The organism is Chitinolyticbacter meiyuanensis (genome assembly GCF_008033135.1).
Lineage (GTDB): Bacteria > Pseudomonadota > Gammaproteobacteria > Burkholderiales > Chitinibacteraceae > Chitinolyticbacter > Chitinolyticbacter meiyuanensis.
On record NZ_CP041335.1, the window covers coordinates 2,257,264 to 2,314,934 of the forward strand.

Below are 57,671 nucleotides of genomic sequence, written 5' to 3' on the forward strand. Positions count from 1 at the left end.
GTTCCATTTCTCGGCCGGCCTCACCGATCAGCAAAGCGAAGCGGAAGTGATCGACAAGGCGCTAACCAGCCTGCTCGGCTTCCCCGGCTGTTCCGGCGCATGGCTGCTGCTGGATGCCGGCGATGGCTATCGCTGTGCCGGTGCGCGCGGCATCGTGCGTACCGAGCAGTTCGGCGATACCCGTGCCTGCCCATGCGTGCATGGCAGCAGCCAGGACGGCTTGGCGAACGCGTTCAACGTGGCCGAATGCGCGGCGCTTGGCGGCGAGGGCTTGCACGCGTGCATTCCATTGCGGCTGGGCAACGAGCTGCTGGGCCTGCTCAACGTGGTGCGTGATGACGGCGCAGTCTGGCCCGACAACGAGCTCGCCACGCTGACATCGATCGGTCAACAGTTCGCGATCAATCTCGCCCGGGCGCGCTTCTTCCGCCAGCTGGAGGTGCTGGTCGAGGAGCGTACCGCCGCGCTGCGCGTGGAGGTGGCCGAGCGCCAGCGTGCCGAATCGGCCTTGCGGCAGAGCGAAGCACTACTCGTCAGCGTGCTCGATGCCTTGCCGCTGGGCGTGTGGGTGACCACCGGCAAGGGCGAGGTGCTGCTGCACAATCCGGAAGCGCTGAAGATCTGGCCCGACCGCACGCCATTTCCACTGTCCGTGAAGCATCCGCCGGCGACAGCGGCCGAGCCGACCGTGCAACGCGCCTTGCGCCATACGCTGAAGTCCGGCGAACCGACCATCAATGCGGTGGCGGTGCAGGATGGCGATCGTGGCGAGCCGCGCACCTTGCTCTATTCGGTGGTGCCGATGGCCCAGGGCGGCCGGCATATCCATGGCGGCATCGTGGTGGCGCAGGACATCACCGCCCAGCGGGTGATTGATCAGGCGCTGCGCGTGCGCGACCGGGCGATCGAGGCCAGCGTCAACGCCATTGTGATCGCCGACTATCGGCTGCCTGAGCAGCCCATCATCTACGTCAATCAGGCCTTCGAGCGTATCACCGGCTATCCGCGCGACATGGCGATCGGCCGCAACTGCCGCTTCCTGCAGGGGCAGGACTTCGATCAACCGGAACTCGCCATCATCCGCCGAGCGCTGGAAACCGGGACCGAGGGCAAGGCGGTGCTGCGCAATTACCGCAAGGACGGCTCGATGTTCTGGAACGAGCTGCACGTGGCGCCGTCGCTCGATTCCCAGGGGCGCATCACCCACTTCGTCGGCGTGCTCAACGACATCACCGAGGCCAAGCGTTACCAGGAAGAGCTGGAGCACCAAGCCAACTTCGACACGCTGACCGGCCTGCCCAATCGCAACCTGCTGTTTGATCGCATCCATCAGGCCTCGGTGCTTGCCAATCGCAAGCAGGAACGCTTTGCGCTGGCCTTCCTCGATCTCGACAACTTCAAGTACGTGAATGACAGCCTGGGCCACTCGGTGGGCGACATGCTGCTGATCGAAGTCGCGGCCAAGCTCAAGAGCTGCATCCGCGAGTTCGACACATTGGCGCGGCTGGGCGGCGACGAATTCGTGTTGTTGCTGCCGGAGGCGCGCACCATCGACGAGGTGGAAGGCGTACTGCAGCGCATCAGCGACTGCATCGTCGGCCTGATTGAGTTGCCTGGCCAGATCGAGGTCTATGCCAGCACCAGCATCGGCTATTGCTTCTATCCGGACGATGGCGCGCTGGCCGAGGAACTGCTGCGCAATGCCGATACCGCGATGTATCGCGCCAAGGAGCGCGGCAAGAGCCAGGTCAGCCGCTTCGAGCTGCCGATGAACGACGTGGTGCAGCGCCGGGTGAGCCTCGAGCGCGAGCTGCGGCATGCGCTGGCAGCGGGCGACTTGGAGATGCACTACCAGCCGCAGCTGGAACTGCAGAGCGCCATGCTGTGTGGGTTCGAGGCGCTGGTGCGCTGGCGGCTCGATGGCAAACCGGTGTCGCCGCTGGAGTTCATCCGGCTTGCCGAGGAAACCGGGCTGATCCGTGAACTGGACCAGTACGTGATCGAGCGGGTGTTCCGTCAGGTGGCGCAGTGGCTGGCCGCCGGTTACGAGCCCGGCGAGGTGGCGATCAATATCTCGACTTTCAGCTTGCAGGACTATGGCATCGTTGCCCATATCGGCGAGCGGCTGGCGCACTACGGCATCCCGCCGGGCCGCATCAAGCTCGAAGTGACCGAAGGGCTGCTGATGAAGAACGTCGAACTGGCGCGCACCATCATGCAGGAACTCAAGGCACGTGGCGTGAAGTGGTCGATCGACGATTTCGGTACCGGTTATTCAGCATTGGGTTACCTGCGGCGCTATCCGTTCGACCAGTTGAAGATCGACAAGATGTTCGTCGACGATGTCCACCTCAATCCGGACAACGCGTCGATGACGCGGGCCATCATCGCCATGGCGCGCTCGCTTGGCATTACCGTCATTGCCGAAGGGGTGGAAACGGTGGAGCAGCTTGCTTTCCTGTCGCAGGCCGGCTGTGAGGAGATCCAAGGCTATTACTACTCGCCGCCGCTGCCGCCGGCGAGCTGTGAGCAACTGCTGTCCAAGGACGGCATGTTGCTGCCGCGGGTGGTGATCCAGCCGAACCCGCATACCTTGCTGGTGCTCGACAAGGATCTGCGCGTGCACAGCTACCTATGGCGCGCGCTGGCGAACGAGGGTTATCACATTCTCAACGTCGACACGGTCGAGGCGGCGCTCAACGTGCTGGCCATCAACCAGGTCGGCGTGTTGATCGCCGATCCGGCGCTCTATGCCGTCGAAAGCCCGGATTTCCTGATCCGTGTCCGCCAACTGCACCCGGAAGTGGTACGCATCGCCATGAGCAGCTACGTCGATATCGATACGGTATTGCAGGCGGTGAACGAGGGGGCGGTATTCCGCTACATCATCAAGCCGTGGGCACCTGAGCAGCTGAAGACGCAACTGCGCGAAGCATTCCACCAATACCAGGTCAATCACCTGCTGCGACAGCAGGGCAGCTTGTAAACGGGCCTCGCTGCGATGCGCAGTGAGGCGGGCTGCGGAACGAGGCTAGCGGCAGACAATCCGGTTGCGGCCGCCGCGTTTGGCGTCGTACACGCCGTTGTCGGCGAGTTCGATCAGCGCCTCGGCGTGCTGTGCCGACTGGGGGTAGCCGGCAATGCCGCAGCTGAACGTGGCATGCAGTTCGTGATCGCCGTCCAGATGGCGCAGCAGGCCGAACGACACGCGCATCTGTTCCATCAGTTGCGCGGCTGCAGCGGGCTCGGCACCTGGCAGCACCACCAGGAATTCCTCGCCGCCATAGCGCCCGATCAGGTCGGACTTGCGCAGCCGTTGCCGCAGCAGGTGGGCCAAGTTCTTGATCACGCGATCCCCGACCGGGTGGCCGAAGTTGTCGTTGATGTCCTTGAAATGATCGATGTCGAGCATGGCGACGGAGAATGCGCCCGACTCGCGGCGCGCCCGCTCCAGCTCCAGCGACACCGCCTCCTTGATGCGGGTGTGGTTCAGGCACTGAGTCAGGCTGTCGCGCGTCATCATGCTGCGCAGCGCGCGATAGCGGCTGGCTAGGCCGGCCACCTTGGCCACCAGCAGATCGGCTTGCAGCGGCTTGACCAGATAGTCATCCCCGGTGGCGAGTATCTGCGGCAGCAAGGGCTGGATGCGCGCTTCGGTCGAACAGAACACGATGGGCAGGCTCAGGTATTCCACCTGCTGGCGGATCACGGCGGCCAGCTCCATGCCATTGCAATCGGGCATGTTGATGTCGAGCAGCACGAGGTCGGGGAAGAACTCCTGCAGCGCGCCGGCTACGGCGAACGGATCGTTGATCACCCGCGTGACCATGCCGCCCGCCTGCAATTGCGCTGCATGCAGCTCGGACAACGACGGCGAATCGTCGACGATCATCACCCGCAGCGCCTCGACGGCGGCGCGCCCGGTGATCTGCTCGATGGTGTCGACCAGCGTTGGCACGTCCACCGGCTTGGCGAGATAGCTGCGGCCTCCGGCGCGCACTGCGGCGAGCCGAGTGAAGAAATCGGAGTAGTACGACATGAACACGATGGGCGGCAGCTGTGGCTGCTGCGACATCTCTGCCACGATCTCGGCAGAGGTGCGCTTGTCCGCACCCAGCCGCATATCGAGCACCACCGCGTCATACGGTGCGGCGCGCAGCGCTGCCTCAAGCGTATCGCCATCGTGGTGCAGATCCACCCGATAGCCGAAATACTCCAGCTGCAGCCGCAATTCCTCGGCATAGCTGGTTTCGTCCTCAATCACCAGCAGCCGCTGGCCGTCGAGCTGGTTCTGGATAAGGGTTCGTGGCGCAGGCGGCAGTTGCTGGGGCTCGGCCGCCGGCGTGCCGGTGACCACCAGCCTCGGCGCCAATTGCCGCAATTGCGCGATACGCGGCGCATCCTGCGCGTCGGTTACATCGAGCGCCAGTGCCTCCACCAGCGCCAGCACTTGGGCCAATTCTGCGTGGCCGAAAGAGGCGGCGGTACCAGCCAGCATGTGGGCCTGCTTGCCGAGAAGGGCGAGCGTCATGGCGTCTGGCGTATCGGTGGCTTGCGTCAACGATTGTTGAAGCGCCTGCAGCCGCCCAGGCAGTTCGCCGTCGAAACGCTCACGAAGGGCGGCCAGTCGCTGCGTGTATTCGGAACGTGGATTGCTCATGGTGCGGACTGCCTATCTCTGCGCGCTCGAGTGCACTTGTAAGTATGATAGCTGAACTGTAAAAATCCTTGTTATACGTAGAAACGCGAATAAAATACGCAATATGCGAAGAGGCGAATATCTACAGCCGCAAGCGGACCCGGCTGCCCCCACGCTATCAACGACCCAGGCTGCGCGCCAGCTGGGCGTATCGGTGCGCACGGTGCAGCTCTGGTTGCGTCAGGGCAAGCTGCATGGCTGGCGTACTGCTGGCGGCCATCATCGCATCCTGGCGAGCTCGTTGCGCCTTGGCGAGGCAGTGCCTCAAGCCAGCACGCTGCGCATGCTCATCGTCGAGGATGATCCGCTCCTCTTAGAACTCTATAGCCTGACTGTGGGTGCCTGGGGGGAGGAAATCCAAGTCCGGACCGCCAGCGATGGCGTGGAAGCGCTGCTGGCGGTGGCGCAATGGCGGCCCAACCTGCTACTGACCGACCTCGACCTACCGTCGGTCGATGGCATCCAGATGATCCAGCGACTGCGTGCCGATCCGGTCTACGCTGCGCTCGCCATCGTGATCGTGACGGCCTTGTCCGATGCCGAGATCGCCCGTCGTGGCGGCTTGCCCGACCGTGTGCCGCTGGTGAAAAAACCACTTTCCTTCGATTGGCTGCGCGGTTTTGTCGACGCGCTGCTGCTTAAGGCATCCCATGACTGAACTCGCCCATGCATCGACCCTGCTCGCCGAGCAGACCAGCCACGCCCGCAACGACGTGGCCCAGATGGCCGCGCTGCTCGACGACGCGATCGCGCGGCTGGGGGAGGTGTTCGACGCCTTGGCGGCGTTGACCGCCACGTTGCCGGAATCGGGTGATGTGCCGAGTGCGAAGGATTGGCCTGCATTGCGCGGTGAGGTGCAGCAACAGGCCGCCCGGGCCATTCAGGCGTTGCAGTTCCACGACCTGGCGCGGCAGGTGCTGATGCGGCTGGATGCACGCCACGCCGGCTTCGCCGAGCTGGCCGTGATCCTGGCCGATCCCGCGCGCGCGGCCGCGCTGGCGCCGCTGGCAGAACGTTTCGACATGCTGTCGCATCGCACGGTGGTACAAACCAACCTTGCGGGCGGCGATATCGAGCTATTTTAAGTAAACGCATGCGCCCGTGTATGGATACGGGCAAGGGAGTGATCGGTGAAGACGATCTTGTCGGTGGATGATTCCCCGTCGATACGGCAGATGGTGACCTACACGCTGGAACAGGCCGGCTATACGGTCATTTCCGCCGCCGACGGCGACGAGGGATTGGCCAAGGCGCAGGCCCAGCAATGCCAGCTGGTGCTCACGGACCAGAACATGCCGGGCATGGACGGGTTGTCGCTGATTCGTGCGCTGCGGGCACTGCAGAGTTACCAGCAGGTGCCCATCCTGATGCTGACCACCGAGTCGGGCGATGAAATGAAGGCGGCCGGTCGTGCCGCCGGCGCCACCGGCTGGCTGGTCAAGCCTTTCGACCCGGTGCGCCTGCTCGACGTGGTGCGCCGGGTGCTGCCATAGCGGGGTAGACGGCAGATGCAGATCGACATCAGCCAGTTTCACCAGGTGTTCTTCGAGGAGGTGGCCGACCATATCGCCGCCATCGAACGCAGCCTGCTGGCGATCGATCCTGCCCATCCGGGCCGCGAGCAGCTGGACCAGGTATTCCGTGCAGCCCATTCGATCAAGGGAGCCAGCGCCACCTTCGGCTTTCCCGATCTGGCCGAAGTCACGCACGCGCTCGAATCGTTGCTTGGTGCCGTGCGCGGCGGCGAACTGGCGATGGACCGCGAAATCGCGGATGCGGTGCTGTACGCGAATGACGTGCTGAAAGTGCTGCTCGACGATGCTCGCGCCTATCGTCCCAGTGACAGCCAACTGATTCGTACCACTCGCCAGCGGCTTGACGCATTGATCGAACAGGCTGCCCGCCGCGTGCCGGAGCCCGAGCCGGCCGAACTGTTCGGCTTTTTCGATGCCCCGGCGCCCGAGCCGGCGCCGGAAGAGGACCCCGGCTTTGGCTTCTTCGACGATGCCTATTCGCAGCCACCGGTCGCGGCGCCTGCGGTCATGGCACCGGTGCCGCCCACGCCGATCGGCAGCGAGACCTCCATCCGGGTTGGCGTGGAACGGGTGGACCAGCTCGTCAACCTGGTCGGCGAGCTGGTGATCACCCAGTCGATGCTGCAGGAAGCGAGCCAGCCACTGGATCCGGCGGTGCATGAGCGGCTGCACCGGGCGGTGGACCTGCTGGAACGCCACACCCGGCAATTGCAGGAGGCAGTGCTCGGTATCCGCATGATGCCGATTGCCTTTGTCTTCAACCGGCTGCCGCGGCTGGTGCGCGATCTGGCTACCAAGCTCGGCAAGTCGGCGACGCTGACGCTCTACGGCGAAGGCACCGAACTCGATCGCAGCGTGATCGAGCACATTGCCGATCCGTTGATGCATATCGTGCGCAACTGCCTGGACCATGGCATCGAGCGGCCCGCGGTGCGCACGGCGGCGGGCAAGCCGGCCGATGGCAACATCGTGATCACTGCGCAAAGCCAGGGCGGCAACATCGTGGTCGCCGTATCGGACGACGGTGCGGGGCTGAGTCGTGAGCGCATCCTGGCCAAGGCCCGCGCCCAGGGGTTGCCGGTACACGATGCGATGAGCGACGAAGAGGTCTGGCAACTGGTCTTCCTGCCGGGTTTCTCCACGGCCGAGGCGGTGACCGATGTGTCCGGCCGCGGTGTCGGCATGGACGTGGTCAGGCGCAACGTGCAGGAGATCGGTGGGCGCATCGAGCTGGAATCGCGCCCCGGTGCCGGCACCTGTTTCACCATCCGCCTGCCGCTGACGCTGGCCATCGTCGATGGCATGGCGGTGACGGTGGGGCCCGCCACCTACATCCTGCCCCTCAACCACGTGACCGAATCACTGTTGCCGGAAACAACGCGCAGCCATTCGGTGGCTGGCGAGGGCGCCGTGGTCGAGGTGCGCGGCGAATACCTGCCGCTGGTCGAGCTGGCTGAAGTGCTGGGCAGCACGGTGGTGCGCGACGACGCCGGCATCGTGGTGCTGGTGGAATCGGCCGGCGAGCGCGCCGGGCTGCGGGTCGATGCACTGCTGGGCGACCGGCAGGTGGTGGTGAAGAGTCTGGAAGCGAACTATCGCAAGGTGCCGGGGTTGTCCGGCGCCACCATATTGGGCGACGGCGCGGTGGCGCTGATCGTCGATGTTGCCGAAGTGGTGCGGCTCGCCAGCAGGGGCGCCGCACAGCACGCAGGAGCCATGCATGGTTGAACTGACGCAGGCCGGCGCCGAATTCCTCACGTTCACGCTGGGGCCGGAGACCTACGCCATCGATATTCTCGCCGTCCAGGAGATCCGTGCCTTTGATGGCGCCACGCCGATCGCGCACGCCCCGGCCTTCATCAAGGGCGTGATGAACCTGCGCGGCGAGATCGTGCCGCTGGCCGATCTGCGGTTGAAGTTCGGCATCGGCGAGGCCCGCTATGACGACTACACCATCGTCGTCGTGCTCAATGTCGGGCGGCGGGTGGTGGGCGTGGTCGTCGACAGCGTGTCCGACGTGATCCGGCTGACGCCCGATGCGATCCGCCCGGTGCCGGAGATGAATTCAGCCATCGACCTGCGCTATATGCGTGGCCTCGCCGGCCATGAAGGCCAGATGGTGATCCTGCTCGATATCGAAGACTTGATGCTCAGCGCCGATATGGCGCTGTTCGATGCCTGATTCCTGGAGAAGACGATGTTCAATTCGCTCACCATCACCCAGAAGTTGTCGGCAGGTTTCGGCGCCGTGGTCGCCTTGTTGCTGTTGCTGGCCGCCGTGGCCTACATCAACGTATCGCGCCTCTCTGAGGCAATGCGCTGGGATTCGCACACCTACGAGGTGATCAACGAGGGCAATGGCCTGCTGGAGCAGATGCTCAATATCCAGACCGGCATGCGTGGCTTCCTGCTCACCGGCGAAGACCAGTTCCTCGGGCCGTATCAGCTGGGTCGGGTCGAGTTCCAGCGTCACTGGGCCAATGCCAAGAAGCTGACCGCGGACAACCCGGCGCAGCAGGCGCGGCTGGTGAAGCTGCTGGCGCAGCACAACGAGTTCGTTGCGTTCGAGCAGACGCTGATCGATCACCGTATTGCCGCTGGAAACGATACCGTCAAGATCGCCGAGCAGTACAACGTGGTGCGCGAAGGCCAGGGCAAGCGGATGATGGATGCGTTCCGTGGCCAGATCGCCGAATTCGTCGCCACCGAGCAGTCGTTGCTGCAGGGGCGCCGTGCCGACGTGCGACGGTTGGAGCAGACCACCGAGCTGGTGCTCACGCTGGGCTGCCTGCTGGCCATGATCATGTCCTTCGTCGTCGCCTACGCCATCATTCGCGGCTTGTCACGCCAGCTCGGCGGCGAACCGCGCTATGCATCGGAAGTGGTGCACCGCATCGCCCAGGGCGATTTCAGCCACCGCATCAAGCTGCGTACCGATGATGAAAGCAGCCTGCTCTACAGCATGTCGCAGATGCAGGATGGTTTGGCGCGGCTGATTGCCCAGGTCAAGCATGTGGCCGAGACCATCAATGTGGGCGCGCAGGAAATCGCCATCGGCAACAACGACCTGTCGCGCCGAACCGAACAGCAGGCCGCCGCGCTGGAGGAAACGGCATCCAGCATGGAGGAGCTGACCTCGGCGGTGAAGCAGAATGCCGACAGCGCCAAGCAGACGCGCACGGTGGTGGACGGCACCGCCGCCGTTACCCAGCGTGGCGGGGAATCGATGCAGCAGGTGGAGAACACCATGGGTGCGATCACCGAAAGCTCGCGTCGCATCGTCGACATCATCAGCGTGATCGATGCCATCGCCTTCCAGACCAATATCCTGGCGCTGAATGCAGCGGTGGAAGCCGCACGTGCCGGCGAGCAGGGGCGAGGCTTTGCCGTGGTGGCCGGCGAAGTGCGCACGTTGGCGCAACGCTCGGCGGCGGCGGCCAAGGAGATCAAGCAGCTGATCAATGCCTCGGTGGAGCGCGTGGAAGGGGGCAACCGCCAGGTCGATGCGGCAGTGGCCACCATCCGCGAGCTGGTGTCATCGATGCAGCGGGTGGCGGTGCTGACCAATGACATCGTCGATGCCACGTTCGAGCAGAGCAACGGCATTGCCCAGATCAACACCACCGTGGTGCAGATGGACGAGGTCACCCAGCAGAATGCGGCGCTGGTCGAAGAAGTGACGGCGGCGAGCGAATCGCTGGCGCGCCAGGCACGCATCCTTGCCGATTCGGTGGCGCGCTTCCGCCTGCCGGACAGCAGCGGGCGGGCAGCGGGCAGCACCGAGCCTGCCAAGACGCACGATGCCCCAGCTGAAATACCCCGGCCGTCCGCACCGCGCGACGACGACTGGGCCGAGTTCTGAGCTGCGGCTGAGCGGCCATGGCCAAGCAGCGCGACGCCGAATTGCCGACGGAACCGCGTCGTTACCACGACCACCGGTTTGGGCTGGATGCGGTCAAGCTGCTGCCATCGCACTACTTCGCCACCCAGGAAAACGTGGTGTTGGTTACGGTGCTGGGCTCCTGCGTGGCGGTCTGTTTGCGCGATCCGCTGGCCAAGGTGGGCGGCATGAACCATTTCATGCTGCCCGATGGCGAGGATGGCCTGGTTGGTGCGCCCGCGCGATATGGCACCAACGCCATGGAACTGCTGATCAACCGGATGATGAAGCTGGGCGCCCGCCGCTCGCGTCTGGAAGCCAAGGTATTCGGCGCCGCCGCGGTGGTGGCGGGCATTGCCAGCTGGCGGGTGGGCGAGCGCAACGCCGAATTCGTCCAGCACTACCTTGCCACTGAAGGCATACGCGTACTGGCCGAGGACCTGCGCGGCCAGCAGGGGCGCAAGCTGTATTTCTTTCCCGCCACCGGCCGTGTGCTGGTGCGGCGGCTCAAACAGCTGGGGAACCAGACGCTGTTCGAACGCGAAAACGCCTACTCGCGCGCGCTTTCCAAGCCGCGCGGCGGCGACGTGGACCTGTTCTGATGCTGGCGCGCGTGCTCATTGTCGACGACTCGGCCGCCTATCGCGGCCTGCTGACAAGGCTGCTGCAGGATCAGCCCGGCATCTTCGTGGTCGGCGAGGCATCGAGCGCGCAGGCGGCACGCACGGCGATCAAGTCGCTCAAGCCCGATGTGCTCACGCTGGATGTCGAAATGCCCGGCATGGATGGCATCGCCTTCCTGGAAAAACTGATGCGGCTGCACCCGTTACCGGTGGTAATGGTTTCGTCGGCTGCACGCCATCGCGCCGAGGTGGTGCTGGAGGCGCTGGCACTGGGCGCGGTCGATTTCGTACCCAAGCCGGAACAGGCTGACCCGCACGCCTTGTTCAATTTCGCCGAGCAGCTTGCCGGCACCTTGCGTGCAGCCGCCGGCGCGCGGCTCGGCTGTGCGGAACCCGACGAACCGGCCCCGGCCCCGGCTCCGCTGGCGGGGCGTGCCGAAGTGATCGCGCTCGGGGCATCCACCGGAGGCACCGAAGCAATCGCGCGCGTGCTGCGAGCGCTACCCGGCGACGTGCCTCCAGTGCTGATCGTGCAGCACTTGCCGGATCGCTTCGTGCCGGCCTTTGCCAAGCGACTGGAGCGGGATAGCGGCCTGGTCGTTGCGCTGGCCAAGGAAGGGCAGCCGTTGCAGCCGGGGCATGCCTACCTGTCGCCGGGCGACGTGCATCTTGCGGTGGCGCGGCGCCAGCGCCAGCTGGTGGCGGCGCTCTCCAGCGAGGAGCGGGTGCAGTTCCATCGCCCGGCGGTCGACGTGTTGTTCCACGCTGTGGCACGGGTAGTGGGCAAGGCCGCGCGCGCGGCACTGCTTACCGGCATGGGCAAGGATGGCGCAGCCGGCATGGCAGCGATCCGCGCTGCCGGTGGCTACACGGTGGCTCAGGATGAAGCGAGCTGCGTGGTCTATGGCATGCCGGGGGAGGCGGTGCATTGCGGTGGCGCTTGCGAGATATTGCCGCTGACCCAGATCGCGGGGCGGCTGGCGCCAAGGCGCTGAGCTCAGGTCGCGTCCGAGGCTTCCTCCAGCCATTGGCAAAAGGCGGTGATGGCCGCGTCGTTCATCGCACTGCGCGGCGTGATCCAGCAGTAGCCACGCACCGGCGCCACCGGGCCAGCCAGCGGAGCCACCAGCCTGCCGCTATCGAGCTCGGCCTGGATCATCGGCAAGGGCCCCAGCACCACGCCCAATCCATCCATCGCTGCCTGCAGCGCCAGGTAGAAATGATCGAAATGCTGGGTAGCGGCGGGTTTCAGCTCCGGCACCCCGGCCAGGGTCAGCCAGCGTTGCCAGGCGGTGGGTCGGGTGTCGGCGTACAGCAGCGTATGGCGGGAGAGATCGGCTGCTTCCTGGATCGGCGAGCGCTCGAGCAGGGCAGGGCTGATCAGCGGCAGCTCACGTTCCTCCAGAAAGGGCTTGGTGGCGTAGCCCGGCCAGTCACCTGGGCCGCGACGAATCGCCACATCGAACGGCGTATCCAGCCGGCTGATGTCGCGATCAGAGGTCATCAGCTTGAGCTCGATATCGGGAAAGCGCTGCTGGAATTGGGTGAGCCGCGGCAGCAGCCAGTACATGGCGAGTGTCGGCGTCGAGTTGATCGTCAGTCGCCGTTGCCGGTTGGGCTGCATCAGCTGGTGGGTGGCATTGGCAATCAGATCGAAGCCATCCTGCACCTGCACCAGGTAGCGCCAGCCAACGTCGGTGAGCTTTACCCGTCCACCGCTGCGCTCGAACAACTGCACGCCCAGCCACGCTTCCAGCTGCTTGATCTGCTTGCTGATTGCACCGTGGGTGACGAACAGCTCGGCCGCGGCGGCAGAGAAGCTTTCCAGCCGCGCGGCGGCTTCGAAGGCGCGCAAGGCATTCAACGGGGGCAGGGCTGCGCTCATGGTGAATCCAGTTCAAGGGCTGTCGCGGACGGACGGATGGCATGACAGTGATCGACATCGGCGGGGAATGGCATTGCGAGTGGTTCTCAGCTAGCCGCCCCCATGCACGATCGATGACGCTGCTGTGATTTTAACTCACACCCGATGTGGCGATTACTCGTTTGTACCGCGGCACGCATCCGCGTAATCTCTCGCCCCGAAGCGGGCCTTGCCGTTCAGCCTACGGCATGAAACGGCGCAGCGGCCCGCGTAGAATCAAGCCCGGCCCTGCCGGGCGCGCGGCGCCAGCCGCTTTTTCCCTGTCACGCAAAAGGTTGATCCATGCTTGAAGCCTATCGCCAGCACGTAGCCGAACGTGCCGCCCTCGGAATCCCGCCGCTGCCGCTGACCGCGCAACAAGTGGCCGACTTGGTCACCCTGCTGCAGAACCCGCCCGCTGGCGAGGAAGCCTTCCTGGTTGACCTGATCACCCATCGCGTACCGCCGGGCGTGGACGATGCCGCCAAGGTCAAGGCCGCATTCCTCGCAGCCGTTGCTGCCGGCAAGGATTCCTGTGCGCTGATCAGCCGTACCAAGGCCGTTGAACTCTTGGGCACCATGCTGGGCGGTTTCAACATCAAGCCGATGATCGATCTCTTGGGCGATGCCGAAGTCGGCACCGTGGCCGCCGAAGGCCTGAAGAAAACCCTGCTGATGTTCGATTACTTCCATGACGTGAAGGAACTGGCCGACGCCGGCAACGGCAATGCCCGCGCCGTGATCCAGAGCTGGGCCGATGCCGAGTGGTTCACCAGCCGTCCGGAAGTGCCGCAAGCCGTCACCCTGACCGTATTCAAGGTCACCGGCGAAACCAATACCGATGATCTGTCGCCGGCGCCGGACGCCTGGTCGCGCCCGGATATCCCGCTGCACGCGCTGGCCATGCTGAAGAACGCCCGTCCTGGCATCACCCCGGAAGAAGACGGCAAGCGCGGCCCGATCCAGTTCATCCAGGATCTGGCGAAGAAGGGCAACCTGATCGCCTACGTCGGTGACGTGGTCGGTACCGGTTCCTCGCGCAAGTCGGCCACCAACTCGGTGCTGTGGTGGACGGGCGATGACATCCCGTTCGTGCCGAACAAGCGCTTTGGCGGCTACTGCCTCGGCGGCAAGATCGCCCCGATCTTCTTCAACACCCAGGAAGACTCCGGTGCGCTGCCGATCGAAGTCGATGTGTCCAGCCTGGACATGGGCGATGTGATCGAACTGCGCCCGTATGAAGGCAAGGTCATCAAGAACGGCGAAACCGTCGCTGAATTCAAGGTGAAGTCGGACGTGCTGTTCGACGAAGTGCGCGCTGGTGGCCGTATCAACCTGATCATCGGCCGTGGCCTGACTGCCAAGGCGCGTGAATCGCTGGGGCTGCCGGCCTCGACGCTGTTCCGCCTGCCGCAGGCACCGGCTGCTTCGACCAAGGGTTACACCCAGGCGCAGAAGATGGTTGGCCGCGCGGTTGGCCTGCCGGAAGGCCAGGGCGTGCGTCCGGGCACCTACTGCGAACCGCGCATGACTTCTGTTGGCTCGCAAGACACCACCGGCCCGATGACCCGCGACGAGCTGAAGGATCTGGCTTGCCTGGGCTTCTCGGCTGATCTGGTGATGCAATCGTTCTGCCACACTGCTGCGTATCCGAAGCCGGTGGATGTGAAGACTCACCACGAGCTGCCGGAATTCATCCGCAACCGTGGCGGCGTTTCGCTGCGCCCGGGCGATGGCGTGATCCACAGCTGGCTCAACCGCATGCTGCTGCCCGATACCGTCGGTACCGGTGGCGACAGCCACACCCGTTTCCCGATCGGCATCTCCTTCCCGGCAGGTTCCGGTCTGGTGGCCTTTGGCGCCGCCACCGGCGTGATGCCGCTGGACATGCCGGAATCGGTGCTGGTGCGCTTCAAGGGCGAACTGCAGCCGGGCATTACCCTGCGTGACCTCGTGAACGCCATTCCGCTGTACGCGATCAAAGCCGGTCTGCTGACCGTGGCCAAGGCAGGCAAGAAGAACATCTTCTCCGGCCGTATCCTGGAAATCGAAGGCTTGCCCAAGCTCAAGGTCGAGCAAGCGTTCGAACTGACCGATGCCTCCGCCGAGCGTTCGGCTGCTGGCTGCTCGGTGCGCCTCGATAAAGAGCCGATCATCGAGTACCTGAACTCGAACATCGTGCTGCTGAAGTCGATGATCACCAACGGCTATGGTGATGCCAAGACCCTGGGCCGCCGGATCAAGGCCATGGAAGCGTGGCTCGCCAACCCGAACCTGCTCGAGCCGGATGCCGACGCCGAATACGCTGCGGTCATTGAAATTGATCTGGCCGACGTCAAGGAGCCGATCCTGGCCTGCCCGAACGACCCGGACGATGTGAAGGTGTTGTCCGAAGTGGCTGGCACGCACATCGACGAAGTGTTCATCGGTTCGTGCATGACCAACATCGGTCACTTCCGTGCCGCCGGTAAATTGCTCGAGGGCAAGCGCGATATCCCGGTCAAGCTGTGGATCGCCCCGCCGACCAAGATGGATGCCCAGCAGCTGACCGAAGAAGGCTATTACGGCACCTTCGGCACGGCAGGCGCGCGGACCGAAATGCCGGGCTGCTCGCTGTGCATGGGCAATCAGGCGCAGGTGCGCGAAGGCGCAACCGTGGTGTCCACCTCCACCCGTAACTTCCCGAACCGCCTGGGCAAGAACACCAATGTGTTCCTGTCCTCGGCCGAACTGGCCGCGATTGCATCGCGTCTGGGCCGTATCCCGACCGTTGCCGAGTACATGGCCGACATTGGCGTGATCAACGAGAAGGGTGCGGAAGTCTACCGCTACCTCAACTTCAACCAGATCGAGAGCTATCAGGCCGAAGCTGAGAAGGCTGCTGTCTGACAGGGTGGCTCCGCCCCCAACGAAAAACCCGCCTGATGGCGGGTTTTTCGTTGGTCGGGCTGCCGCGGGGCTGCAAAACCCCGGATAATGGCGGCCAAATCGTTTTCTGCGCTATTGGAATTCCCTCATGGAAATCAAGGTCAATTTTCTCGACAAGCTTCGCCTGGAAGCCAAGTTCGACGATTTCACGGTGGTGGCCGATCAACCCATTCGCTACAAGGGCGATGGTTCGGCACCGGGCCCGTTCGATTACTTCCTGGCTTCATCGGCTTTGTGTGCCGCCTACTTTGTGAAGTTGTATTGCGTTACCCGCAATATCCCCACCGAGCATATTCGCCTGTCGCAGAACAATATTGTCGATCCGGAAAACCGCTATCAGCAGATTTTCAAGATCCAGGTCGAATTGCCGGAAGATATCTCCGCCAAGGATCGCCAGGGCATCCTGCGCTCCATCGACCGTTGCACGGTAAAGAAAGTGGTGCAGGCCGGGCCGGAGTTCGTGATCGAGGAGGTCGATAATCTTGATGCCGACGCCCAGGCGCTGCTGATGCCCAATTCGGCGTCTGAAGCGAGCACCTATATTGCAGGCAAGGATTTGCCGCTGGAGCAGACCATTGCCAATATGTCGGGCGTATTGGCAAATCTGGGCATCAAGATCGAAATTGCCTCGTGGCGCAATATTGTGCCCAATGTCTGGTCGCTGCATATCCGCGATGCGCATTCGCCAATGTGTTTCACCAATGGCAAGGGTGCAACCAAGGAAAGTGCGCTGGCGTCGGCTTTGGGCGAGTATATCGAGCGCCTGAATTGCAATCACTTCTACGCCGGCAGTTTCTGGGGCGAGGATATTGCCAATGCCGCCTTCGTGCATTACCCGAACGAGCGCTGGTTCAAGCCGGGCCCCAAGGATGCGTTGCCGGCGGAGATCCTCGATGCGTATTGCCTGGATATCTACAACCCCGATGGCGAGTTGCGCGGCTCGCACCTGATCGACACCAACTCCGGCAATGTGGATCGCGGCATCTGCGCGCTGCCGTTTGTGCGTCAGTCGGATGGCGAGGTGGTGTATTTTCCGTCCAATCTCGTCGAAAACCTGTTCGTCAGCAATGGCATGAGCGCCGGCAATACGCTGGCCGAGGCACAGGTGCAATGCCTGTCGGAAATCTTCGAGCGAGCGGTAAAGCGTGAAATCCTGGAAGGCGAACTCGCGCTGCCCGATGTGCCGCAGCACGTGCTGGCGAAATACCCCCGCATTGCGGCCGGCATCCAGGGCCTGGAAGAACAGGGCTTTCCGGTGCTGGTGAAGGATGCATCGCTGGGCGGGGTGTATCCGCTGATGTGCGTTACCTTGATGAATCCGCGCACTGGTGGCGTATTCGCCTCGTTCGGCGCGCATCCCAGCTTCGAGGTGGCGCTGGAGCGCAGCCTGACCGAACTCTTGCAGGGGCGCAGTTTTGAAGGCCTCAATGATCTGCCCCGGCCCACCTTTGAAAGCCAGGCGGTGACCGAGCCGAACAACTTCGTCGAGCACTTCATCGATTCCAGCGGCGTGGTGTCGTGGCGCTTCTTCAGCGCCAAGGCGGATTTTGAATTTGTCGAATGGGATTTCTCCGGCGACGGCGAGAACTCCAATGCCGAGGAAGCCGCAACGCTGCTGGGTATCCTCGAAGGCATGGGCAAAGCGGTGTACACGGCTGTCTACGAGCATCTGGGTGCCACCGCCTGCCGCATCCTGGTGCCCGGCTATTCCGAGGTGTATCCGGTCGAGGATCTGATCTGGGACAACACCAACAAGGCGCTAACGTTCCGCGCCGATATCCTTAACCTGCATCGCCTGGACGATGCCAGCCTGGAAGCACTGCTGGATCGCCTGGAAGACTGCGATGTGGACCAATACAGCGATATCGCCACCCTGATCGGCATCGAATTCGACGAGAACACCGTGTGGGGCCAGCTCACCTTGCTGGAGCTGAAGCTGCTGATTCATCTCGCCCTGCAGCAATTCGAAGAAGCGCTGGATCTGGTAGGCGCCTTCCTGCAGTACAACGACAATACGGTCGAGCGCGGCTTGTTCTACCAGGCGGTCAATGCGGTACTGGAAGTGCTGCTGGATGATGAACTGGAGCTGGACGATTACGAGGCCAATTTCCGCAGGATGTTCGGCAACGAGCGGATGGATGCCGTGATCGGGTCCGTGGACGGCAGCATTCGTTTCTACGGCTTGACGCCGACGAGCATGCAGCTGGAGGGGCTCGACCGGCATCAGCGGTTGATCGACAGCTACAAGAAACTGCATGTGGCGCGCGCCAAGGCGGCTGCTTCCAGCGCGGGATGATTCCGGCGGGATCGTCTGGTCTGCCTCAGCCCGTAGCGCATTACGGGGCAGACCTGCCTGGCGATGCTTTGCCCTGACGGTACCAACACCGTCGCCTTGGCATTCATCTGATGGCGGACCGCCGGCTCCAACAACGAGCGGCGGAATGCGGCGTTGCGCGCGCCGTCTATTCCTGACATCGCGCAGCACTGGTGCTGGTAAGTCAAGCCTGGTCTGACAATTCCCATTGCTTCGACAAATCAGCGTTTTACGCTTCAAGCCGCTATGCGGATGTCGTTTCAGCGACAGGCCAGAGCGTGGATGCTGTGGGCCGCTCGCGTTCTTGAAACTAAATTATTTCTTTGATTGAAAGTTTAAAATTAAGTTTGTGTTATGCGTTTGTTGTAAAGCTTTCGTATTGCTATATCGAACTCAGCCGTTTTGTAGGAGCGCACTCATCGCCTTTGCAGGGCGGCCACCCGACGTGTCGACAGGCCCAGCCCTGGGCCGAACATGAGGATAAGACGATGAGTTTGAATGCCATGCTGGTTCGCCTTGCACTTGCCGGCGTAACCACCTCCCTTCTAACCACCACTTACGCCGCCAGCGATCTGCGCAAGGACGCAACGTCCAGCACCCAGGCCGCCAATGATGCATTGCTGCAGTACCTGCCATTCGCCGATACCTCGGATTTCGAGAGTGCCCATAAGGGGTTTATCGAAGCACTACCCAAGGAGGTGATCAAGGGCGAAGCCGGCAACCTGATCTGGAATCCGGAGCAATACGGCTTCATCAAGGAAGGCGAAAAAGCCCCCGCCACCGTCAATCCCAGCCTGTGGCGGCAGTCGCAGCTGATCAACGTCAGCGGCCTGTTCAAGGTCACGGACGGCATCTACCAGGTGCGCAATCTCGATCTGTCCAACATGACCATCATCGAGGGCAAGGAAGGCGTAACGGTGGTCGACCCGCTGGTGTCGTCGGAAACGGCCAAGGTGGGGATGGACCTCTACTACAAGAACCGTGGCAAGAAGCCGGTCAAGGCCGTGATCTATACCCACAGCCATGTTGACCATTATGGCGGCGTGCGCGGCGTGATCGACGAAGCCGATCTCAAGGCGGGCAAGGTCAAGATCTATGCGCCGGAGGGGTTCCTTGAGCACGCCGTGGCGGAAAACGTGATGGCCGGCAACGTGATGAGCCGCCGTGCCAGCTACATGTACGGCAACCTGCTGCCACCGGATGCCAAGGGCCAGGTCGGTGCCGGCCTTGGCACGACCACTTCGGCCGGGACGGTGACACTGATTCCGCCGACCAACACCATCACCAAGACAGGCCAGAAAGAGACCATCGATGGGCTGACCTATGAATTCCTGATGGCACCGGGCTCCGAAGCGCCATCGGAAATGCTGTGGTTCATCGAAGAGAAGAAGGCCATTGCCGCCGCCGAGGACGTGAACCACACGCTGCACAACACCTACTCGCTGCGCGGCGCCAAGATTCGCGAGCCATTGCCCTGGTCGAAGTACATCAACCAGGCCATCACCATGTGGGGTGGCAAAGCCGAAGTGTTGTTCGGACAGCACCACTGGCCGACCTGGACCAACCAGAGCGTCAACGCGCTGCTGAAATCGCAACGCGATCTGTATCGCTACATCAACGACGAAACGCTGCGGCTGGCCAACCAGGGCTATACCCGCGACGAGATCGCCGAGCAGTTCAAGTTGCCGGACAGCCTCGCCAAGGTATGGTCCAGCCGCGGCTACTACGGCTCGATCAGCCACAACGTGAAAGCCACCTATGTGCTGTATCTGGGCTGGTTTGATGGCAACCCGGCCACGCTGCACGAGCTGACGCCGGTCGAATCGGCCAAGCGCTATGTCGAGTTCATGGGCGGTGCGGATGCGGTGCTGAAGAAAGCCAAGGCTGACTTCGACAAGGGTGATTACCGCTGGGTGGCCCAGGTGGTGAAGCACGTGGTCTTTGCCGATCCGAACAACAAGGCGGCGCGCGAGCTGGAAGCCGATGCACTCGAGCAGATGGGTTACCAGGCGGAATCCGGGCCGTGGCGTAACTTCTACCTGACGGGTGCCAAGGAGCTGCGCGAAGGGGTGAAGAAGCTGCCGACTCCCAACACCGCCAGTGCCGACACCATTCGCGCCATGTCGCTGGAGATGTTCTTCGACTACATGGCGGTTCGCCTGAACGCGCCCAAGGCCGACACGGCTGCATCGGTGCTGAACTTCGATTTCGGCGATAGCGGCAAATACAAGCTGGAGCTGGAAAACGGCGTGCTGAACCATACCGCCAATGCACACGCCAGCAAAGCCGATGCCACGATCAAGCTCTCGCGTGCCACCTTCGACAAGATCGTGCTGAAGCAGACCACGGTGGAGCAGGCCATCTCGGCTGGTGATGTGAAGATCGATGGTGATGCCAGCAAGTTGAAGGAGCTGCTCGGCTACTTCGATGACTTCGAGTTCTGGTTCAACATCGTGACGCCTTAAGCGAGTACAGGGGCATGGTCGTGATCACGCCCCTTTTGCTTTGCCCGGCAATGGCTCAATGAATAGCGGTCAAGCCGGGCGCTTGCCCGTGCATGGCCACTCCAGCACAAACCTCGCTCCACCCAGCGGTGACGTCTCCACCCGGGCGCTGCCGCCATGCGCCAAGGCCACCTGCCGCACGATGGCAAGACCGAGGCCCACGCCGCCGGTATCGCGGGTGCGGCTGTCGTCGAGCCGGGCAAACGGCTCGAACACGCGTTCGCGGTCGGCTGCGGCGATGCCGGGGCCGTCGTCATCGACGATCAGTTGTTGCATTCCATCCGGGATGACCATGCTCAGCGCCACTTGGCCGTTTGCATGGCGGATGGCGTTGCGCAGCAGGTTGAGTGCTGCGCGGGCCAGCAAGCGCGGTTCCATCTGCAACTCGGGCGGGCAGGAGGGCGGCTCCACCAACGCGATGCCCTTCATCCGTGCTTCGAGTGCCACTGCGCCGAGCACACTGGCCACCCAGTCGCGGCCACTGACCGTGTCCTGAACCAGTGCGGCACCCGCCTGCTGCAGCCGGGCGTAGGACAGCATCTCGGTGATCAGTGCGTCGAGCTCGGTCAGTTCGTCGCGCATTTCGTCACAGCGCTGGCGCCGCGATGTGTCGTCGCCGGCGCTTTGCAGCAGATCAAGCTCGAAGCCCAGCCGCGCTATCGGCGTACGCAGCTCGTGGGCCACGCCATTGATCAGGCCACGTTGCTGTGACACCAGCAGCTCCAGCCGGGCCGCCATCGCGTTGAAGTTGCCGACAAGGGCACGGATGTCGGAAAAGCGCGATACCTCGGCCCGGGTATGCAGCTCCCCATTGCCGATGCGTTCGGCGGCGGCGGCCAGCCGTTGCAGATCGCGCCAGTGCCGGCGTACCCACCACCAGACGATGGCGGCAAAGCTCAGGGCCAGCAGCAGGTTGCCGGTCATCACGTAGATGCCGACGATGTCCGGTTCCTGCGGCAGCGCCACCTGCAGCAGGCTCTGCCGGTCGAGTGCGACCAGGAACACGGCGTTGTCATCCCGTGCCACGTAATCGCCACGTTCCAGCCGGATGCGCTCCGCCGGGGACAACCGCAGCGCTTGCCAGCCCGACAACTTCAGCTGCAAGCCGTAGTGCGGCTGCAGCTGGGCCAGACGGGTGGCACGGGCAGCGGGCGGATAGGTGGAGAGATCCTGCACCAGATGGTAGAGCTGGCCGCGCACCAGTTGCCGGGTGTGGGCATCCGATTCGGGCAAGGCGATGTGGACTATGGCCGCGTTCAGCAGCAGCAAGGCGCCGAGCAGGCCGCCGAACAGCAGCAGATAGAGGCGCAGATAGAGCTTCCACATCTCAGTCTTCCCACTGTCCGGGGCTGAACAGATAGCCCTTGCCCCAGACCGTCTTGATACGGCGCGCCTCGCGGCCTTCGTCGCCGAGCTTGCGGCGCAGCTTGCCGATGGTGACATCTACCGAGCGATCAAGCCCATCGAAATCGATGCCGCGCAGGGCATTGAGGATGGCATCGCGCGACATCACCTTGCCGGCGTTGCGCGCTAGCAGCAGCAGTAGTTCGAACTCCATGGTGGCAAGCGGCAGATCCTCGCCACCCAGCGTCACGCGGCGGTTGTCCGGATCGAGCGCCAGGCGGCCGAACTGCAGCGCGGTCGAATCGCCGGGCTGCTGGCGCCGTAGCAAGGCGCGGATGCGGGCTAGCAGCACGCGCGGCTGCACCGGCTTGATCACATAGTCGTCTGCGCCGAGTTCCAGCCCGGTGACTTGGTCCTCCATGCTGGCTGTCAGCATCAACAGCGGCACCGCCGTTTCGCCACACAGATCACGGCACAGCGACAGGCCGTCGCGGCCGGGCAGCATCAGGTCCAGGATCACCAGCGCAGGGCGCACCCGGCGGAAGGCGGTGAGCGCGCGGTCGCCCCGGTGCTCGACGTGGACGCGATAGCCGTGTTCGGCGAGGTAGCTTTGCACCAGTTGGGCCAGCTTGGTGTCGTCTTCGATCAGCAGCAGGTCGGTCATGGCAGTGGCCGGGCGAAAGGTGGTCGCCATTGTGCCCCAACCGCGGGCGGCGGTCGGGGCGGCGGAGAGGACGGCGCGCTTCACGGTACGCGCTGAAAGTCGATGCCGAGGCCGCTGAGCTGATCGGCGCCGGCCTCCAGCACGTCACCGACGCCACGGCCGAGGCCGGCGAACACCGCGCGCTGATCGTCCAGCGGTTGCAACAGCCGGGTGATGTTGCCGCCGCTCAGCACCAGCCAGCCATCCTGCTCGGCCAGCATCACTTCCAGCTCGCTGCCCTCCTGGCGGTATTGACCCAGCCGGGCGAGCCACGCCGCAGGCAGTGCGGATGGCGTCACCTTGCTGGCGAACAGCATGCTCTGGCCGGCAGCATTTTGCAGGAACAACAGCGCGTTGCCGTCGACCTCGCGCCATTGCAGCCGCCGATTTCGGTCAGCCGTGCCCTGTTCCCCTGGCAGGCGCAGCCAACCGTCGTCGTCACGAAAGAGTTGCATTGCTTCGGCTTCACCTGGCGCTCGCAGGTGCAGCTGGCCGTTCTGTACAGTAATTTCCAGCGGGCCCGCGCTGCCCAGCGCATCGATGTACAGACCGGGGTAATGCTGCAGGTCATCTTGACTGGGCGTATGCAGTCCGCTGGCCGGCAATTGCGGCGCAGCGGGCAGTGGCCGGCCGGTCTTGCGGGCCCATAGGCGGCGCAGCGCATCGGTGGCAAGCTCGCTCGCATAGCCGCCAGCGCTATCGCTGTTGGCCAGCACGATCACGCCCAGTTTCTGTTCGGGCAGCAGCATCAGCTGGGCATTGAAACCGATGGTGGAGCCATCGTGATGGATCATCGGCACCCCGGGCGCCACCGGTGTCAGGCCGCACGGTGACACCACCCAGCCCAGGCCGATCCGGCAATCGCCGTCGTAGCGGTTGTCGCCGTTCTGCGGTGCCAGCATGCCAGCCAGCGTGGCCGGTTGCAGGATGCGCTGGCCGTCGAGCTCGCCCTGGTTCAGCACCATGCGCAGGAAGCGGCTCATATCCGCCGCACTGCTCCAGAGGCCGCCAGCCGGCATCCCGTCGTATTCAAGCTGAATGTCCACCGATTGCCCGTCAATGTGGCCATGCGCGCGGCCTGGCGTGGCATCGGCCAGGAAGCTGGAGCGCCGCATGCCCAGTGGCTGCAACATGGCTTGTTGCATCCGCTCGCTGTAGCGTTGGCCGCTGGCCGTTTCGATCACCGCGCCCAGCAGATCGAAGCCCAGATTGGAATAGGCAAACAGCTGCCCCGGCCGCTGCGCGAGCCAGGTACCGTTGACAAGACTTGGCAGCGTGGTCGGTGTCGCCTCTGGATTAGCGCCCATCCCTGCGAGGCTGGCTTCGGGCAGGCCGGCATGATGGGTCAGTACACGACGCAGCGTGACCTCCGCATTGGCGGCGGCGACATCGGGCTGCCAGCGCGACTGGATGGTGAAGCCGGGCAGGGCGCTTGCCAGCGATTGATCCGGCGAGAGCTTGCCCGCTTCCACCAACTGCATCAGCGCGGTGGCGGTGAACAGCTTGGAAATGGAGCCGGCGCGGAACAGTGTGTCGGCATCCACCGGCGCCGGCGTGGTCAGGTCGGTGACGCCAAAGCCCTGCTGCCACACCACCCGGTCGCCATCGACCAGCGCAATGGCCAGGCCGGGAATCTGCCGCTGCTGCATTTCGCTGGCAATCGCTTGTTGCAGTGCGGCGATATCTGCCGCGTAGCTGGGCTGGACAGGTGTCGGGGCCGGCGTGGGCGTGGGCGTGCTGGGTTGGGTGGGATCGTTGTCGCCGCCGCAGGCGGCAAGGGCCAAGGCCAGCGTGGCAAGGGCAAAGGGGCGGATGAGCATGGCGGACTCCTGGTTGGGAATACCGCGATGCTAGGTGCAGGCCGCAAGGCAAACCTGCGGCAGATAAACAGGATTTGTGAAAGATTGTGAACGCGCGCCGTCGCGTTGCCGCCATAGGGTATCTGCGTTATTGCCGCCGATGTTGCGGTGCAGGATAAAGCATGAAACTGTCGTTTCATGTCCACCATGCTGCGCATCCTGCTCGTCACCGATACTGCCAAGCCCATCGGCCAGCTCGCCGCCGCGCTGACCGCCGCCGGTTTCGACGTGATCGCGCAGGCTCCCGGTGCGCGGGCACTGGCCCAACTGGTGGAAAGCCGCCGCCCTGATGTGGTCATCGTCGATACCGAATCCCCCTCGCGCGATACGTTGGAGCAATTGGCGGTGATGAACGCGGCTGCCCCGCGCCCGGTGGTGATGTTCTCGGATTGCGCTGACCCGGCCACCGTACGTGCCGCGGTCGCCGTGGGGGTGACCGCCTATGTGGTCGAAGGCGTGGCGCCGGCGCGGCTTGCCGCAGTGATCGCGGTGGCGCAGGCGCGCTTTGACGAGGACAACCGGCTGCGCGAGAAACTCGCTGATGCCGAACAGAAGCTCGCCGAGCGCAAGCTGATCGATAAGGCCAAGGGGCTGTTGATGGACAAACGCGGCCTCACCGAGGCCGAAGCTTTCGAAACGCTGCGCCGACAGGCGATGAACCGGGGCATGAAGCTGGCCGATGTGGCGCGGCAGCTGATTGCCATGGCCGATTTGCTGGGATGACACGATGCGCCTGGAAAAGACCACGCTGACCCTGGGCTATATGCCGCTGACCGATTGCGCACCGCTGGTGGTGGCGCAGCGCATGGGCTTTGCCGAAGCGCGTGGTTTGACGCTGCAGCTGGCCTGTCAGCCTTCCTGGGCAGTGCTGCGGGATCGGCTGTTGGGCGGCGAGCTCGATGCCGCACAAGCGCTCTATGGCCTGCCGTACGGCGTGGAGCTGGGCCTTGGCGGCCTGCGCCACGAGATGGCCGTATTGATGACGCTGAACCAGAACGGCCAGGGCATTGCGCTGGCCCGCGCCTTCATGGATGCGGTGAAGAGCGGTGACGGCCTGCGCCGTGCGTTGCTCGCCGCAACACGGCGGCTGACCTTGGCGCATACCTTTCCCACCGGCACGCACGCGATGTGGCTGTACTACTGGCTGGCCGCGCATCGCATCCATCCGCTGCGCGACGTAAAAACCGTGGTGGTGCCGCCGCCGGATATGGCCGGCGCGCTGGCGCGTGGCGAGCTCGACGGCTTCTGCGCCGGCGAGCCCTGGCCCGCCGTGGCCGAGCTTGCACAGATCGGCTATACGCTGGTGCCCAGTGCCGAGATCTGGCCCGACCACCCTGAGAAAGTACTCGCCACTACGCGGGCCTTCGCCGATGCACATCCACAGACTGCCGTGGCATTGGCCGCCGCCTTGATCGAGGCCGGCCGCTGGCTCGATCACCCGGCGCAGCGCCAGCAGGCGGCGCCCTGGATCGCCGAAGCCATTGGCGTGCCCGAAGCCGCCGTCGCTCCTCGGCTGATCGAGGGCCACGGTCGTGGCGGGCGGGCGCATGCAGTACGTTTTTATGGCCGTGGTGGCGAGGTGTGCTATCCGTGGCTATCGGACGGCATGTGGTTCCTCACCCAGTACCGCCGCTGGGGACTGCTCGGCCAGGAGCCGGACTACTTGGCCTTGGCAAGCCGGGTAAACCGGCTTGACCTCTACTGCGAGGCTGCGCGCCTTGCCGGGGCCGATCTGCCAGCTACGCCGCTGCGGCGCAGCGTGCTGATCGATGGCAGGGCGTGGGATGGTGGCGATCCTCAAGCTTATGCAAACTCGTTTGCATTGCACGCCTGAATCCGGCGATGAGCATCGTCGGGCTGGTCTGCCGCTGCGCGATTAGGGTGTAGAACGTGCTGCAGACTTGCCAATGGCGTGTACCGGTTGCCTGGGCAGGCACACGCCATTGGCGAGCGCTTACGGAACCGGCACGTAGGTAATGTAAGGCGGCACCGTGCTCCAGTACTGCGATTTCCCCATTTGCTGGTGTTCCAGCAAAGTGCTCGGTCGACACTGATCCGGCGCACTGCATGACCACACCGAGATGAAACGGGACGCACCGGCAGGAACGGTGGCCGAGGCGCGCTGGATCCGGCCTTCGCTATTGGTTTGCAGCACGCTGCCTGCGCTTCTGCTGCAGCTGCCGTCGGGCAGGCGGGCCGGTGGCGGTGGTGGGGGCTGTGTGCCGGAGCTGAGGTTCTCGGTGATCGGCGCCTCATGGGCGGTGACGCCGTCCAGGCGGATCTTCCAGGTCGCGGCCCAGCGCAGCGCATCGCTCTCGGTCTTGACCGTGCACGCCGCCGTGACGGTGTGTACGTAGGTGACAGAGATCGAGGAGAGGAAGCTGACGGAAATCGTGTTGCCGGTCTTGTTGACCGTGGCGCTGAACAGGCCGGGCAACAGCATGGGATCGAGGTCCCCGGCCGGAGCATCGCCCTTCAGTGCCCAGGCGCCCCAGTCGCCGCCGGGCTGCTCGCCCTGTGTCCACCATTTGGCCTCGAACAGCTTGCCAGCGGAGATGACGCGATCGCCGGTGTTGTAGCTGCGGGTAGCCACCCATGGCTGCGGGCCGCCCGTCGATTCCTGTTCCCAAGCGCCCCAAGCAGCCCCTGGTGCCTCATTCTGGTTCCACCAGCGCGCCTTGTAGTTGATGCCGGCATAGGAAACCCGGTCGCCGGCAACATAGGCGGGTGCAGACTGCCATGCAGGGGCCAGTTGCACAGGCTGGGCGGTGTTGAGGCGGGCAATGACTTCGCTATTGGATAGGCCCGCGACGGTTCCCGAAGACGCGTGCTTGGCCAATGTGGGGCAGGCGCCACCCGACGTCGGCGGGATGTAGGGGAAGTTGGGGTCGAGGTCAGGCTGTACCACCGGCAGCTTGCCGTCGACACCAGGGGGCAGCGGGATCTGCAGCGGTGGTGGCGGAGAGCAGGCCCAAACCGGCGCCGCAAGGCCAGCGCTGCTGAGCAACGCAACAATAAACAGCGATTTCATTTCAATCTCCTCTTCTTGTGGGCATCACGTCATATCGATGTGGCCGGCGCAGCGGCAGTGAGTGCTGCCTGATTACGCCGTTGGCATGATTTCACCAGCGTTGTGCAAGGCGAGGAGGGCGTCAAGCAGTGCGTTACAGGGCAGATTCAGCAGCGTTTGCTGACATAGCAAGCGGAATCGGCTCGGGCGCCAAGTGGGCAGGCCTGATGGGCCGCCAGTCGTTGACCGGCGGAGCTGATGGTGGCGAACCACGAATGGCTAGATCGCCAGATCCACATGCTGGATGGTGCCGCCGCTCCCCGATTCGGACAGCCAGACGCCGGAGGCGCGGATCTGCCCAAGATTGCGGTTGTTGCTGTCCTTCAGGTCGAAATCCGCACGGCCGTGGCCGAGGTAGATGGCACCGACATTGAGATCGGACAGGCCCAGCAGCCGGTCGTTGCCTGCGTCATCCTTGAGCCAGACCTTCAGTTGGCCCCATACCGCATCGCCTTCGTCGATCCAGCCGTTGCTGTCGTCGTCGTAGAGCGCGAGGTCGGCAAAGCCATTGCCCGATTGCGGGCCGAACAGCTCGCGGCCATCGTCGACGCGGTCATTGCCGTTGCGATCGAGCGCCAGAAAGCCACTACCGGATTTCAGCAGCGAGATATCGTCCTGCTTGCCGTCTGCATCCAAGTCAAAAGCGAAGGTCTGCTCGGCGAGCTGTGCCGCGCTGCCGTCGAAATTGATCACCAGCGGATCCTTCTGCGGCCGTGCCAAACTGCCGGTAGCCATGGAGACCGAAGTCTCGCTGCGATAGCTGCGTTGCAGCAGCAGCTCAGCCGAGAAGCTGATTTCGCGACCATCGGCCGTCTTGACCACGCCGTCGGCGGTGAAACTCGCCGATTCGAACTCTTCCAGCACTTGGCGGTAATCGACGGCGAGGCCACCCTCGCTGCCACTGTTGCCGGGCTGGCTGGGCGCGCTGGCACTCATCAGCAGGCCATCGAGGTCCGCCACCTTGACCGATTTGCCGGTCATGGCCTCGACCAGCCGGCGCAGCAGTTCGATGCGCCAGTCGAGCCCGCCCGATTTCAGCGTGCCGAGCTCCGATGCGGCGCGGGCCTGGCCCGTGTCGGACAGGGCCACGTCTTCCTGCTGCGGTGGGCGAGGCGGCTCGCTGCGGATCTGCAGGCTGGTTTCGCTGCGGCTCTGGGCGGCCCGTTCGGCCCCGACGCTGACGGATGATTCGACGATACGCATGGCAGCCCCCACTGCAGATGCTGGTTCTGACTAGCGATCGGCAGGGTTGCGGCTTTCTTGAAGAAAGCCGCTCAGAGCAGGCCGCGCTCGGCGAACGATACGACTTGATGTCCTGCAACAAGAAAGTGATCCAGCAATCTGATTTCCAACAGATCCAGTGCATGGCGCAACTGACGGGTGAGCAACTCGTCGGCTTGCGATGGCTCGGCGCAGCCCGACGGATGGTTGTGCGCGACGATCACCGCGGCGGCATTCCACGCCAGCGCGCGGCGGGCGATCTCGCGTGGGTAGACCCGCGCCTCCTGCAGCGTGCCGCGTGCCATTTCCTCGGCGGCGAGCACCCGATGGCCGTTGTCGAGGAAAAGCGCCGCGAATACCTCGACATCGCGCCCGCGCAGCCACAGCCGCAGGTAGTCGCGCACTGCTTCAGGCGAGGTCAGCGCATCGCTCTGGCGCAGCGTTTCACCGAGTGCGCGGCGTGCCATTTCCTGCACCGCCTGCAGTTGCGCGTACTTGGCATCGCCCATGCCGGGCACCGCGGCAAATGCATTGCGACTGGCGGCAAACAGGCCGTTGAGCGAGCCGAAGCGGTTCAGCAACTGGCGCGCAAGGTCGACCGCGCTGACTCCCGGCAGGCCCACCCGCAGGAATAGCGCCAGCAATTCGGCATCCGACAATGCAGCGGCACCGTGCTGCAGCAGTTTCTCGCGCGGCCGCTCCGCCGCGGGCCAGTCAGTGATGGACATGGTTTACACTTCGCGCATTCAGATAAACCGATATACGCAAAGGGCTGCGATGAAGCAAAAACGCATCGTGCTGGGCGTCACCGGCGGGGTGGCAGCGTACAAGGCCGCCGAGCTCACCCGGCTCCTCGTCAAGGCCGGTTGGGACGTGCATGTGGTGATGACGGAAGCGGGCAGTCGTTTCGTTTTGCCGGTCACCTTCCAGGCCTTGTCGGGCAATCCGGTCTACACCGACCAATGGGATGCCCGACCGGACAACAACATGGCGCACATCAACCTGACCCGCGGCGCAGCTGCGGTGCTGGTGGCGCCAGCCACGGCAGACCTGATTGCCAAGGTGGCACACGGCCTGTGCGATGACCTGCTGACGACGCTGATCGCCGCGCGCGATTGTCCCTTGTTGCTTGCACCGGCGATGAACCGGCAGATGTGGGACAACGCACCCAATCAGCGCAATGTGGCGCAGTTGAAGGCCGATGGCGTGGCCATCCTCGGCCCCGGTTCGGGCGAGCAGGCCTGCGGCGAGGTCGGCGACGGCCGCATGCTGGAGCCCGAGGACATCCTGATGCGGCTGGAAGCGGCGCTGCGGCCCAAGCCGCTTGCCGGCAAGCGGGTGCTGCTGACGGCCGGCCCCACCTTCGAGCGGATCGACGCGGTGCGGGGCATCACCAATTCCAGCTCCGGCAAGATGGGTTTTGCGGTGGCCCGTGCCGCCTGGGAAGCCGGCGCCGAGGTGGTGATCGTGGCAGGTGAGACGCCGCTGGCCACGCCGCCCGATTGCCGGCGCATCGACGTGCAATCGGCACAGCAGATGCTGGCTGCAGTCGAGCTCGAAGTACCGCACGCCGACATCTTCATCAGCGTGGCAGCGGTGGCGGACTACTACGTGCTGAACCAGAGCGAGCACAAGATCAAGAAGGATGCGCACATCCTCACGCTGGAACTCGCGCCCAATCCGGACATCCTCGCCAGCGTGGCCTGCGCGCCCAAGCCGCCGTTCTGCGTCGGCTTTGCCGCCGAATCGGAGAACCTGCTCGAATACGCCGACGCCAAGCGCCGCCGCAAACAGCTGCCCCTGCTCGCCGCCAATCTGGTGCAGCAGGCGATGGGCGCGGATGACAACGAAGTCATCCTGCTCGATGACGCCGGCACCCACCGCCTGCCGCGCGGCCCCAAGCTCGATGTGGCGCGCCAGCTGGTGGCCCACCTCGCCGCGCTCTACACCCACACCAGGAAACCCGCATGACCCGCCCCATCCTCGACATCAAGATACTCGACGAGCGCCTGCGCCAGAACCTGCCGGCCTATGCCACTGCCGGCGCGGCCGGGCTCGACTTGCGCGCCTGCCTGGAGGCGCCGCTGGAGCTGGCGCCGGGTGCGACCACGCTGGTGCCCACCGGCATGGCCATCCACCTGGCTGATCCGGGCCTGGCCGCGATGATCCTGCCGCGCTCGGGCCTGGGGCATAAGCACGGCATCGTGCTCGGCAACCTCGTCGGCCTGATCGACTCGGACTACCAGGGCCAGGTATTCGTCTCGGTGTGGAACCGCGGCCACACCGGCTTCACCATCCAGCCGCTGGAGCGTATTGCGCAGCTGGTGGTGGTGCCGGTGGTGCAGGTCGAATTCAACGTGGTCGACGACTTTGCCGAGAGCGAGCGCGGCGAAGGTGGCTTTGGCAGCACTGGCAAGCACTGAGCTCACGGCACGGACCGAGGCACTGCTGCGCGCCGATGCCACGCGCTGGCGTTGCCTGACGGCGATGCAGGCGCTCGGCCTGCCTGATGGCTGGATTGTCGCGGGCTTCCTGCGCAACCTGGTCTGGGACCATCGCTTCGATACCCGTACCGGCTTGAACGACGTGGACGTGGTCTATTTCGACCCGGTCGATCTCGGCCGGGAGGGTGAGCAGCAGCTCGAAGCGCTTTTGGCGGAAGCGGAGCCACAGGTGTGCTGGCAAGTGCGCAACCAGGCACGCATGCACCTGCGGCATGGTCATGCACCCTACCGCGATTGCCTCGACGCCATTTCCCGATACCCGGAGTATGAAACCGCCGCTGGCGTGCGGTTGGGTCCCAACGGCACGCTCGAATGGCTGCTGCCATTCGGTCTGGAGCACAATTGGGCCGGGACTCTCACCGCCAATCCGACCGTGCCGTTGCCGGTATTCCAGCACCGCGTGCAGCAGAAACAATGGCTGGCGATCTGGCCTGAGCTGCGCGTCGTGGTGAAAGAGGTCGGCCCACGCTCGGACGGCGCGCCCGACGCGTAACGCGGTGTGACGGCCCGGTTACACGTCACGCCGTCTGGCTTACCGGGCGAAACCAAAAGCATGTTGTCGGCATAGGGAAAGCTGTCGGAAAGTGGCGGGGCGCGGCAATCCCGCCGTGCTTCGACCTGACCGGATCGCCCCCATGCAGCCCTCCCGTTTTCTGCCCATCCTGCTTGTCTTGAGCCTCGCCCTTGCCGCTTGCGGCAAGAAGGAGGAAGGCGGTGGCGACTTTTCCAGCGCGGAATCTGCCGCTCCCGCCATGGCCGAAGCCGCGCCCGCTGCCGCAGTGGCCTCCAGCCCGGCTGACGCGCTGACGTCTCGTGTACTGGGCAGCCTGCCGGCCGATCGCCGTTTCGTGATCACCGCCAGTGTCGAGGCGCGCGTAAAGGACACCTATCGTGCCAGTACCGCGATCGAGGATTTGGCGGCGACAGAGGGTGGTTTTGTGATCCGCAACGATCTCACCGCTGAGGTCAGCGATACCCGCGAGTTCGCCCAGCCGGATGGCACCCGCCTGGAGTTGGTGCAATACGTTACGCGCGCCCGCTTGATTGTGCGGGTGCCCACCGCACGCACGCAGGCTTTCCTGCGCGCGCTGGCCGCGCAAATCGATTTTCTGGAAGCGCGCAGCTATGGCGCCGAGGATGTGCAACTGGATTGGCTGCGGCAGCAACTGGCCGCGCGACGCAGCCAGGAAGCACAGCAGCAGATGGGCGAGGTGGCTTCCGCGCCGGGGCGGACCAGCCAGCGCATCGAGGCAATTGATCGCCAGTTACAGACCAAGGCCGCGCGCGATGAGGCGATGCTGGCGCAGGCGCTGCTGGACGACAAGGTAACCTACAGCACCGTGGCGCTGACGCTGCACCAGCCGCCGCAACTGCGCAGAACGGTACTGGCCGATTTCGAGTCCGCGCTGGCCGACCAACGTCCGCCGTTCCTGGCGAGCCTGGGCCAATCGCTGAAGACCGGTTGGCGCGGCCTGCAGACGCTGGTGATCGCACTGGCGGTACTGTGGCCGCTGTGGCTGGCTGTGGCGCTGGTGCTGGGCGTGGTGACATGGCACCTGCGCCGCCGCCGGGTCACGACGCAAGCGTGACGGTCAGTCAAGCAGCGCTGCCAGTTGCCGGGTGAGCTGCCTGGCGCTGGCTGCCGCGGCCTGTTCCAAGGGCGCCCGATGGGCTGCGTCGTCTCGCCAGCCAGCCTGGAACTGGACATCGTAGTCGTGCAGGTCGCCCAAGTCGGACTGTGCCCGCTTCAATGCGGCATGCAGCTTGCGCTGGCGCTTGGGCAACCAGCGCCCGGCGTGCTCGATCAGGTAACGCAAGCGCTTCACGTCGAGCCGCAGCGCATGCCAATGTTCGGCATCGCGTGGGTGGGCGAGATCGTCGGCGAGCCGCTGCACCAGACGCTGGCTACGGCGGCGGATGCGCCGGCGCAGCACGGCACGCTGCCGTTCGGCGAGGCTCAGGTCCAGCCAAGCGTGGCTGGCAGCAAGCAGCACCGGCCAGTCGACGCTGCTGAGCGCGGTACGAACAACGGCGTAACCGGTATCCCGCTGCTGGATGATCTGCGGGCGAGCAGGGTGGTCGTCGGACAATTGCGTCAGTTGCACTTCGGCATCGCGTGCCGGGCCGGTGAGGGCGGCGAGGCTGCGCCAGGCCTGCAGCAACGCAAGATCGGTCTCACGGCGCCGAAATACCAGCGGTAGCAGAGCACGCCAGCCTCGCAAGCCGATGCGTAGCTGGTGCAGAGCATCGGGCTGCGCGGCGAGCACGCCGTTGCGCTGGACTTCGATCTGGTCGAGCAGTGCATGCAGTTGCTGCTTCAACTGGCGTTTGCGGGGCATCGCGTATTACTCCAGCCAGCTCGCAGCCAGCGTGCGGGCTTCGCCCAGCGAGCGGACCACGGGCACGCCCAACGCCAGCGTCTCGGCAGTGGGTGGTTTCAGATCGGGCACCATGATGACGCGGCAACCGGCGGCGTGCGCGGCAGCCACGCCGAAATTGGAATCCTCGAACACCACGCAGTGCTGCGGTTTGGCGCCAAGCAAACCGGCAGCCTTGATGTAGATTTCCGGGTCCGGCTTCGGCTGGGCGATCTCATCGCCGCACACCAGCAAGCGAAACCGCGTGAGGATGCCCACCGCGTCGAGGTGATGCTCGGCGATGCTGCGCCGGGTGGAGGTGGCAACGGCCTTGGGCAGCTCGGCGTCTTCCAGCCAGCCCAGCAGCGACAACAGGTCGGCCTTGAGCGGAATGGGGCGGGTGGTTGCCGCCATATAGCGGGTGTGGGTGGCCGCGAGCAGCGCCTCGGTCGGGAAATCGCTGCCGAACAGGTCGGTCAAGTAGGCCGGCGCCTTGCTGATGTGCATGCCGACCATGCCGAGCGCGGCGGACTCCGGAAAGGTGAGGGCGAGTTCGGTGGCGGCATCCAGCCAGCAACCGATGGCGATGCGCTCGGTATCGAGCATCAGGCCGTCCATATCGAAAATGGCGGCGCGCGGCGGGGCAAGGGCGGACATGGTGGAACCGGGTTGCAGGTAAAATAAGCAGATTCGCCGAGTCTAACCGAGTTCCCGATGAAGCAAGCCGCCACCGTCACCTGCCATTGCGGCCTCAATGCCGACTATGTCGCCTGTTGTGGCCGCTACCATGCAGGTGAGGCCGCACCGACGGCGCAGGCGCTGATGCGCTCGCGTTACAGCGCCTATGTGCTGGCGCTGGAGCCCTATCTGCTCGCCACTTGGCATGCCTCGACCCGACCGCTCCAGCTTGATCTCGCGAGCGATGCTCCGGCCCGCTGGCTGGGGCTGACGGTGAAGCACCATGAAGCGACTGGCGATACAGCAGTGGTCGAGTTCGTCGCGCGCTACAAGGTGGGTGGGCGCGCCTATCGCCTGCACGAGACCAGCCGGTTTGTCCGCGAGGGTGGGCGCTGGTTCTATGTTGATGGCGAGTTGCACCAAGACTGAGTGGTGTCGGCGCCACATGCGGCGGCGTGGTGCATGTCCTTGATTTCGCATGCGCAATATTGGTGAGGGAAAATCCTGAGTCCTGATTTCCTGCACCAAGCTTGACTTCGTGCAGTTCCAGCGATAATTTCAAACAAACGTTTGAAACCCGGTTTGTCGGGTTACGTGAATAATGCCGGCGCAGCGACGCCGGCAATCGCTGGAGACCGACATGGCTGAAACGGCCAAGGCGCAGGAAACGTCGACGCGCATACTCGACGCTGCCGAGGTGTTGTTCGTCGAGCACGGCTTCGATGCCACCTCGATGCGCATGATCACCCAGACCGCCGGCGTGAATATCGCAGCGGTCAACTACTATTTTGGCTCCAAGGATGGCCTGTTCAAGGCTGTGTTCGAGCGTCGCGCCGAGCCCTTCGCCCGGCTGACGCTGGAAAAGTTGAATGAGATCGAGGCTGGTGGCGCGGTGCCCAATCCCCGCCAGATCACAGAGGCCTTCGTGGCCGCATCGGCGCTGATGGGGAGCGATACCACACTGGGTGGCCAGTTGTTCGTGCGCCTCCTGGGCCGCACTTTCGTCGAGCCGCATCCCATCCTCAAGGAAAGCATGCCGCGCCGCTATGGCGAGGTGACTCGCCGCTACGTCGCCGCCTACCAGCGTGCCTTGCCGCAGCTTTCCGAAGCCGAGGTGCACTGGCGTTTCCATTTCCTCACCAGTGCCATGTTCAACGCCTTTGCTGGCAACAACGTGCTGCGGCTGTTCATGACCCAGCCGCTCGTCAACGCGCGCGATCCCCAGCTGATCGCCCGCATGCTGCTGCCCTTTATCGAAGCCGGCCTCAACGCGCCGGCCGCCGCATAACCCGGAGGAGTACCCATCATGACCGTGCTGATTACCCTGGCCGTCATCCTCGTCGTCGTGACGATGCTGGCCTACTGGCGCGCGCCGCTCTGGTTGAGTTCGCTGTTTGCCGCTGGCGGTGTCGCCTACGCCGTGTTTGGCTGTGGCGCGCACTGGGCCTGGCTTGCCGCCACGCTGCTGGTGCTGGCCGTGCTCAACCTCAAGCCACTGCGCCGCGCCGTGCTGACCGGCCCCATCTTCCAGGTGTTCAAGAAGATCACTCCGCCGATGTCGCAGACCGAGCAGGAAGCGGTCGACGCCGGCACCGTGTGGTGGGACCGCGACCTGTTTTCCGGCAAGCCCGATTTCGACCGCCTGCACAGCTTTCCGGCCCCCACGCTTTCGCCCGAGGAAGAAGCCTTCCTCAATGGCCCGACCGAGGTGCTGTGCAGCATGCTCGACGACTGGAAGATCACCACCGAATCCAAGGATCTGCCGCCCGAAGTGTGGCAGTACATCAAGGATCAGGGCTTCCTCGGCATGATCATCAAGCGCCAGTACGGCGGCAAGGAGTTCTCCAACTACGCCCATGCCCGCGTGGTGACCAAGATCGCCACCCGCTCCGGCTCAGCCGCCGTCACGGTGATGGTGCCCAACTCGCTCGGCCCGGGTGAGCTGTTGCAACATTACGGCACGGAAGCGCAGAAGGATTACTTCCTGCCGCGCCTCGCCAAGGGCGTCGAAGTACCGTGCTTTGCGCTGACCAGCCCCGAAGCCGGTTCCGATGCTGGTGGCATCCCCGATTTTGGCGTGGTCACTCGCGGCAGCTACGTCGACCCACGGACTGGCGAGCGCCACGACAACGTGCTTGGCATCAAGCTTTCCTGGGAAAAGCGCTACATCACGCTGGGCCCGGTCGCCACCATCCTTGGCATGGCGTTCAAGCTGTACGACCCGGATCATCTCTTGGGGCAGAAAGACGAAATCGGCATCACCTGCGCGCTGATCCCCACCAACCACGAGGGCGTGAACATCGGCCGCCGCCACTATCCGGGTACCGCCGTATTCATGAACGGCCCGAACTGGGGCAAGGATGTGTTCATTCCGCTCGACTGGGTGATCGGTGGCGCGAGCTACGTCGGCCAGGGCTGGCGCATGCTGGTCGAGTGCCTGTCGGTGGGGCGCTGCATCTCGTTGCCGGCCATGTCGGTGGCTTCGGGCAAGCTCGCGGCCTATACCACCGGTGCCTATGCCCGCATCCGCAACCAGTTCGGCCTCGCCATCGGCCGTTTCGAAGGGGTAGACGAAGCACTGGCACGCATCGGTGGCCATGCCTACCAGATGGATGCGGCGCAGCGCCTGGCGCTGACCGGTCTCGACATGGGCGAAAAGCCGTCGGTGCTGTCGGGCATCCTGAAGTACCACAACACCGAGCGCATGCGCTCCGTGATCAACGATGCGATGGACGTGCATGCCGGCAAGGCGGTGTGCGTCGGGCCGCGCAACTACCTGGCCTCGGGCTACGGTGCGATCCCGGTGGCGATCACCGTGGAGGGTGCCAACATTCTGACCCGCTCGATGATCATCTACGGCCAGGGTGCCATCCGATGCCATCCGTTCGTGCTGAAGGAAATGCGTGCGGCGATGGCGAACGATGCGGTCACCTTCGACGATGCGGTGATCGGCCATATTGGCTTCACCCTGTCCAACAAGGCGCGCTCCTTCGTCATGGGCCTGACTGGCGCCCGCCTGGTGTCGGCGCCAAAATCCGGCCCGACTGCGCAGAACTACCGCGATATCGTGCGGCTGTCTTCCGCTTTTGCCTTCCTTTCCGACATGGGCATGGCCACGCTGGGCGGCAGCTTGAAGTTCCGCGAAAAGCTGTCGGCCCGACTCGGCGACATGCTGTCCAACCTCTATATCGCGACTGCAGCGCTGAAGAAGTTCCACGACGATGGCGAGCCCAAGGAGGACCGCCCGCTGGTGCGCTGGGCCGTGGAATCGGCGCTGTACGACTGCCAGGAAGCCATGAACGGCTTCCTCAACAATCACCCGAATCGCTTCCTGGCCTGGTGTATGCGCCGCGTCGTGTTCCCACTCGGCATGACGCTGAAAGGCCCGGCCGACCGCGTGGGCACACGGATTGCCCGCGCGCTGATGGAACCGTCGGCCTCGCGCGATCGCCTGGTGCAGTACATGTACCTGCCCAAGGAGGAAAGCGATCCGATCGGCGTGCTGGAACACGCGCTCAAGGCCGTGATCGATACCGAAGGCCTGGAGAGCAAGCTGCGCCGCGCACAGCGCGAAGGCCAGCTCAAGGCCATCACCGCGCGCGAGCGGCTGCAGGAGGCGCGAGGCAAGGGCCTGCTGACCGACGCGGAATTTGCCGCCGTGGAACGCGCCCGCCAGCTCAAGCGAGAAGTCATCATGGTCGACGATTTCGACGGCCATCTGCAGAACCCGGATCCCGATGCCATCCGCCGGGTGGTGATCTGACCCGTGTGCGCCGTGTCCGCCCGGTCTTGACTGGGCGGTCCGGCGAACCTAACAAAACCTAAACGGGGACGACGCAGCGCGAGCTGCACAAATAGGAGAGCACGAGAATGAAAAAAATCGCTGTAGCGGTACGCATGATCGGCGCCGGTTCGCTGGCACTCATTGCCGGTCAGGCAGGTGCTTCGGGTTACCACTTCGGTACCCAGAGCGCCAGTAACCAGGGCGTGGCCAACTCGGGTGCCGCTCAAGTGATGGATGCGTCGACCATCTTCTACAACCCCGCCGGCATGACGCGGCTGAAGGGCACCAACCTCACCGGCGTGCTCAACGTCATCATCCCGGATGGTGAATTCACCAACGATGGCAGCACCAGTGCCGCAGGCCAGCCAATCGCCGGCAACAATGGCGGCAACTTCGGCCCGACCACGCCGGTGCCGCATTTCTATGGCACCTACCAGATCGACGATGCGCTGACCGTCGGCCTCGGCATTTTCGTTCCGTTCGGCTCGCACAGCGACTACGACGAGAACTGGGTCGGCCGTTACAACTCGCTGGAAAACCAAGTCCAGACCGTCAACATCAACCCGTCGATCGCCTACAAGGTGAACAACGTGGTGTCCATCGGTGGTGGCGTCAGCGTCCAGTACATCAAGGGCAAGTTGTCCAAGGCCATCGACTTTGGTACCGGCGTGGCCGGCCAGCTGGGTAACCCGGGCCTGGTGCCGCTGCTGGGTGCAAACCCCACCTACGACGGCAGCGTCGTGATCAAGGGTGACGACATCGGCTACGGCTTCAACCTGGGCGCGCTGTTCGAGATCGACGAGAACACTCGCGTCGGCGTGGCCTATCGTTCGCGCATCAAGCACAAACTCGATGGCGATGCCGATTTCACCGTGCCGCAGACCTTCGGCTCGATCGCAGCACTCGGCCCGGCTGCCGGCGTGATCCAGGCTCGCCTCAACGCGCAGTACCAGGACACCGGTGCCAAGCTGAACATCGATACGCCCGAATCGTTCTCGATCAACGGCTTCCGCCAGATCAACGAGCAATGGGCGGTGATGGCCGACTACACCCGCACCAAGCATTCGCGGCTGCAGGAAATCCGCGTACAGCTCGATGGCCGTGCCGATGCCGTGACCGAAACCGACTGGAAGGACACCAATCGCTACTCGATCGGGACCACCTACCAGCTCAACGAGAAGTGGCTGCTGCGCGGCGGTCTGGCGTATGACCAGTCGCCCGAGGACAACGACAACCGCATCCCGGGCATCCCGGATAGCGACCGTACCTGGTTCGCCGTTGGTGCCAACTACGCGCTGACCGACCACAGCTCGATCGATCTGGCTGCGATCTACGTCTCGCTGAAGAAGGCACCGATCGATCAGACCGACGAGAACGGCTCCACCGTCAGCGGCCAGTACGACGTGAACTCGATCACGCTGGGCGCCCAATACAACCACCGCTTCTGATCCCACCCGCCGGGCGGCGACCCCGTCCGGCTCTTTATCACTGCGAGGTCCACACCAACATGGCCAACGTGCATATCCGCCGCGTCGCGGTACTGGGCGCCGGCGTCATGGGCGCACAGATCGCTGCCCATCTCGTCAACGCCGGTATCGAGACCGTCCTCTTCGACCTGCCGGCCAAGGAGGGCGACGCCAACGGCATCGTGCTGAAGGCGATCGACAACCTGAAGAAGCTCAAGCCCGCGCCAGTGATGTCCGCCATGCGCGCCGAGCTTATCCAGCCAGCCAACTATGGTTCGGACCTCGAACTGCTCAAGTCCTGCGACCTGGTGATCGAAGCCATTGCCGAACGGCTGGATTGGAAGCTGGATCTGTATGCCAAGATCGCCCCGCATCTCGCCGATCACGCCATCCTCGCCACCAATACCTCGGGTCTGTCGATCCAAAAACTGGCCGATGGCGTGCCCGCGGCGCTGCAATCGCGCTTTTGCGGCATCCACTTCTTCAACCCGCCGCGCTACATGTATCTGGTCGAGCTGATCCCGCTGTTGAAGACCGACGCGGCACTGCTCGACAACCTGGAAAGCTTCCTCGTCACTCGCCTCGGCAAAGGTGTGGTGCGGGCCAAGGACACCCCCAATTTCATCGCCAATCGCATCGGCGTGTTCTCGATGCTGGCAACGATTCATCACGCCGAACAGTTCGGTATCCGTTTCGATGTGGTCGACGACCTGACCGGCCCGCGCATGGGCCGGCCGAAGTCGGCCACCTTCCGCACCGCGGATGTGGTCGGCCTCGATACCTTCGCCCATGTGGTGAAGACCATGACCGACAACCTGCCCCATGACCCCTGGGCGGCCTACTACCAGAGCCCGGCTTGGCTGGCCGCACTGATCGAGAAGGGTGCGCTGGGCCAGAAGACCCGTGCCGGCATCTACAAGAAGGATGGCAAGGCGCTGTTCGTGTTGGACCCCAAGGCGGGCGAGTACGTTGAAGCCGGCCAGAAGGGCAGCGACGAGGTGAAGGCCATCCTCAAGCTCGACGATCCGGCCGCCAAGGTGAAGGCGCTGCGCGAATCGAGCCATCCGGAGGCGCAATTCCTCTGGGCTTGCCTGCGCGACGTGTGGCACTACGTGGCCACCCTGCTGCCGACCATCGCCGATTCGGCGCGCGATATCGATTTCGCCATCCGCTGGGGTTTTGGCTGGAAGCAGGGCCCGTTCGAGTTGTGGCAGGCCGCCGGCTGGAAGGCGGTGGCCGAGGCCGTCGCCGTCGACATCGCCGCCGGCAAGAGCATGGCCAAGAGCGCCTTGCCGGACTGGGTTGGCCAAGTGGACGGCGTGCATGCGCCAGCCGGCAGCTACAGCGCGGCGCAGGGCAAGCTGATCGAGCGCTCGACCTTGTCGGTGTACGGTCGCCAGCTCTATCCGCCGCAACTGGTCGGCGAGGCCGAGCCAGATTACGGCGAGACCGTGTTCGAGAACGACAGCGTGCGGCTGTGGCTGCCGCCTGCGGCGCCGGATGTCCCGGTGCTGACGTTCACCACCAAGGCCCACGCCATCGGCGCCAATGTGCTGGCCGGCGTGCAAGCCGCGATCAAGATCGCCGAGGAGCGTTTCCAGGGCCTGGTGATCTGGCATCCGGAAGCACCGTTCTCGGTGGGGGCTGACCTCGCCAGCATGGGGCCGGCCTTCATGACCGGTGACTTCGGCGCGATCGAGAACATGGTTGCCGAATTCCAGAACACCTCGATGGCGATCAAGTACGCCAAGGTGCCGGTGGTCGGTGCTGCCCAAGGTTACGCCTTCGGTGGTGGCTGCGAATTCCTGATGCACTGCGCCCGCGTGGTGGCGGCGGTGGAAACCTATATCGGCCTCGTCGAGGTCGGCGTGGGCTTGCTGCCGGCCGGTGGCGGCTGCAAGGAGTTCGCGCTGCGCGCCAGTCGTGAAGCCAAGGGCGGCGACATCCTGGCCTCGCTGAAGGATTACTACATGGCGATGGCGATGGCCAAGGTCGGCACCAGTGCCGAGGAGGGCCAGCAGATCGGCTATCTGAAGGAGTCGGATATCGTGCTGTTCAACGCCAACGAGCTGCTGTTCGTTGCCCAGGCGCAGGTGCGGGCGCTGGCTGCTACCGGCTACCGGCCACCGGTCAAGCCCAAGACCTTCCCGGTGGCCGGCCGTGCAGGCGCTGCCACCATCAAGGGTCAGCTCATCAACATGCTGGAAGGCGGCTTCATCTCCAAGTACGACTACCACATCGGCGTGCAGATCGCGGAGGTGGTCACCGGCGGCGATGTCGATGCCGGCACGCAGGTGAACGAGGAGTGGATCCTCAAGCTGGAACGCGAGCGCTTCATGGGGCTCCTGAAGAAGGGCAAGACCCAGGAGCGGATCATGTACATGCTCGAGAATAACAAACCGCTCCGAAACTAACCGATCTGCGGGCCTCCGCGGCGCATGGCGGCGTCATCGGGGCTGGTTCGGTTGCTCATGGGCATCAGCCCATTGCGCGGCCTCTCCACCCCCATTCCTTGCCCTGCACCACGGCCTTTCCGCAGCTCCGCAGATTCTGGAATCAAGGCGGTTCGCAGACCGCCCAAAAGCAAATCAGGAGCTCCTCATGAGCAAACAGATTCAGGAAGCCTACATCGTCGCGGCGACCCGCACGCCGGTAGGCAAGGCGCCGCGCGGCATGATGCGTCATGTGCGGCCGGACGACATGCTGGCCCACGTGATCAAGGGTGCGCTGGCCCAGGTGCCGGGGCTCGATCCGGCGCGTATCGAGGATGCGGTGGTCGGCTGCGCCATGCCGGAAGCCGAGCAGGGCATGAACGTGGCGCGCATCGGCGTGCTGTTGGCTGGCCTGCCCAATACCGTGGGTGGCGTTACCATCAACCGCTTTTGCTCGTCCGGCATCAACGCCGTAGCGATGGCGGCCGACAAGATCCGCCTCGGCGAAGCCGACGTGATGATTGCCGCCGGCACCGAGAGCATGTCCATGGTGCCGATGATGGGCAACAAGGTGGCGCTCAATCCCGAGTTCTTCGCCAAGGATGAGAACTTCGCCATCGCCTACGGCATGGGCCTCACCGCCGAGAAGGTGGCCGAGCAATGGCAGGTGAGCCGTGACGATCAGGACGCGTTCGCCGTCGAATCGCACCGCCGCGCGCTGGCCGCCATTGAATCGGGCGCCTTTGCCGACGAGATCACGCCGCTGGATGCCACCTATCGCGTGCCCAATCTCGCTACCGGCGAGGTGGAGCTGGTGAAGAAGACGCTGACCACCGACGAAGGCCCGCGCCGCGATACCAGCGCCGAGGGCCTGGCCAAACTCAAGACGGTATTCGCCGCCAAGGGCTCGGTCACTGCCGGCAACAGCTCACAGATGTCCGATGGCGCCGGTGCGGTGATCCTGGTGTCGGAAAAGGTGCTGAAGGAGTTCAACCTCACGCCGCTGGCCAAGTTCACCACCTTTGCCGTGAAGGGTGTGCCACCGGCCATCATGGGCATCGGGCCCAAGGAGGCGATCCCGGCCGCGCTCAAGCTCGCCGGCCTCAAGCTCGATGACCTCGGCTGGATTGAGCTCAACGAAGCCTTTGCCGCGCAGGCACTGGCGGTGAGCCGCGATCTGGGGCTCGACATGAGCCGGGTCAATCCCAATGGTGGCGCCATCGCGCTTGGCCACCCGCTCGGCGCCACCGGCGCCATCCGCACTGCCACGCTGGTCCACGGCATGCGCCGCAAGGGCATGCACGGCCAGTACGGCATGGTGACCATGTGCATCGGCACCGGCATGGGCGCTGCCGGCATCATTCAGGTTCTGTGATGCGAGGCCGCCGGCGATGTCCGGCGGCCACGGTGATGCGGCGCGACCACGCCTTTTCTCGCATTTTACCCGGCCGGGCCATCCGGCTTGGGTTCCGCTTTGCTCTGCCTGTCTTTGCCCACGGCGCGAACAGCCCGTGGGCGTTTTTTTGCCCGAGGAGGGAACAGATGAAAACGATGCAACAGACCCTGCTGGCTGCGACGCTGACGCTGGCCCTGCATGTCGCGCAGGCTGTCGAGGTGGGCGGCGTGAATGTCGCGGACCAAGCCAGCGTGGCAGGCCAGAATCTGGTGCTGAACGGCGCCGGGGTGCGGACCAAGATCGTGGTCGATGTCTATGTCGCAGCGCTCTATACCAGCACCAAGACCACTGATGCGAACGCGGTGATCAAGGCTGGCACACCTCGGCGCGTGGAATTGAAGATGTTACGAGAAGTGTCGGCAGCGACCATGCATGAATCCTTCGTTGATGGCCTGACCGACAACGTGGGCAAGGCTGGCCTCAAGCAGTATGCCGCCCAGCTCGAAGCGCTCGACAGGCTGTTCAAGGAAGTGAAGTCGGTCGGCAAGGGCGACAGCATCCAGCTCGATTTCATTCCAGGCCAAGGAACGCGCGTCAGCGTACGTGGCAAGGCCTACCCGGTGATTGCCGGCGACGATTTCGCTAGTGCCATGCTGTCGATCTGGTTGGGGAAGGACCCAGTCCAAGGTGGCTTGAAGAACAAGCTGCTAGGAAGCTGAAATCAGCTGTTTGATCGCTCGTGGTGCGGGCCGGCAATCGCCGGCCCTTTTTTTGTGCCGTAGTTTTGCTACTGATGTAGTTTTGCTCCATATTGCTTTGCTACATTTCAACGTGATGAAAATAAAAGAAAATATAAAAACTTACGTAGCCAGTTACAGATTGAAACGTGTGTATATACGTAGTTTTTCTACAAAATACTTGCACCAAAAATGTAGTCCGCGTACAGTTCGTTCTGTGGCCAACGGGCTGCACCACTTGAGGTCAAGCACTCCAGAAGGGTGAGACCCATAACAGGAGAACACCATGCGTACCTTGTTCCGAATTTTCCGCAACGCTGAATCTGCTCAACGTCTGCTTATCAAATCCTACGGCTGGCGTCTGACGCTGGATCGTTGATCCCCCTTGCGCGGGGAGGGTTATCCCGGCGCCTGCAGCCGTGCTGCTTAGCTTCATCTGTTTTTCAGCGATCCCCTTGATCGCTTATCGACTCCTCCATCCTGTGCCCAGTCTCGCCGCCGTAAGGTGTGCCAGCTGGGCGTTTTTTTTGCCGGCTGCCAACGTGTCGGATTGATCAACTGGCGTAACGCAGACAGGCGGCGTGGACCGTGGTGGCCTGGATGGCGACGGTATCGGCGATCGGCGTGGCATAGCCGCCGCCCATGGTGATGGCGACCGGGATGCCGAAACGCTGGCAATGATCGAGCACCAGCGCGTCGCGTGCTGCAAGGCCGGCGGTGGAAAGCGACAATTTGCCCAAGCGATCGCCCTGGTAGCTATCGGCGCCGGCGAGGTAGATCACGAGTTCCGGCCGCGCCAGCGTAAACAGCTGCGGCAGGCTGCCGGCGAGTACATCGAGATAGCGTGCATCGTTGCACCCATCGTCGAGCTCGATATCCCAATCGCTCATTTCCTTCTGGAACGGGAAGTTGTTGCGACCGTGCATGGAAAAGGTGAACAGGCTCGGCACGTCGGCCAGCATCGCAGCGGTGCCGTTGCCCTGGTGTACGTCGAGATCGATCACCAGTGCGTGCTGTAGCGCCCCCGCCTGCAGCAGCAGCTTCAATGCAACCGCGCTGTCGTTGAAGACGCAGAAGCCGCTGCCATGATCGGCATACGCGTGATGGGTGCCGCCTGCCAGCGACACTCCGCAGCCTTCGTTCAGCGCAGTGCTGCAGGCTGCGATGGTTGCGCCGACCGAGTGGCGCGAACGTACCAGCAATTCGTTAGACCACGGCAGGCCCAGCGCGCGCTCCTCGGCACGGCTCAGCGTACCGTGCTGCAAGCGGGCAAGATATCCGGCGTCGTGCGCCGCCAGCAGCGCTGCATCGCTGGCGGCGGGTGCATCGACGATCAACGGCGCGGCAAACTCGCGCACCGCTTCATACAGCAGGTGGTATTTCTCGACGGGAAAGCGATGGCCCGGCGGCAGCGGGAGTGGATGCTGATCGGTGCGATAGATCTTCACGCCGGTTCGGCGTCGGCATCTGGCTGGCGCGCGGCGTGGGCCGGGGAGGTGGTGCGCAAAAACTCGCGCAGGATCTGCTGCTCGACACGGGCGCGCTGGCCAAGCGGTGCCGGCAGCTGCAGATGCAGGCCGATCGCCTCGCGATCATCCAGCGTGATCTTGATGCGGGGCTCCAGCGTTGGCGCCTCCAGTCCGAAGCCACGCTGCAGCTCGCGCGCATGCTGGCTCAAGTCTTCGCTGTAGCTGGCCACTACAGCCTGGGCGGCGGTGAGCAGTGCCAGCTCCGCACCCTCCCAGTCGGCACTGCGGCCGATGTCGATGTGCAGCGTATGCATCACGTAGCTGCCCAGCATGGTTTCGTTGTAAACAGGCTGCGACAGCAGCATGCTGTTGGGAAAAGTGATGCCGCGGCCCACCGTGCCCTTGTTGGCCATGGCTTGGCTCGATTCGACGAGCGTGGTCGACAGCACATTGGTGTCGATGACCTGGCCTTTAAGCCCGTTGATCTCGATGCGGTCGCCCACCGTGTAGGCATGCGTGCTGGTCCGGTAGATCGAACCCATCAGGCACAGGATCATTTCCTTGGTGGCCAGTACGATGGCGGCAGCGATGGCCACCAGCGACACTGCCAGCGTCTCGATCTCGTTGGCCCAGATCAGCGCCATGCCCAGCATGAAGATCACCAGCCAGGAATTGCGCAGCGTTACCAGCCAGCGCCGCTTTACCTCCGGGCCCAGATCCGCGCGCTTGAGCACCGCATGCCGGATCAATGTGCGCAGCACCATCAGGATGACGAGGAAGATCGTCGAGGCGGCGAGATCGCGCAGGAATACCTTGTCGACGAAATCGGGCAACCACTGGACCAACATGCAGACTCCTCATCTCCGGCGGCGGCCGGTAACGCGCCCATTCTAGCAGCGCCCCTTGCCCCACACCCCTGGCAGTCACTACGCTGCAGCATTCTTCATTCGCGTAACGGTGCCATGCGTAAGCTGATTCTGCTGCTTTGCCTGTTATTGGCCGCTTGCGGCCAACCCAAGCTACCCAAGATCCCCGCCGGCGCGACAGTGCTCGCGTTCGGCGACAGCCTGACCTACGGCACGGGCGCAGAGCAGGGGCAGGACTACCCAAGTGTGCTGGCAGGATTGATCGGCCGCACGGTGGTGAACCAGGGCGTGCCAGGCGAAACCAGCGCCCAGGGCCGCGCCCGGCTGAATGCGGTGCTCGACGAGGTCAGGCCTGCGCTGGTGATCCTATGCCTGGGGGGCAACGATTTCCTGCAGCGGCTACCGGCGCCGGAAACCGCCGCCAACCTTACCGCGATGGTCGAGGAGATCCGCGCGCGCGGTGTACCAGTGCTGCTCATCGGCGTGCCCAGGCCCGGCTTTGGCCTGAAGACGGCCGAGCTCTACACCGAAGTGGCCGATGCCACCGATGTGCCGCTGGAATACCAGGCGCTGGCCGACATCCTGGGTGATCGTACGCTCAAGAGCGATCCGATCCATCCGAATGCTGTCGGCTACCAGCAGCTGGCCGAGGCGATTGCTGCCGCGTTGCGCGAACGCGGTGCCTTGTAGCGCTGTTCAGACCGTCCCGACCGGCGCTGGATGTTTGGCGCAGAACGCGCGTTTTTGTGCAGGGCTCAGCTGCTTGAGCCGGTATTCCTGCTTCAGCGCCTCGCTCCGATCTGCACAGGGCAGAACGGCCAGCAGCGTGGCCGGCGGATGGCTGCGGGTATAGCGCGCGCCGCGGCCGCTGGCGTGCTCGGCGTAGCGCCGGGCCACATCGGTGGCGATGCCGGTGTAGAGGCTGCCATCCTGGCATTCGATCACGTAGAGGAACCACGGCATGGGCGAGGGTACGGGGAGCGCGGGTGAAACAAAAAACCCCCGATCGTTGATCGGGGGCTGGGGGACTGAGGCTCAGTCTTCGCGGCGCATCTGCGGGAACAGGATCACGTCGCGGATGCTCGGTGCATCGGTCAGCAGCATCACCAAGCGGTCGATGCCGATGCCGCAACCACCGGTGGGTGGCAGGCCGTATTCCAGCGCGCGGATGTAGTCGGCGTCGAAGTGCATGGCTTCGTCGTCGCCCTTGTCCTTCAGGTCGACCTGGGCCTGGAAGCGGGCGGCCTGGTCTTCCGGATCGTTCAGCTCCGAATAGCCGTTGGCGTGCTCGCGCCCAACCATGAAGAGCTCGAAGCGCTCAGTGATGCCGGGATTGCCGTCGTTGGCGCGGGCCAACGGCGACACTTCTGCCGGGTAGTCGACGATGAAAGTCGGCTCCCACAGCTTCGCTTCGGTGGTTTCGTCGAATAGGCTCAATTGCAGGCCGCCGATGCCATCAGTCAGCACCGATTTTCCGCCCAGGCGCGCGATCTCGGCCTTGAGCCAGGCGCGATCGTTCAACTGTTCGCTGGTGTACTGCGGGTTGTAGTGCAAGATGGCCTGTTCGATGGTGTAGCGGGCGAACGGCCTGGACAGATCGACCGTCTTGCCCTGGTACTCGACTACCGTGTGGCCCAGCACCTCGCGCGCGGCGTAGCGGATCACGCCTTCGGTGAGGTCCATCATGCGCTGGTAATCGGCGTAGGCCTCGTAGAACTCCATCATGGTGAATTCGGGGTTATGGCGCGTGCTCATCCCCTCGTTTCGGAAGTTGCGGTTGATCTCGAACACCCGCTCCATGCCGCCCACCACCAGGCGCTTCAGGTACAGCTCCGGCGCGATGCGCAGGAACAGCGCCATATCGAGCGCATTGTGGTGCGTGACGAAGGGCTTGGCCGTGGCGCCACCCGGGATCGGGTGCATCATCGGCGTTTCCACTTCCAGATACGCTTCGTTCACCATGAACTCGCGGATCTTCTGCACGATCTTGCTGCGCTTGATGAAGGTATCGCGGCTCTGCTCGCTGACGATCAGATCGACATAACGCTGGCGATACTTCTGCTCCTGGTCGGCCAAGCCGTGGAACTTGTCCGGCAACGGGCGCAGGCTCTTGGTCAACAGGCGCAGCGCCGTCACCTCGACCGACAATTCGCCGGTCTTGGTCTTCATGAGGCGGCCAGTGGCGCCGAGGATGTCGCCCATGTCCCAGGTCTTGAAGCTGGCGTAGACATCCTCACCGACCGCATCGCGGCTGATGTAGAACTGGATGCGGCCCGAGCCGTCCTGCACCGTGGCGAAGCTAGCCTTGCCCATCACGCGTTTGAGCATCATGCGGCCGGCGACGGTGACCTCGACTGCCAGCGCGTCGAGTTCTTCCTTCTCCTGGCTGCCATACTTGGCGTGCAGGTCAGCGGCAAAGTGCTCGCGCTTGAAATCATTGGGGAAGGCCGGGCCGGCTTCGCGCAGCGCCGCAAGCTTGGCGCGGCGCTCGGCCATGATCTGGTTTTCATCCTGGGGCAGGGCTTGTTGTTGTTCGCTCATCGTTGTAATTCCACTGAATAGCTTGAGGGGCGGGTTTACACGCCCTGCTTGAGGCTGGCTTCGATGAAGCCGTCGAGGTCGCCGTCCATCACGCCCTTGAGGTTGCCCACTTCATAATTGGTGCGCAGGTCCTTGATCCGGCTCTGGTCGAACACGTAGGAGCGAATCTGGTGGCCCCAGCCGATGTCGGATTTGCCGGCTTCGAGCGATTGTTGCGCTTCCATGCGCTTGCGCAGTTCCAGCTCGTACAGTTTGGCGCGCAGCATCTTCCAAGCCTCGTCGCGGTTCTTGTGCTGCGAACGGTCGTTCTGGCACTGCACGACGGTATTGGTCGGGATGTGCGTCAGTCGCACCGCCGAGTCGGTCTTGTTGATGTGCTGACCACCGGCGCCGGAGGCGCGGAAGGTATCGGTACGCACGTCGGCCGGATTGATCTCGATCTCGATGCTGTCGTCCACCTCCGGGTAGACGAACACCGAGCAGAACGAGGTGTGGCGGCGCGCGTTCGAATCGAACGGCGACACGCGCACCAAGCGGTGCACGCCGGTTTCGGTGCGCAAGAAGCCGAACGCGTAATCGCCGGATAGCTTGATGGTGGCGCTGGTGATGCCGGCGACTTCGCCTTCGGATTCTTCCAGCACTTCGACGGTAAAGCCCTTGCGTTCGCCGTAGCGCACATACATGCGCAGCAGCATGCCGGCCCAGTCCTGCGCCTCGGTGCCGCCAGCGCCCGACTGGATGTCGATGAAGCAAGGGCTTGGGTCCATCGGGTTGTTGAACATGCGGCGGAATTCGAGCTTGGCGATCTTTTCTTCCAGCGCGGCCGCGTCGGCGGCGATCGCTTCGCAGGTCTCGAAATCATCCTCGCCGCGTGCCATCTCGAAGAGTTCCAGCGCATCCTTTGCGCCACCGGCCACTTCGTCGAGCACTATCACCACGTCTTCCAGCGTCTTGCGCTCGCGACCGATCTCCTGCGCCTTTTTCTGGTCGTTCCACAGCTCGGGGTCTTCCGAGAGCCGAACCACTTCCTCCAGCCGATCGCATTTGGTCGGGTAGTCGAGGTAGCGTTTCAGTTCCTCGGCGCGGTTGGCGAGGTCTTCAAGGTGGGCAACGATCTGGTTGAGCTGTTCGGCTTCCATCACTGGGCTCGGATTGCGCGAAACCCGCGATTATACCAGCGAGCCGGGGAGGCTGTCCGACCGGCGCGGCATGGCGCTTATCCGAAATGCGTCACAGAAGGTTAAGCCCGCCTGTGACGACGGTTTGACCGCGTAGCTCAGCTTGCGACGAGCCGCCCCTTGAGCTCGCGCAACGCTGCCGAGATCATGGCGAGATCGGGCGTGCTCTCGCGCAGCTCGGCCAAAAGGCCGTGCCATTGCAACGTTGCGTTCTCGCTGCCGGAAAGCCAGCGCATCAGGCGCTCGGCGATGTCGCCATTGCTGGTCTGCCAGGCGGCCTGCGCCAAGGCCACGTGCAGCCGCATCAGGTCATCCCGCGCGGCGATGCGTGCCATCGCCTGCCAGCGATTGTCGCGCGGAAGCCGTTCGATGGCACCGGCCAGCCAGTCGAAGGCCAGTGCGTCGCCCAACGCCAGATAGAGCCGCATGCGCTCGGCCAGTGAGCCGGTGTCGCCGGTGCCACGCGCCAGCTCCAAAAAGGGCAGGGCGTAATCGAGCGCCAGCGCTCGCCCGGCGGTGTCGGCTGGAATGCCTGCCGACAGCCAGGCCTCGCGCTTGGCGAGTGCCACGCCCTGCTGCACCAGCCATTCCGGCAATTGCGCTAGGCTGAGCGCGGCGCAGGTGCGCAGGTGATCGAGTGAGGCCGCGTCGAACGCGCCTTGAATCAGCCAGCGCGCTACGCGCTCGGTCTGGCGCCGCGCGCCGAGCAGCAGGCCGTAGACTTCGGCCGTGGGTACGCCACGCGCGACCAGTCCTTCGACCAGTCGCGCCAGCGTTTCGGTTTCCAGCAGCGATTGTGCCTGGTAGAGCGCATCGATGACGCGCGCGGTCTCGCTGCCGGTTTCCTCGGCGAGGCGGAATACACAGGTCACACCGTAGCGGTTGACGATGTGGTTGGTCAGCACGGTGGCGACGATTTCGCGGCGCAACGGGTGTTCGGGCAAGCGATCGCCGAAGCGGGTGACCAGCGTAGCCGGGAAGGCATCGGCCAGCAGCTTGTCCCAGCGCGGCTCGTCTATGAGCTCGCTCGCCAGCAAGGCCTGCTTCATCACGATCTTGGCGTAGGCAAGCAGTACCGACAATTCTGGCCGGGTGAGGCCGATCCCGGCCTGCGCACGGTCCAGGCACAGGCTGTCGCTGGGTAGGTATTCCAGTCGGCGCGACAACTTGCCGTCCTTTTCCAGCTTCTGCATGAAGCGCTGGTGGATGGGCAGCAGCGAGATCGCCTGCTCGGCCTCCAGCGCCACCGCCAGTGTCTGCAGTGTGTTGTCGCGCAGCACCAGCGTGCCGACCTCGGCGGTCATGGCCGCGAGCAGCTCGTTGCGCTGCTTGTCGGTGAGATCACCCGAGGCCTGGATGCGGCCGAGTAGGATCTTGATGTTGACTTCGCGATCCGAGCAGTCGACACCGGCTGAATTGTCAATGGCGTCGGTGTAGAGGCGTCCACCGGCCAGCGCATACTCGACGCGCCCAAGCTGAGTGAAGCCGAGGTTGCCGCCCTCGGCCACCACCTTGGCACGCAGCTCCTTGCCATCGACGCGCACCGCATCGTTGCCTCTATCGTTGGCCTCGGCCTGGCTTTGCGTACTGGCCTTCACATAGGTGCCAATGCCGCCGTTGTAGAGCAGGTCAACCGGTGCCCGGAGAATGGCCTGGATCAACGGGGCCGGCTCGAGTTCGTCCACGTCGATGGCTAGCAACGCCTTGATCTCGGGCGAGAGCTTGATGATGCGCGCATTGCGCGGCCAGATGCCTCCGCCTTGCGAGATCAGCGCGGGGTCATAGTCCTGCCACGACGAGCGTGGCAGCGCGAACAGGCGCTCGCGTTCGGTGAACGAAGCAGCAGGATCGGGGTTGGGATCGATGAAGATATGGCGGTGATCGAACGCGGCAACCAGCTTTACCGCCCGCGAGCGCAGCAGACCGTTGCCGAACACGTCGCCCGACATGTCACCGACACCGGCAATGGTGATGGGATCTTTCGCCACATCGACGCCGATCTCGCTGAAATGGCGCTCCACCGAAATCCATGCACCGCGCGCGGTGATGCCCATCTTCTTGTGGTCATAGCCATTGGCGCCACCGGAAGCGAAGGCATCGTCCAGCCAGAAGCCATAGTCGCGCGATACGGCGTTGGCGATATCGGAAAAGCTGGCCGTGCCCTTGTCCGCCGCGACGACGAGATAGGGATCATCCTCGTCCAGCCGCACCACCTGGGCTGGGGGTGCCACGGCGCCGCCGACCAGGTTGTCGGTGAGATCGAGCAGGCCACGGATGAAGGTCTGGTAGCACTCGATGCCGCGCGCCAGCAGCGCCTCGCGCTCGGCCGGCGGGTGCTTGACCACGAAGCCACCCTTGGAGCCCACCGGCACGATCACCGTGTTCTTCACCATCTGCGCCTTCACCAGCCCGAGCACCTCGGTACGGAAGTCGTCGCGACGGTCGGACCAGCGCAGGCCGCCTCGAGCCACCTTGCCGCCACGCAGATGGATGCCCTCGATCTCGGGTGAGTAGACGAACACTTCGAACAGCGGCACCGGCTGCGGCATGCGCGGTATGCGCGATGGTGCCAGCTTGAACGAAACATAGGGCTTGGGCGCATTGCCCGCCGCCTGGAAGAAATTGGTGCGCAAGCTGGCACGCAACGCGTGCCGGTAGGCAGACAGCACCTTCTCGTCGTCTACGCTGACGAGTGCATCGCTCTCCGCGGCAAGCCGCAGCGCCAATGCGTCGGCAGCCGCGAGATCCTGTGCGGCCGGATCGAACTGCAGGTGGAACAGCTGCACCAGCGCGGCGGCATGGTCAGCGTGGCGCAGCAGGCAATCGGCCACGGTATCGATATCGACATTGAGCCCGATCTGCTTCAGATAGCGGGCGTAGGCGCGCAGCAGCAGGACTTCGCGCCAGGCCAGATGGGCCAGCGGCACCAGCCGGTTGAAGGCATCGTTTTCCACCTGGCCAGCCAGCATGGCGACGAAGGCATCGACGAAGCGCTGCCGCGCGGCGGGGGCTTCGAGCATGCCGGCTGCCGGCAGGCGCAGGCCGACATCGACGATCCAGGCACCACGGCCGTCATCGAAGGCGAGTGCGTAGGGCTTCTCGTCGAGCACCCGCACGCCAAGGTTTTCCAGCAATGGCAGGCAGTCGGATAGCTCGATCGGCCCCGCGCGATACAGCTTGAGCCGCCATAGCCGGGTGTCGCTATGGCTGGCGGCGACGAGCCGGGCGGTGGTGCGTTCACTGCCGAGCACGGTCTCCACCGCGTCGATGTCGTGTACGGCCAGCCGTGGTGCATAGTCGGCGGCATAGGCGGCAGGGAAGGCGCGTTGGTAGCGCTGGTAGCGATCAGACCCCAGTTCCTCGCCGCTGTGCTGCCGCAGTTGCTGGCGCAGTTCGTCCTGCCAGCGCTGCGCCAGCTCGACAATCTGTGATTCCAGCTGGACGGGGTCGTAGTTTGGAATCTGGCCGTGCGGGGTACGCACGATGAAGTGGATGCGTGCCAGCGGCGCATCGGTGAGCAGTACATTGAATTCGGCGCTTTCGCCATCGAGGGCATCGAGCAGCAACCGTTGCACCTTCAGCCGCACGTCGGTGGTGTAGTTGTCGCGCGGCATGTAGAGCAGCATCGATACGTAGCGGCGGTAGATGTCGTCGCGGAAGAAGGTGCGCACGCGCATCCGTTCGTGCAGCGACACGATGCCCTGCACGATGCTGGCGAGCTCCTCCGCGCCGATCTCGATCAGCTCTTCGCGCGGGTAGGTATCGAGCACGTTGAGCAGCGTCTTGCCGCGATGACCGGAGAGATTGACGCCGGAGAGCCGGATCACCTGCTCGATCTTGCGCCGCAGGATGGGCAGTTCGCGCGGCGGCGAGGTGTAGGCGCTGGCGGTGTAGAGGCCCAGCAGCCGGTGTTCGCCGATCACGCTGCCGTCGGCGGCGATGCGCTTGACGCACACCATGTCGAGATAGACCGGTCGGTGGATCACCGAACGCACGTCGGCCTTGGTCAGGATCAGCAGCGTCTGGTTGTTGTAGGCCAGCTCGCGCAGCTCGTCGGTCAGCGAGGCGAAGGTGCGCGATGGTCCGCCGACGCCTTCGTCTCGCAGCAGACCGAGGCCCGAGCCCGGCACGATCATCAGCTGTTTGCCGTAGGCGGTGTCCTCAAAGCGGTACTCGCGACTGCCGAGGAAGACGAATTGCCCCGCCAGCATCCAGTCCAGGAAGGCGAGGCTTTCGGCCAGCTCAGCGTCCGGCAGTGGCGGCGGCGCATCCTGCAGCGCGGCCAGTGTGCTCGACAATGCGCCGGTCATCGCCGGCCAGTCGGCCACCGCCGTTTCCAGTGCCGCCAATGCCTGCGCCACTTCGGCATGCAGCGCATCGAGCTCGCGTCCGTCCGAGGCGCGATCGACCTCGAAGCGCATCCACGATTCAGGCTTGCCCTCGGCGGATAGGCCTTGCCATTGGCCGGCGCCGTCACGGGCGTTGGTCAGCACCGGGTGCATTACCAGATGCACCGCGTGGCCGCGTCGTGCCAGTGCCATCGCCACGGTATCGACGAGGAAGGGCATGTCGTCGGATACCACCTCGACCACGGTGTGGCTGCCCTCCCAGCCATGCTCGGGCAGGCTGGGGTTGTAGACCCGCAACAGCGTCTGGCCCGGCAGGCGCTGCACACCGAAGCGATGGTGCGCGCACGCCGCGCCAATCCAGTCTTCCGGCACGCGGGACTGGAAATCTTCGCGAGCGAGATTACGATGGTATGCGGTCAGGAATTCGCGCAGGCTGTCGGGCGCCATGGCGAGCAGGGGGAGCAGCTCCTGGCTGGTGATCAGGTAACTCATGGGCTGGGGCACATCCTTGTGGGACACGCCTCAATCTATATGCGGGCATCGCGCTTCGCCTTTGGGGTTTTCCGCATTGGGGAAGGCGGCGTGACGCATGGACGGACCGTTCGTTCCGACGGACGCACGGTTTTCTGGTACGACTGACACAGGGAGTGAATATCATCTCATGCTAATATTTGGCAAGAGCAGCTCAAACCCCGGAGAAGCCGAATGCAACAGGCTCGCAACCCGCAACCCCCACCGCGATTGAGCGCCACGCTGGCCGCCTGCCGCGACATGGCGCTGAAGTTGCTCTCCGATTCGCTCGATGGCTATTTCGCAGAGCTTGAGGAGAAGTTCTTCGAGCTGGCGGAGAACACCCACGATCGCGAATTGCGCGATGTGTATTTTGGTGCCCGTACCGAGATCAAGGCCAAGAAGCTCGAGATCATCGGTGCGTTCCGCAACCAGTTCGTCGATGCGTTCAACGAGCGCTGGAGCGGCAACAAGAACCCCGCCAGTGGCTTTTTCAAAGTGGTGGTCGATACCGGCGAGCTCAGCCTCGTCGCCAATGACGACTACGAGGAAAGCCTCACCGCCAGCCGCGTTGCCAATGCACTGAAGCAGAAGGGCGGCGACACGCTGTCCCAGCTCGAGCAGCGCCTGGCCAGCCTGATGCCGCGCGACGAGAACGACGCGATCAACAACCCGCTGAGCCCGGAGGCGATCTGCGAGGCCTTCCTCGCTGCCTGCCGCCAACTGGAAAGCGGCCTATCGGCTCGGCTGGTGGCGCTGCAAGCGTTCGAGACCGCGTTGTCCGACCGCGTGGCCAGCGTCTATCAGAGCGTCAACCAATACCTGATCCAGCAGAACGTGCAGCCGATCGCCACGCGCGGCGTGGTGCGCCGTACTGGACCGCAACAGCCGCAGAGCCAGGGCGCAGGACCGGAAGCGGGCGCTGCACCGGCCATGCCGGACGCCGGTTATGGCACGCCGCAAGGTGGATATCCTGCGGGGAGCGTTGCGCCTGGGATGATGGGGGGCGGTTTTGCTGCCGGTGGCGGGCTCGGTGCTGGTTATGGCATGCCCGCAGCAGGCATGGCCGGTGCCGCAGGCGCGCCCTACATGCCGTCGTATGGCCTCACGGCCGAGCTGGCACAACATTTCGTCCGGTTGGCCACGGGTGAAGCCGAAAGCCGCAGCAACAGTCTGCGGCCGGAGTGGTTTTCCTTCCTCGACAACCTGCAGCACGATCCCCCCGGCGCGACCAACGTACAGGGGCGGCCGGAAAACCTGCTGACCCTGCTGCGCAGCACGCGCTGGGCGGGCGAGTTGGGCCGTGGCGACACGATGACGTTCGATCTCGTCGCCATGCTGTTCGACCGGCTGTTCGAGGATCCGAACCTGCCCAATGTCGCCAAGAAGCTGCTGGCGCGTTTGCAGATCCCCGTGCTCAAGGTGGCGCTGCTCGATACCGGCTTCTTCGCCGACAAGCAGCATCCGGCACGTCGCTTCGTCGACTTGCTGGAAGAAGCCTTCGCGGACAAGGAAGGCGAGCCGGCTGAGGACGACCCGGTGCTGGTGACCTTCACCGATGCGGTGGCCTGGGTGGTCGATCACTACGAGGATGACCTGGGCGCCTTCGATGCCGCGCTGGGCCGGATCGAATCGTTCTACGCCGAACTGGAAGCAGCGGCCGAAGCCCGCACCCGCGACGCAGCCGAAGATCTGATCCAGAACGAGGTGCAGGAGCTGGCCAACGTGACGGCCGGCGCACTCGTCGATGCCCGCTTGCACATCAACCCTGACGCACCGCCGCTGGTACGCGACTTCCTCGCCGTGTGGTGGAAGGGGGCGCTGGCTGCCGCGTATGGGCCGGAAGGCGAAGCGGGAGAAGAGTTCGGGCGCTACGTGCGCGTGATGGATGAGCTGCTGTGGAGCTTGCGCCCCAAGACCACGCCGGAGGAGCGGCTGCAGCTGGTGAACACGCTGCCGGCCATGCTGAAGGCGCTGGAGCAGGGTGCGCGCCGCGCAGGGATCAGCCCCGACGCGTCCAAGGAGTTCTTCTCACAACTGGTGCAGTGCCATGCGCTCGCCATTCGCAGCGGATTGCGCGCGGCCAGCGAGCCGGCGCCGCAAGCGCCAAGCGAAGGTACCGTTGTGGCGCAACCGGTCGCGGTACAACCAACGCCGGTAGTGCAGGCGACTGCCTCGGCGCCGCAACCGATGCCGGCATCGGTCAATCCGGTCGGCATCCAGCGTGGCGACTGGGTGACGTGGGAAAGCGACGACAACCGTACGGTGCGGTTGCGCCTGTCGTGGCTCAGCCCGCAAGGTACCCGGTTCCTCTTCACCAACCGCCAAGGCGAGAATGGCCTCACGCTGACGCGGCTGGAGCTCGATACCCATCTCGATTCCGGCCGCTTGCGGCTGGTGGAGGTGGAGGAAAGCGCGACCGATCGGGCCCTCAACCAACTCCGCGAACAGCTGGGCGCGTAATCCCGGCACAGAGCACACTTTGTACATGTACAAACGGGGCGCCTTGGCGCCCCGCTTTTTTGCCATGACCCCGTAGTCGGGGTAAGGCATCAGATACCGCGCAGCAGCTCGTTGATGCCGACCTTGCCACGGGTCTTCTCGTCGACCTTCTTCACGATCACCGCGCAGTAGAGGCTGTAGCTGCCATCCTTGGACGGCAGGTTGCCCGACACCACCACCGAGCCGGCGGGGATGCGGCCGTAGCTGACTTCACCGGTTTCGCGATCGTAGATCTTGGTGGATTGGCCGATGTACACGCCCATCGAGATCACCGAGCCTTCCTCGACGATCACGCCTTCGACCACTTCCGAGCGGGCGC

The 57,671-nt window shown here is 64.2% G+C and carries 44 protein-coding genes (2 of these 44 only partly in view); 27 read left to right on the plus strand and 17 right to left on the minus strand.

The window, feature by feature from the left end:
- On the plus strand, positions 1–2,986 hold the 3' portion of the coding sequence (locus FLM21_RS10825; protein ID WP_187359862.1) for an EAL domain-containing protein. Its footprint begins 587 nt before the window's first position; the window shows 2,986 of its 3,573 coding nt (coding positions 588–3,573); the start codon falls outside the window, past its left edge; its stop codon occupies positions 2,984–2,986.
- Positions 2,987–3,031: 45 nt separating this feature from the next.
- Here the strand turns inward: FLM21_RS10825 and FLM21_RS10830 are convergent, their stop codons facing one another.
- The gene (locus FLM21_RS10830) at positions 3,032–4,660 is read right to left on the minus strand and encodes a diguanylate cyclase (protein ID WP_148715580.1); all 1,629 of its coding nucleotides are present in this window, start codon (positions 4,658–4,660) and stop codon (positions 3,032–3,034) included.
- Positions 4,661–4,763: 103 nt separating this feature from the next.
- Here FLM21_RS10830 and FLM21_RS10835 point away from each other — a divergent pair, with 103 nt between their 5' ends.
- From FLM21_RS10835 to cheB, 8 genes are read left to right on the plus strand one after another with little or no spacing between them, the layout of a single operon-like run.
- On the plus strand, positions 4,764–5,357 hold the full coding sequence (locus FLM21_RS10835; protein ID WP_148715581.1) for a response regulator: 594 nt from the start codon (positions 4,764–4,766) through the stop codon (positions 5,355–5,357).
- Positions 5,350–5,784, plus strand: coding sequence for a hypothetical protein (locus FLM21_RS10840; RefSeq protein ID WP_148715582.1), 435 nt, complete (start codon positions 5,350–5,352; stop codon positions 5,782–5,784). The genes FLM21_RS10835 and FLM21_RS10840 overlap by 8 nt, the downstream gene beginning before the upstream one ends.
- A gap of 45 nt (positions 5,785–5,829) precedes the next feature.
- On the plus strand, positions 5,830–6,192 hold the full coding sequence (locus FLM21_RS10845; RefSeq protein ID WP_148715583.1) for a response regulator: 363 nt from the start codon (positions 5,830–5,832) through the stop codon (positions 6,190–6,192).
- Positions 6,193–6,207: 15 nt separating this feature from the next.
- On the plus strand, positions 6,208–7,962 hold the full coding sequence (locus tag FLM21_RS10850; RefSeq protein WP_148715584.1) for a chemotaxis protein CheA: 1,755 nt from the start codon (positions 6,208–6,210) through the stop codon (positions 7,960–7,962).
- Positions 7,955–8,416 (plus strand): chemotaxis protein CheW, encoded by a 462-nt coding sequence (locus FLM21_RS10855; RefSeq protein WP_148715585.1) that lies wholly within the window; start codon positions 7,955–7,957, stop codon positions 8,414–8,416. Before FLM21_RS10850 ends, FLM21_RS10855 begins: the two co-directional genes overlap by 8 nt.
- A gap of 15 nt (positions 8,417–8,431) precedes the next feature.
- Complete coding sequence (locus tag FLM21_RS21520; RefSeq protein WP_148715586.1) at positions 8,432–10,096, plus strand: methyl-accepting chemotaxis protein; 1,665 nt, start codon at positions 8,432–8,434, stop codon at positions 10,094–10,096.
- A 17-nt stretch (positions 10,097–10,113) separates the two neighbouring features.
- Positions 10,114–10,716, plus strand: a complete 603-nt coding sequence (cheD, locus tag FLM21_RS10865; RefSeq protein WP_148715587.1) for a chemoreceptor glutamine deamidase CheD — start codon at positions 10,114–10,116, stop codon at positions 10,714–10,716.
- Complete coding sequence (cheB, locus tag FLM21_RS10870) at positions 10,716–11,732, plus strand: chemotaxis-specific protein-glutamate methyltransferase CheB (RefSeq protein WP_148715588.1); 1,017 nt, start codon at positions 10,716–10,718, stop codon at positions 11,730–11,732. The genes cheD and cheB overlap by 1 nt, the downstream gene beginning before the upstream one ends.
- Positions 11,733–11,734: 2 nt before the next feature.
- Here cheB and FLM21_RS10875 read toward each other — a convergent pair whose 3' ends face one another.
- On the minus strand, positions 11,735–12,622 hold the full coding sequence (locus tag FLM21_RS10875; RefSeq protein ID WP_148715589.1) for a transcriptional regulator GcvA: 888 nt from the start codon (positions 12,620–12,622) through the stop codon (positions 11,735–11,737).
- Between the two features lie 321 nt (positions 12,623–12,943).
- Between FLM21_RS10875 and acnB the strand changes: the two genes are divergently transcribed.
- From acnB to FLM21_RS10890, 3 genes are all read left to right on the plus strand, one after another.
- Complete coding sequence (gene acnB, locus FLM21_RS10880; protein WP_148715590.1) at positions 12,944–15,529, plus strand: bifunctional aconitate hydratase 2/2-methylisocitrate dehydratase; 2,586 nt, start codon at positions 12,944–12,946, stop codon at positions 15,527–15,529.
- Between the two features lie 127 nt (positions 15,530–15,656).
- Entirely contained in the window at positions 15,657–17,864 is a 2,208-nt protein-coding gene (locus tag FLM21_RS10885; protein ID WP_148715591.1) for an OsmC domain/YcaO domain-containing protein, read from the plus strand.
- 506 nt (positions 17,865–18,370) lie between these two features.
- On the plus strand, positions 18,371–20,347 hold the full coding sequence (locus tag FLM21_RS10890) for an alkyl/aryl-sulfatase (RefSeq protein WP_148715592.1): 1,977 nt from the start codon (positions 18,371–18,373) through the stop codon (positions 20,345–20,347).
- A gap of 69 nt (positions 20,348–20,416) precedes the next feature.
- Here the strand turns inward: FLM21_RS10890 and FLM21_RS10895 are convergent, their stop codons facing one another.
- From FLM21_RS10895 to FLM21_RS10905, 3 genes are all read right to left on the minus strand, one after another.
- On the minus strand, positions 20,417–21,712 hold the full coding sequence (locus FLM21_RS10895) for an ATP-binding protein (protein WP_187359863.1): 1,296 nt from the start codon (positions 21,710–21,712) through the stop codon (positions 20,417–20,419).
- 1 nt (position 21,713) lies between these two features.
- The gene (locus tag FLM21_RS10900) at positions 21,714–22,394 is read right to left on the minus strand and encodes a winged helix-turn-helix domain-containing protein (RefSeq protein WP_148715594.1); all 681 of its coding nucleotides are present in this window, start codon (positions 22,392–22,394) and stop codon (positions 21,714–21,716) included.
- Between the two features lie 80 nt (positions 22,395–22,474).
- Positions 22,475–24,253 carry a serine hydrolase domain-containing protein gene (locus tag FLM21_RS10905; RefSeq protein WP_148715595.1) on the minus strand — a complete coding sequence of 593 codons (1,779 nt, stop codon included), beginning with the start codon at positions 24,251–24,253 and terminating at the stop codon, positions 22,475–22,477.
- Between the two features lie 177 nt (positions 24,254–24,430).
- On the opposite strand from FLM21_RS10905, the gene FLM21_RS10910 reads away from it, so the two are divergent.
- Positions 24,431–25,015, plus strand: coding sequence for an ANTAR domain-containing response regulator (locus tag FLM21_RS10910; protein ID WP_246120706.1), 585 nt, complete (start codon positions 24,431–24,433; stop codon positions 25,013–25,015).
- 4 nt (positions 25,016–25,019) lie between these two features.
- Positions 25,020–26,126, plus strand: a complete 1,107-nt coding sequence (locus FLM21_RS10915) for a CmpA/NrtA family ABC transporter substrate-binding protein (RefSeq protein WP_148715596.1) — start codon at positions 25,020–25,022, stop codon at positions 26,124–26,126.
- Positions 26,127–26,246: 120 nt separating this feature from the next.
- Here FLM21_RS10915 and FLM21_RS10920 read toward each other — a convergent pair whose 3' ends face one another.
- From FLM21_RS10920 to radC, 3 genes are all read right to left on the minus strand, one after another.
- Positions 26,247–27,323: a carbohydrate-binding protein gene (locus FLM21_RS10920; RefSeq protein WP_187359864.1), complete on the minus strand. Its 1,077-nt coding sequence runs from the start codon at positions 27,321–27,323 to the stop codon at positions 26,247–26,249.
- Positions 27,324–27,581: 258 nt separating this feature from the next.
- Positions 27,582–28,565, minus strand: coding sequence for an SPM autocatalytic domain-containing protein (locus FLM21_RS10925; RefSeq protein ID WP_148715597.1), 984 nt, complete (start codon positions 28,563–28,565; stop codon positions 27,582–27,584).
- A 71-nt stretch (positions 28,566–28,636) separates the two neighbouring features.
- On the minus strand, positions 28,637–29,311 hold the full coding sequence (gene radC / locus FLM21_RS10930) for a RadC family protein (protein WP_148715598.1): 675 nt from the start codon (positions 29,309–29,311) through the stop codon (positions 28,637–28,639).
- Positions 29,312–29,360: 49 nt separating this feature from the next.
- Here radC and coaBC point away from each other — a divergent pair, with 49 nt between their 5' ends.
- From coaBC to FLM21_RS10950, 4 genes are all read left to right on the plus strand, one after another.
- Positions 29,361–30,554: a bifunctional phosphopantothenoylcysteine decarboxylase/phosphopantothenate--cysteine ligase CoaBC gene (gene coaBC, locus FLM21_RS10935; protein ID WP_148715599.1), complete on the plus strand. Its 1,194-nt coding sequence runs from the start codon at positions 29,361–29,363 to the stop codon at positions 30,552–30,554.
- Entirely contained in the window at positions 30,551–31,006 is a 456-nt protein-coding gene (gene dut / locus FLM21_RS10940) for a dUTP diphosphatase (RefSeq protein ID WP_148715600.1), read from the plus strand. The genes coaBC and dut overlap by 4 nt, the downstream gene beginning before the upstream one ends.
- Positions 30,978–31,580, plus strand: coding sequence for a nucleotidyltransferase family protein (locus FLM21_RS10945; protein ID WP_222846679.1), 603 nt, complete (start codon positions 30,978–30,980; stop codon positions 31,578–31,580). Before dut ends, FLM21_RS10945 begins: the two co-directional genes overlap by 29 nt.
- Before the next feature lie 142 nt (positions 31,581–31,722).
- Positions 31,723–32,676, plus strand: a complete 954-nt coding sequence (locus tag FLM21_RS10950; protein ID WP_148715601.1) for a DUF4349 domain-containing protein — start codon at positions 31,723–31,725, stop codon at positions 32,674–32,676.
- A 3-nt stretch (positions 32,677–32,679) separates the two neighbouring features.
- On the opposite strand, the gene FLM21_RS10955 is transcribed toward FLM21_RS10950, so the two are convergent.
- Both FLM21_RS10955 and FLM21_RS10960 read right to left on the minus strand, forming a co-directional pair.
- The gene (locus tag FLM21_RS10955) at positions 32,680–33,426 is read right to left on the minus strand and encodes a CHAD domain-containing protein (RefSeq protein WP_148715602.1); all 747 of its coding nucleotides are present in this window, start codon (positions 33,424–33,426) and stop codon (positions 32,680–32,682) included.
- Between the two features lie 6 nt (positions 33,427–33,432).
- Entirely contained in the window at positions 33,433–34,101 is a 669-nt protein-coding gene (locus tag FLM21_RS10960; RefSeq protein WP_148715603.1) for an HAD family hydrolase, read from the minus strand.
- 57 nt (positions 34,102–34,158) lie between these two features.
- Here FLM21_RS10960 and FLM21_RS10965 point away from each other — a divergent pair, with 57 nt between their 5' ends.
- The 7 genes from FLM21_RS10965 to FLM21_RS10995 all read left to right on the plus strand — a co-directional run bounded on the left by FLM21_RS10965 (position 34,159) and on the right by FLM21_RS10995 (position 43,919).
- Positions 34,159–34,551, plus strand: a complete 393-nt coding sequence (locus tag FLM21_RS10965; RefSeq protein ID WP_148715604.1) for a YchJ family protein — start codon at positions 34,159–34,161, stop codon at positions 34,549–34,551.
- Positions 34,552–34,762: 211 nt separating this feature from the next.
- Positions 34,763–35,410, plus strand: a complete 648-nt coding sequence (locus FLM21_RS10970) for a TetR/AcrR family transcriptional regulator (RefSeq protein ID WP_148715605.1) — start codon at positions 34,763–34,765, stop codon at positions 35,408–35,410.
- Positions 35,411–35,428: 18 nt separating this feature from the next.
- Positions 35,429–37,885 (plus strand): acyl-CoA dehydrogenase, encoded by a 2,457-nt coding sequence (locus tag FLM21_RS10975; protein ID WP_187359865.1) that lies wholly within the window; start codon positions 35,429–35,431, stop codon positions 37,883–37,885.
- A 107-nt stretch (positions 37,886–37,992) separates the two neighbouring features.
- The gene (locus tag FLM21_RS10980) at positions 37,993–39,354 is read left to right on the plus strand and encodes an OmpP1/FadL family transporter (protein ID WP_148715606.1); all 1,362 of its coding nucleotides are present in this window, start codon (positions 37,993–37,995) and stop codon (positions 39,352–39,354) included.
- 59 nt (positions 39,355–39,413) lie between these two features.
- Positions 39,414–41,786 (plus strand): 3-hydroxyacyl-CoA dehydrogenase/enoyl-CoA hydratase family protein, encoded by a 2,373-nt coding sequence (locus FLM21_RS10985; RefSeq protein ID WP_148715607.1) that lies wholly within the window; start codon positions 39,414–39,416, stop codon positions 41,784–41,786.
- A 187-nt stretch (positions 41,787–41,973) separates the two neighbouring features.
- Positions 41,974–43,179: an acetyl-CoA C-acyltransferase gene (locus FLM21_RS10990; RefSeq protein ID WP_148715608.1), complete on the plus strand. Its 1,206-nt coding sequence runs from the start codon at positions 41,974–41,976 to the stop codon at positions 43,177–43,179.
- Between the two features lie 167 nt (positions 43,180–43,346).
- Positions 43,347–43,919: a chalcone isomerase family protein gene (locus FLM21_RS10995; protein ID WP_187359866.1), complete on the plus strand. Its 573-nt coding sequence runs from the start codon at positions 43,347–43,349 to the stop codon at positions 43,917–43,919.
- A gap of 572 nt (positions 43,920–44,491) precedes the next feature.
- Here the strand turns inward: FLM21_RS10995 and FLM21_RS11000 are convergent.
- Together FLM21_RS11000 and FLM21_RS11005 are read right to left on the minus strand one after the other, a co-directional pair.
- Positions 44,492–45,385 (minus strand): histone deacetylase family protein, encoded by an 894-nt coding sequence (locus FLM21_RS11000; RefSeq protein WP_148715610.1) that lies wholly within the window; start codon positions 45,383–45,385, stop codon positions 44,492–44,494.
- A complete protein-coding gene (locus FLM21_RS11005) occupies positions 45,382–46,254 on the minus strand; it encodes a mechanosensitive ion channel family protein (RefSeq protein WP_148715611.1) in 873 nt (290 codons plus the stop codon). The genes FLM21_RS11000 and FLM21_RS11005 overlap by 4 nt, the downstream gene beginning before the upstream one ends.
- Before the next feature lie 114 nt (positions 46,255–46,368).
- Here FLM21_RS11005 and FLM21_RS11010 point away from each other — a divergent pair, with 114 nt between their 5' ends.
- A complete protein-coding gene (locus FLM21_RS11010; protein WP_148715612.1) occupies positions 46,369–46,962 on the plus strand; it encodes an arylesterase in 594 nt (197 codons plus the stop codon).
- Positions 46,963–46,968: 6 nt separating this feature from the next.
- Here FLM21_RS11010 and FLM21_RS11015 read toward each other — a convergent pair whose 3' ends face one another.
- The 4 genes from FLM21_RS11015 to FLM21_RS11030 form a co-directional block, all read right to left on the minus strand.
- Positions 46,969–47,235 carry a GIY-YIG nuclease family protein gene (locus tag FLM21_RS11015; RefSeq protein WP_148715613.1) on the minus strand — a complete coding sequence of 89 codons (267 nt, stop codon included), beginning with the start codon at positions 47,233–47,235 and terminating at the stop codon, positions 46,969–46,971.
- A 72-nt stretch (positions 47,236–47,307) separates the two neighbouring features.
- A complete protein-coding gene (gene lysS / locus FLM21_RS11020; protein WP_148715614.1) occupies positions 47,308–48,813 on the minus strand; it encodes a lysine--tRNA ligase in 1,506 nt (501 codons plus the stop codon).
- 35 nt (positions 48,814–48,848) lie between these two features.
- On the minus strand, positions 48,849–49,952 hold the full coding sequence (gene prfB, locus FLM21_RS11025) for a peptide chain release factor 2 (protein ID WP_148715615.1): 1,104 nt from the start codon (positions 49,950–49,952) through the stop codon (positions 48,849–48,851).
- 137 nt (positions 49,953–50,089) lie between these two features.
- Entirely contained in the window at positions 50,090–54,832 is a 4,743-nt protein-coding gene (locus tag FLM21_RS11030) for an NAD-glutamate dehydrogenase (protein ID WP_148715616.1), read from the minus strand.
- 213 nt (positions 54,833–55,045) lie between these two features.
- Here FLM21_RS11030 and FLM21_RS11035 point away from each other — a divergent pair, with 213 nt between their 5' ends.
- Complete coding sequence (locus FLM21_RS11035) at positions 55,046–57,313, plus strand: DUF1631 family protein (protein ID WP_148715617.1); 2,268 nt, start codon at positions 55,046–55,048, stop codon at positions 57,311–57,313.
- An 89-nt stretch (positions 57,314–57,402) separates the two neighbouring features.
- Here FLM21_RS11035 and dapD read toward each other — a convergent pair whose 3' ends face one another.
- Positions 57,403–57,671, minus strand: the final stretch of a protein-coding gene (dapD, locus tag FLM21_RS11040; RefSeq protein WP_148715618.1) for a 2,3,4,5-tetrahydropyridine-2,6-dicarboxylate N-succinyltransferase. Its footprint extends 550 nt past the window's final position; 269 of the gene's 819 nt are visible here — the last part of the coding sequence; the start codon falls outside the window, past its right edge; the stop codon is at positions 57,403–57,405.

Bases quoted from the DNA above. Each gene is read 5' to 3' on its own strand.
- FLM21_RS10830 (WP_148715580.1), bottom strand. From the start codon at position 4,660: ATGAGCAATCCACGTTCCGAATACACGCAGCGACTGGCCGCCCTTCGT.
- FLM21_RS10835 (WP_148715581.1), top strand. From the start codon at position 4,764: ATGCGAAGAGGCGAATATCTACAGCCGCAAGCGGACCCGGCTGCCCCC.
- FLM21_RS10840 (WP_148715582.1), top strand. From the start codon at position 5,350: ATGACTGAACTCGCCCATGCATCGACCCTGCTCGCCGAGCAGACCAGC.
- FLM21_RS10850 (WP_148715584.1), top strand. From the start codon at position 6,208: ATGCAGATCGACATCAGCCAGTTTCACCAGGTGTTCTTCGAGGAGGTG.
- FLM21_RS10855 (WP_148715585.1), top strand. From the start codon at position 7,955: ATGGTTGAACTGACGCAGGCCGGCGCCGAATTCCTCACGTTCACGCTG.
- FLM21_RS21520 (WP_148715586.1), top strand. From the start codon at position 8,432: ATGTTCAATTCGCTCACCATCACCCAGAAGTTGTCGGCAGGTTTCGGC.
- cheD (WP_148715587.1), top strand. From the start codon at position 10,114: ATGGCCAAGCAGCGCGACGCCGAATTGCCGACGGAACCGCGTCGTTAC.
- cheB (WP_148715588.1), top strand. From the start codon at position 10,716: ATGCTGGCGCGCGTGCTCATTGTCGACGACTCGGCCGCCTATCGCGGC.
- FLM21_RS10875 (WP_148715589.1), bottom strand. From the start codon at position 12,622: ATGAGCGCAGCCCTGCCCCCGTTGAATGCCTTGCGCGCCTTCGAAGCC.
- acnB (WP_148715590.1), top strand. From the start codon at position 12,944: ATGCTTGAAGCCTATCGCCAGCACGTAGCCGAACGTGCCGCCCTCGGA.
- FLM21_RS10885 (WP_148715591.1), top strand. From the start codon at position 15,657: ATGGAAATCAAGGTCAATTTTCTCGACAAGCTTCGCCTGGAAGCCAAG.
- FLM21_RS10890 (WP_148715592.1), top strand. From the start codon at position 18,371: ATGAGTTTGAATGCCATGCTGGTTCGCCTTGCACTTGCCGGCGTAACC.
- FLM21_RS10895 (WP_187359863.1), bottom strand. From the start codon at position 21,712: ATGTGGAAGCTCTATCTGCGCCTCTATCTGCTGCTGTTCGGCGGCCTG.
- FLM21_RS10900 (WP_148715594.1), bottom strand. From the start codon at position 22,394: ATGACCGACCTGCTGCTGATCGAAGACGACACCAAGCTGGCCCAACTG.
- FLM21_RS10905 (WP_148715595.1), bottom strand. From the start codon at position 24,253: ATGCTCATCCGCCCCTTTGCCCTTGCCACGCTGGCCTTGGCCCTTGCC.
- FLM21_RS10910 (WP_246120706.1), top strand. From the start codon at position 24,431: ATGTCCACCATGCTGCGCATCCTGCTCGTCACCGATACTGCCAAGCCC.
- FLM21_RS10915 (WP_148715596.1), top strand. From the start codon at position 25,020: ATGCGCCTGGAAAAGACCACGCTGACCCTGGGCTATATGCCGCTGACC.
- FLM21_RS10920 (WP_187359864.1), bottom strand. From the start codon at position 27,323: ATGAAATCGCTGTTTATTGTTGCGTTGCTCAGCAGCGCTGGCCTTGCG.
- FLM21_RS10925 (WP_148715597.1), bottom strand. From the start codon at position 28,565: ATGCGTATCGTCGAATCATCCGTCAGCGTCGGGGCCGAACGGGCCGCC.
- radC (WP_148715598.1), bottom strand. From the start codon at position 29,311: ATGTCCATCACTGACTGGCCCGCGGCGGAGCGGCCGCGCGAGAAACTG.
- coaBC (WP_148715599.1), top strand. From the start codon at position 29,361: ATGAAGCAAAAACGCATCGTGCTGGGCGTCACCGGCGGGGTGGCAGCG.
- dut (WP_148715600.1), top strand. From the start codon at position 30,551: ATGACCCGCCCCATCCTCGACATCAAGATACTCGACGAGCGCCTGCGC.
- FLM21_RS10950 (WP_148715601.1), top strand. From the start codon at position 31,723: ATGCAGCCCTCCCGTTTTCTGCCCATCCTGCTTGTCTTGAGCCTCGCC.
- FLM21_RS10955 (WP_148715602.1), bottom strand. From the start codon at position 33,426: ATGCCCCGCAAACGCCAGTTGAAGCAGCAACTGCATGCACTGCTCGAC.
- FLM21_RS10960 (WP_148715603.1), bottom strand. From the start codon at position 34,101: ATGTCCGCCCTTGCCCCGCCGCGCGCCGCCATTTTCGATATGGACGGC.
- FLM21_RS10965 (WP_148715604.1), top strand. From the start codon at position 34,159: ATGAAGCAAGCCGCCACCGTCACCTGCCATTGCGGCCTCAATGCCGAC.
- FLM21_RS10970 (WP_148715605.1), top strand. From the start codon at position 34,763: ATGGCTGAAACGGCCAAGGCGCAGGAAACGTCGACGCGCATACTCGAC.
- FLM21_RS10975 (WP_187359865.1), top strand. From the start codon at position 35,429: ATGACCGTGCTGATTACCCTGGCCGTCATCCTCGTCGTCGTGACGATG.
- FLM21_RS10980 (WP_148715606.1), top strand. From the start codon at position 37,993: ATGAAAAAAATCGCTGTAGCGGTACGCATGATCGGCGCCGGTTCGCTG.
- FLM21_RS10985 (WP_148715607.1), top strand. From the start codon at position 39,414: ATGGCCAACGTGCATATCCGCCGCGTCGCGGTACTGGGCGCCGGCGTC.
- FLM21_RS10990 (WP_148715608.1), top strand. From the start codon at position 41,974: ATGAGCAAACAGATTCAGGAAGCCTACATCGTCGCGGCGACCCGCACG.
- FLM21_RS10995 (WP_187359866.1), top strand. From the start codon at position 43,347: ATGAAAACGATGCAACAGACCCTGCTGGCTGCGACGCTGACGCTGGCC.
- FLM21_RS11005 (WP_148715611.1), bottom strand. From the start codon at position 46,254: ATGTTGGTCCAGTGGTTGCCCGATTTCGTCGACAAGGTATTCCTGCGC.
- FLM21_RS11010 (WP_148715612.1), top strand. From the start codon at position 46,369: ATGCGTAAGCTGATTCTGCTGCTTTGCCTGTTATTGGCCGCTTGCGGC.
- FLM21_RS11015 (WP_148715613.1), bottom strand. From the start codon at position 47,235: ATGCCGTGGTTCCTCTACGTGATCGAATGCCAGGATGGCAGCCTCTAC.
- lysS (WP_148715614.1), bottom strand. From the start codon at position 48,813: ATGAGCGAACAACAACAAGCCCTGCCCCAGGATGAAAACCAGATCATG.
- prfB (WP_148715615.1), bottom strand. From the start codon at position 49,952: ATGGAAGCCGAACAGCTCAACCAGATCGTTGCCCACCTTGAAGACCTC.
- FLM21_RS11030 (WP_148715616.1), bottom strand. From the start codon at position 54,832: ATGAGTTACCTGATCACCAGCCAGGAGCTGCTCCCCCTGCTCGCCATG.
- FLM21_RS11035 (WP_148715617.1), top strand. From the start codon at position 55,046: ATGCAACAGGCTCGCAACCCGCAACCCCCACCGCGATTGAGCGCCACG.